Source organism: Bacillus sp. FSL R9-9410 (genome assembly GCF_038050385.1).
Taxonomy (GTDB): domain Bacteria; phylum Bacillota; class Bacilli; order Bacillales; family Bacillaceae_G; genus Bacillus_A; species Bacillus_A cereus_U.
The window spans coordinates 1,438,981-1,496,651 of sequence record NZ_JBBOTV010000001.1; the positions used below are offsets into that span (position 1 = coordinate 1,438,981).

Below are 57,671 nucleotides of genomic sequence, written 5' to 3' on the forward strand. Positions count from 1 at the left end.
GGAATTGGGAACGGAGGAGAAGCAATCGGTATATCTAATCTTTGGGCAAACGGCGGTTTCTTCACAGGTGGTTTTTCAGGATTCTTCTTTGCGCTATCACTTGTAGTTGGGGCATATCAAGGTGTGGAATTAATCGGGATTACTGCTGGTGAAGCGAAAAATCCGAAGAAGACACTTACTAGAGCAATTCAAAGTACAATTTGGCGTATTCTAATTTTCTATATTGGTGCTATTTTCGTTATTGTAACTGTTTATCCTTGGGATCAATTAAGTTCAATTGGTAGTCCGTTCGTAGCAACTTTTGCGAAAGTTGGTATTACGGCAGCTGCGGGACTTATTAACTTCGTTGTTATTACAGCCGCAATGTCTGGTTGTAACAGTGGTATTTATAGTGCTGGACGTATGCTTTATACACTAGGTGTAAATGGGCAAGCACCGAAATACTTTGCGAAGATTTCGAATAATGGTGTACCTTTATTCGGTACAGTTGGTGTAATTATCGGTTTAGCGGTTGGTGTTGTTTTAAGTTATATTGCACCGAAAAACTTATTCGTATATGTATATAGTGCGAGTGTACTTCCTGGTATGGTGCCATGGTTTGTCATTTTAATTAGTCAAATTCGTTTTAGAAAAGAAAAGGGAGCAGAGATGAAAGATCATCCATTCAAAATGCCATTTGCTCCTGTTACAAACTATTTAACAATTGCCTTTTTAATTATGGTATTAATCGGTATGTGGTTTAACGATGATACTCGTATTTCACTAATTGTAGGTATTGTTTTCTTAGCCATCGTAACAATTAGTTTCTATGCTTTCGGAATAGGGAAGAGAGCTCCGTTAGACGTTCAAAATGATCAAGAGGTTTCAAAGTAAATAAAGGTAATAAAAAAGTCCGGTTTCTCATTTAGAAATCGGACTTTTTGTTATTAAAACTTTTCTACTACAATCTTCCCAATTGTACGTCCACTTTCAAGTAATGCATGTGTTTTTTTAAGGTTTTCTGCATTAATTGGTGTTAACGTATCATTTAAAGTAGTTTGAAGAATACCTTCATCTAATAGCTCGCTTACTTTATTTAATAGTTCGTGCTGCGTACTCATATCACCAGTTTCATACATCGCTTTTGTAAACATAAACTCCCAAACGAATGTAGCACTTTTACTTTTTAAAATCCCCATCTCAAGAGGGTGTTCATTTTCTACGATAGAGCAAATTTTTCCTTGTGGTTTAATTATGTCACCCATCGCATGCCAATGCTGATCAGTATTGTTTAAGCAGAAGATATAATCTACATCTTTTAGCCCAAATTCTAATATTTGATCTTTTAAAGGTTGGTGATGATTAACTATATAATCGGCACCGAATTTTTCAACCCAGTGTATGGTTTCGTTGCGGGATGCGGTTGCGATTACGTTTAGTCCAGCCCATTTAGCTAACTGAATAGCAATCGAGCCAACACCACCAGCTCCGCCGATAATTAAAATGTTTTTAAATGAATTTTCATCTTTCTTATTATAATCAATCCCTAAACGTTCAAACAAACCTTCCCACGCTGTGATGGCTGTTAAAGGAATTGCTGCAGATTCAGCATCACTCAACGTTTTTGGTTTTTTACCGACAATTCTTTCATCAACTAGGTGGTATTCACTGTATGTACCTTGTCTCGTAATGCTTCCAGCGTAAAACACTTCATCGCCTTCTTTAAATAACGTACAACCTTCGCCAGTTTGTACAACAACGCCACTAGCATCCCAGCCAAGTATTTTCGCTACATCTTCTTTTTTATCTTTCGGAGAGCGAACTTTGGTATCAACTGGATTAACGGAAATAGCGTTAATTTTAACAAGTATATCTCTTCCTGTGGCAACAGGTCTTTCAACTTCAATATCAATTAAACTGTTTTCTTCTTCAATAGGTAAGTATTCATGTAAACCAATTGCTTTCATTTTTATTCCCTCCATTAAAGTAAGAGTCTTTTTCTCTTTTATTATAGTAGGTAAAGTGTCATTATGTAAAAAAGTTGAGTCCTTTCCATTTTGTTAAAGGCTTGTTTCAGCCTCATTTAGAACTTTGTAAATGGAGAGGAGCCATCGTTTTGATTTTATAAGTGTCGGATGAAAGATATACTTATTTTTCCAGTGTACCTTGCAATGAACAATACCAAGTGTTATATTATACTTGTAGTTACTTATTATAAAACAGTACTAAACAATAAATAGTAGTAGATGCCAATTAGAATAGGGTGAATGAATATTGAATGTACAATTTAAAAAAGGAGTTTTAGAACTTTGTGTTCTTGTCTTACTTGATAAGCAAGACCGTTATGGGTATGAATTAGTTCGAAGTATTTCCAATCAAATTGAAATATCAGAAGGGTCTGTTTATCCTCTACTTCGTAGATTAACTAAAGAAGAATATTTTACAACGTATTTACAGGAGTCTTCAGAAGGGCCTTCAAGGAAGTATTATAAACTGACGGATAAAGGTAGAACGTATTTGTACCAACTTTTGGAGGAATGGAATGAGTTCTCACAAGGTGTCAATCAATTAATAAAAGAAGGTGTACGTAATGACGAAAGATAAATTTTTACAACAATTAAACGTATCTCTAAAAAGATTATCTGAAAAAGAACGTGCAGATATTTTAAAAGATTATGAAGAACATTTTACTTTCGGATTAGAGGAAGGAAAAACTGAAGAAGAAATTACAGCTTCATTAGGTTCGCCAGCTCAAATCGCCAAAGAGTTATTAGCAGGTTATCATATTGAGAAAGTAACAGCGAGTGCAACAACAGGGAATGTTTTTCGGGCAATTTGGGCAGTAATTGGATTAGGATTTTTCAATTTAGTAATCGTGCTTGGACCTGCAATTGCAGTAGCCGCATTGATTTTTTCGGGGTGGACTCTAGGAATCTCATTTTTGTGTTCACCACTGCTTGTTATTGTTGATACCATTGTGCATCCAAATACATTCTTACTTTTTAACCTTTTCGTTTCTTTAGCACTTTGTGGACTTGGATATTTCATTGTAATCGCTATGTTATCTTTAACGAAGCTAGCAAAGAATGGATTTGTTCGTTATTTAAAGTTCAATATAGCACTAGTAAAAGGTGGTTTTAAGCATGATAAATAAAAAGAAACTTTCAATCATTGCAGGTATTATTTTCATTATTGGGATTGTGGGAAGTCTATTCACTTATCGTTCAATTGCCACAGTACCGATTTCAGAAGAAAAGGTCATTAACAATAATAATGTGTCAAGCGTCATTATCGATACGAATAACGTGCGTGTTAACATCAATCCTACAACAGAAAGTAACATGAAAGTAACATTAGATGGGGAAGTTAATCCTAACATAAAAAGAACATTAGCTACGGATGAAAAAGATTCAACGCTTCTCATTTCTTACAAAGAAAAACAACAGAGTTGGTTCAACTTCAACATTTCTGAAGTATTGGTCCCATTAACATTAAATGTCTATCTGCCTGAAAAACAATATGATTCATTAAAAATTTCCAATAACAATGGTTACGTTTCTGCAAAACAACAAAATACAACGCATTTTGATATCAATACAAGCAATGGGCGTGTTGAATTAAGAGAGATCAATTCGCAAAAAATTAATGCGGAAACAAATAATGGAAGTATGGACTTTAAAGATATAACGGCGCAAAATATTCATGTGAAATCGAATAATGGACGAATAATGCTAGATCATGTTGAAGGTGAACTAGAAGGGCAATCTAAAAACGGAAGTCTTTCTCTTAAAACAAATGAACTTGATCGAAATCTCAATTTTACGACTCACAATGGCAAGATTAATATTGAAACTGAAAAAGAACCAACTAATGTTCAATTTAATGTCTCTGTCGACAATGGAAAAGCGAATATCCTGAATAAATATAATGGAAATGCCGTTATTGGGAAGGGAGAAAATCAAATTAAATTAAACACACATAACGGAAGTATTTCAGTGAAAAAGCATGGAAACTAAAGTAGCATATTACTCTTGAAAATTTTCGCTCATCACATATAAAGAGCATGCAAATCAATAATAAATAAGCAAAATAGCCGACTCCTTTTTTAAAAACATGTAGGTAGTCGGTTATTTTATGTCCAAAATTCGTTTTAACGTCTTGGTTTCGACGACTCAATCCATTCTCTGAAAATATCAAATATATTCTGCTTTCAGAGAATGGGAGTGTTATTATAAGAAAAAGTGATACTTTTATCTTATATACTTAAAGGAGGATTGGATTTCTGCATAGGCTTTCCAGTATCACTGGATTTGGAATGAAAAGTTGTGAACAATTGAAAAGATAATAGTTGAAATAATGAAAGGTGAGAAGGAGTTTATTTCTCATAAGCGAAATATAGTATTGTTTTATCCTAAATTATTTGTAAAGGTGGATACATAATGACAGTAAAGAAGCTTTATTTCGTCCCAGCAGGTCGTTGTATGTTGGATCATTCGTCTGTTAACAGTACATTAACACCAGGAAAATTATTAGACTTACCGGTTTGGTGTTATCTTTTGGAGACTGAAGAAGGACCTATTTTAGTAGATACAGGTATGCCAGAAAGTGCGGTTAATAACGAAGATCTTTTTAACGGTACATTTGTTGAAGGGCAGATTTTACCGAAAATGACTGAAGAAGATAAAATAGTAAATATTTTAAAGCGTGCAGGGTATGAGCCAGAAGACCTTCTGTATATTATTAGTTCCCATTTGCATTTCGATCATGCTGGAGGAAATGGTGCTTTTTCAAATACACCGATCATTGTACAGCGTGCTGAATATGAGGCGGCGCAGCATAGCGAAGAATATATGAAAGAATGTATATTGCCGCATTTGAACTATAAAATCATTGAAGGGGATTATGAAGTCGTACCAGGAGTTCAATTATTGCATACACCAGGCCATACTCCAGGGCATCAATCGCTATTTATTGAAACAGAAAAATCTGGTTCTGTGTTATTAACAATTGATGCATCTTATACGAAAGAAAATTTTGAAGATGAAGTACCGTTCGCTGGATTTGATTCGGAATTAGCTTTATCTTCAATTAAACGTTTAAAAGAAGTTGTGATGAAAGAGAATCCAATTGTTTTCTTTGGTCATGATATGGAGCAGGAAAAGAGCTGTAAAGTGTTCCCTGAATATATATAAATAGAAAAAGTCATGGGCCTAGTAGCTCATGACTTTTCTATTAAATAACCTTTTTAAATAAGTTATACACTTTTTTCGAATTACCTTCATCTAATTGATAATAAGTAAGATCTACGTCATCAGGAGTGTTTTGATGGGCAATCATAACTTCACTACTGTTGTTATCTACTATCCAGATTAAATATTGTTTATAAGTCCCATCTTGGAAAGTAATCCACATGTTACAATCTACTGAATCAGAACCTTCTTCATCTAGCGTTAAATCGCCTTTTTTTGCTGTGTCCATACTGTTAATGAATGTTTTTAATTCATCTGTTTTTGTAAGGAAGAGAGATTTTTTTGTTTTAATTGACTCTACATGTATATCTTTTATTTCCTGTTTTCCTAAAAAGACAGGAGGTGCATTTGGGTCTCTTTGAGTTGAAATAATAGTAGCTTTCTTCTTTGGTTTGCTTGCTGTATAGAAATCTTGAATAGATTTTCCAGAGTTTAAAAACCATACTATTCCAAAAATAATCAATGCGCTACCTAGCAGTAAAATGAATTTTTTAATAGGATATTCTCCTCTCTATTACTTCATGTGAAGAGCTTTTCTATTAATATATGATAGGTAAGCGTAAAGTATTATAGTTGAACGTGATTATGCTTCACGGCTTTTATAGGACGATCAACGAGTAAATTGTAAGTAAGCCCAATTAATACGAACATTCCACCGACAATTTTGCCGATTGAGAGTTCGTTTGACAGGAAGAAATCAATGATAGTCCCCGCAAATAATTGTCCGATAAAGATGAGTAATGTTAAATAAAATGCTGGTATTTTAGGAGTAATATAGTTTGATAATGAGATGACAATAACGCCTACTAATCCGCCTAAGTATACAGCGATAGGAATAGATTGCAACGTATGAATAGGAATATACAATGAATTTGAACTGAAAATTAAAAATAACATAGAGAAAAATAATCCAGTAATATAATTGAAAAATGTACCTTCCCAATTTCCAATTTTCTTTGCTAAATTCGCGTTAATAATTCTAGCAATAACGATAGAAACACCAGCTAAAATAGCGATACAAATATATAACATTTTTTTGCCTCCATTAATAAATTGTCATGATTATAATTCCAGAAGAGATGAATAATAATCCAATTAGTTTTTTCTGTTCAAACTTCGCAACTTTCATTCCTAATAAACCGAAATGATCAATAACAATTGAAGCAATGGATTGACCGAGTAAGCTTAATGCGATCGTAATAGAGGCACCAAGGGCGGAGAAACTTATATTGTTAAAAAGAACAGTAAAAACTCCGATGGCTCCGGCGCTATATAAATAAAGCGGAATACCTTTATCAAAATGGATTTTATTTTTGTTAATGATTAAAACGAAAATGACTGCTATTAAACCGACAAGATGAATGACAACACTCGCTGTATAATTGCCAGTCGACTCAGATAAAATCCCATTCAGTGGGAGCATAATGGCAATAAGCACACCAATAAAGACAGAAAGAAAGTTATACAATGTAATATCCCCTTTTTATATTTCATATTTGTAATGACTGTATCATGCTGAAATTGTGTATTACTATGACATATGTCATAGTGAGAGAAGAAAATTTTGTTTACAATGGGGAGTAGTTGTAAAGGTGGGGGACTATGAAGAAAGTATGTAATTCTAATAAATTAGCAGAGTATATGAAACAAAATAATATTGATTCATTTTTTAGTAGTGATATGAAACCATATATGGAACTTATATTTTTTAAAAAGAATGAGTTCATTTGCAGAGAAAACGAAGAGATAGATTATTTATATTTCTTTGTTGAAGGAAAAGCGAAAGCGTTTAATACGTTAAGTAACGGGAAATCTGTATTATTATGTTTTTATGACAGTTTGCAGTTGCTAGGAGATGTAGAGTTAATTCACTCTCAAAGAATCACTTCAAACGTACAAGTTATGGCAGACTCATATTGTGTTGGCCTACCTTTAGGGAAAGTGAGAAACCAATTATTTCATGATGCGAAATTTTTAAGATGCATTTGCGGTTCTTTAGCCCATAAATTAAATCGACTTTCAAAAAATAGTACAATTAATTTACTGTATCCGCTTGAAAATCGACTTGCGAGTTACATGTTAGCAGCAGGGGAACGGGCGGTTCAGCACGGAAATAGAATTGTGTTTAGTGGGAATTTAACGGAAATAGCTGAATTGTTAGGGACGAGTTATCGGCATCTATTACGCACATTAAATGTTTTTTGTGATAAAGAGATTATAAAGAAAAATAATGGTTGCTTTGAAGTGATGAATGTAGATGTTTTGCGGGAATTGGCGGCGGATGTTTATAAATAGGAGGGTATTATAAATGATTACACCTATATTTAGAATTTTTGATATTGAAAAGGCTCAGTTGTTTTACTTTAATTTTTTAGGATTTAAACTGGATTGGGAGCATAGGTATGAGGAAAATATGCCATTATATATGCAAATTTCGTTAAAGGGTGCTGTGATACATTTATCTGAACATCATGGGGATGCTTCACCAGGCGGTGCAATTCGTGTGAAAATAGAGGATTTAAAAAGTTATTATGCTATTTTATCAAGTAAAGAATATGCTTATTCAAAACCTGATATAGAGAGAACACCTTGGGATACAATTGAATTAACTGTGATTGATCCATTTTTAAATAGAATAATATTTTATGAGGAACGGGTTTAGGATTAGAAGTACTAAAAAATCCTTTATTAGATTGGAAAGTTGAGTTAAGGACGTGGCAAATAAAATAAAGAACTACTCTTTTATATTTTGGAGATATATTGTGTAGCAAAAAAATAGATCAGTAGCAACAGCTACTGATCATCCATATGTACATGAATTAGGAGAGGTCAAACATTTCAAACGTTTATTAGCTTTATTATAATAGATTTTCATGAAATAAAAAACTGAAAATTCTCATTTTTTGTTGAGAAAGTTTTTTGTATCGAAATATATAAAAAAACGGGGATTTTTATTGAAAGAAAATATGATATTTACCCCGCATTAACGGGCAGTAAGACCCCCCATCTCAAAATTCGGCACATGCGAGGAAGTTAGGTGGGAGATCAACTGCCCGTAAAAGCCCGATTGGTGAAGGCTAATAATCAGAGGGGGAGGGACAAAAGCTCCTCTGATTAAAGTTTCACTTTATATTTTAGTAAAGTATGATATAGTCTATATAAGATTCATTTCCTTAAATTAGTTTTTTTGTATAGTAATTACATTCACAGTTGGGAAGGGGAACAGATTGTGAAGTTTGATGATCAACGTCTACTAGGAATACGATTAGGTTCTGTACTCATAACAGAAGAAAATCAATATTTAGTAATTAAGAAGAAAGATCATTATGCACTATTAAACATACATAATTTAGAATGCACACATGTCGAAGTGCAGTTAGAACATATTGAAGAACTGCTGCATGAAGATTTCCAAGAAAGTATAACGGAAATTATCGCACCAGAACATATTAAAATTGTGGTAAAAAATGTTATATAAAGAAAGAAGCTGGGAGAATCAGCTTCTTTCTTTGTTTTACTTCGTTAATTATAAGGATAACATTTTTAAAATCTCACCAATAATCCCTTCCTTTTGATGAACACCTAAATCTGAGTTCGTCATAATAACAGCGCCATTACCTCGGTATGGATTACATACCATCATACATTGAAATCCAACACCCCATCCAAGTGAGTGAATTTGTAAGTCTTCATTAAAATACTCCAGAAAAATACCTAACCCAGTCCATTTTGAGCAGCCTTGAGGAGAAATCATATCTTGTACTGTTTTTTGAGAAAGTTTTAGTGCGCTATTTCCTTGTAAGGAATGAATGATTTCAATAACTAAAGTTGATAAGTCAGTTGGTGTTGTCCAAATGCCTGAAGCAGCTGCGAATGGATAAAATGGATACTTCTCATTGGTAACGGTGCCATCTTTATTATGTCCACAAGCAAAATTATCGGTTTTATCTATGACTTCGGGAGAGAAGAGTGTACTATTTTTCATTTGTAGTGGCTGGAAGATAAATTCTTCTAGTAACTGACTAAATGATTTTCCCGTAATATCTTCTAGTAGTTGTTCGATTATACAAAAGTTTGCGTCTGAGTAGTGAAATTCACTTTCTGGTGTATAAGTTGCTTCTATAGGTACTAGGCAATATAGTGTTCTACCAGCAAGGAGTTCGGGGATTTTAGGCATTCCTTGCGCTAGCTTATAATGCTCAAAACTATTAGGAGGGTCAATAATTCCAGATTGGTGACTTAATAAGTTTCGCAACGTGATTTTTTTCTGTGAAGTAAATAGATTGGTAGGGATGTTCCAAGATGTGAGTCTATCATTTACGTCTTCGTCTAAATGTACGATTTCTTGGTCTGATAATGTTAGTACGAGCATTGAGGTGATGAATTTGCTAATAGAACAAGAATTGAATATGGAATCCGTAGTGACAGTTCTAGTTGTTCCAAATTCAAGAGTTCCGAAAGCAATCGCTTCGTCTAGTTTGCCGTCACGTATAACGGAAAGGCTTAAACCTGAAACGGAATGTTGGTTCATGTGCTCGTATATATTTTTACTTTTTAAGTTCATAGTTGCTCCTTTCTTTTTAAAGACAGAATATTAACTTTATTATACATTGTTAATCTATGAGAGGTGATGTGAATGAAATTAAAAGTTAGTTTTTAATATAGGGAAAGAGAATAAAAAACACCTCATCATTTTTGATGAAGTGCTCTCTGTTATTTTGCGGAAATGCGCATTATAAACTGAAGTAATTTATCTCTATACATATACATTAGCCATAGAGTTGATATGTAGGAAATAAGTGCTCCTTTGTTTTCAATTGGCGCATTGAAAACAAGCCAGCCAACGATATCAAATAATAAATGTAGTGCAATTAAAAGAACTACAAATTGTAGTAACGTCTTAAAATATCTTTTCATAAAGTGTCCCCCTAAAATAAAAGGTTTTATCAACAATGTTGTATATTACTATTATACATTAAATGTGTCCTATGGTAAAATTTACATAAGTTAGTGAAATAAAACAAATGAAAGCTAATGAGGAGGGATAGTCATGGAATTTTGGATGATCATACCGATAGCGGTCTTTGGGTTTATTTATATTGCTGAAAAAATAAATAAAATCGAAAAGAAAACGGATGCGCGTTTAAAGCGGATTGAAGATAGATTACAATCAATTACGAATGAAATGGGAATTGTAGATAGAGAACCTGAGATTAATAAAGAATTGCGTCAGCTTGTGGAAGATGGAAAAACGATTACAGCAGTTAAGAGAGTAAGAGAAGCATTTGGTTTTTCAATACTAGAAGCAAAGCAATATGTCGATAAATTATAAAAAAGATCATCCATTTGGATGATCTTTTTTACTGAACCATACGTGTATTTACATATGCGGCTATTATGACGTGTCCAATTACAATGATAGGAATAACGATTTTGACATTAGGAGTAGTGAAGACACTACCAATTGTGGCGATAACACCAGCACTTAAATTATAAAGGCCAACAATTTTTGATAACTTTATTTTATCAGACACACGTCGTTCATTGAATCCTGATAAGAGCCAAGTGTACTGTCTTACCCCAATAAAATAAGCCAGTGCAAATGAAATGATGGCTAGTATAAATAATGATGGAGAAGCGAAGAGAGTCATTGAAAACACCTCCATTAATAAACTATAAATAAATTATAATATGAATGTAATAATTTAACAAAATACAATTGTAATTTTAAGTTTTAAAGCGTACAGAATTTTGTACGCTTTTTTATTAATTGCATGAAAAATATGTAAAAAAAGATGGAACAAACTTTTGAGCTGAATTGTCTATTATAGGTAATAACTATTTAGTTTGAAAGAAAGGATTGATAAAAATGAAAAAGAATACGTTATTAAAAGTAGGGTTATGTGTAAGTTTACTAGGAGCAACTCCATTTGTTAGTACAATTTCTTCTGTACAAGCAGAACAAAAGGTAGAGAAAAAAGTAATTAAGAATGAGACAGGAACCATTTCAATTTCTCAGTTAAATAAAAATGTATGGGTTCATACGGAGTTAGGTTATTTTAACGGAGAAGCAGTTCCTTCGAACGGTCTAGTTCTTAATACTTCTAAAGGGTTAGTACTTGTCGATTCTTCTTGGGATGATAAGTTAACGAAGGAACTAATAGAGATAGTAGAAAAGAAATTTCAGAAGCGCGTAACGGATGTCATTATTACACATGCGCACGCTGATCGAATTGGCGGAATTAAAACGTTGAAAGAAAGAGGCATTAAAGCGCATAGTACAGCATTAACTGCGGAACTAGCAAAGAAAAATGGATATGAGGAGCCGCTTGGAGACTTACAAACACTTACGAATATGAAGTTTGGAAATATGAAAGTAGAAACGTTCTATCCAGGTAAAGGGCATACAGAAGATAATATTGTTGTGTGGTTACCTCAATATAAAATTTTAGCTGGAGGCTGTTTAGTGAAATCTGCGGAAGCTAAAGATTTAGGAAACGTTGCGGATGCCTATGTAAATGAATGGTCCACATCGATTGAAAATGTGTTGAACCGATATGGAAATATAAATTCAGTAGTACCTGGTCATGGGGAAGTAGGGGACAGAGGATTACTTTTACATACATTGGATTTGTTGAAATAAGAAACTGTGGAAATAAAAAAGAGAGGAGAAACAATTTTCTCCTCTCTTTTTTCTAACTATATTTAAATGCGAAGCTATCGATTACGCCTGAATACGTTACTGAGATTTTAATTCTAAGTATACAAATACCAGTACCGTCATAATTGCTATAACAACGTAAGTAACATCAAGCATTATAAGTGTCTTTAAAGTTTCAGTCATCCTAATTCACCCCTGGTATGAAAATATAACATAATCTCTTATCAATCAGTTAAGAGATTATAAAGATAACAATTTACATGAAATTTCTTAAGTAGTTTCTATGTAAATATATCATATAAATAATGTAAACAATGTTAAGATAGTGTAAATGTATTGTTAAAAAAGTGATTTCCCATATAATCTTTAATCAAAAAATTGATAGTTTTTCAAAATGAAAAAACGCTATTCTTTCTGTTGAATGATAGAAAGAATAGCGTTTTTGTATGCCTATTTCTGTTTGCTTAAGAGATTTAAAATATTGTACGAAATTTTCGTTTCGTACAATGGACTAGTAAGTAAAATATTTAATTCAGCAATAGTCTAGCTATTTGAAAACATTAACAACATGATTATGTAATGTTTTTTTGGTGTCAATAAAAATATTATGTCAACAATATGAACTGTCACAAATTTTCATATATTATTGTGATTCACATCACATCCCTTTTTCTCAATGGGTATTATGCTTAGTTTGTAAGGAATGATTGGGAGAGGGTGGGATGATATGTTTTGTTATCAATGTGAACAAACGCCAACAGGCGGATGTAAAGTGATGGGTGTTTGCGGTAAGAATGAAACCATTGCAAGTTTACAAGATACGATTGTGTTTGGATTAAAAGGAATTGCTGCTTATCGTACTCATGCTGCTCAGCTAGGGTATACAGATGCATTTGTAGATGCTACAACTCAAGAAGCGTTATATATGACATTAACAAATTCTAATTTCAATGAACAAGAACATATTGATATGGCTATGAAAGTTGGGAAGTCAGCTTTACGGGTGATGGAGTTATTAGATGAGGCACATACGAATCACTTTGGTGTTCCAGAGCCTGTTCAAATTACACAAAATCATGTAGAAGGTAAGGCAATTGTAGTTACTGGTCATAATTTATTTGCATTAGAGGAATTATTAAAGCAAACAGAAGGAAAAGAAATTAATATTTATACGCATTCTGAAATGTTACCAGCACACGGATATCCAAAGCTGAAAAAATATAAACATTTAAAAGGAAACATTGGGAAGGCATGGTATGATCAAAGACGCCTTTTTGGAAAATTTACCGGTGCCATATTAGCTACAACGAACTGTGTTATGCCAATTAAAGGATCATACTCTGATCGATTCTTTTCATATGACATTGCAGGTCTAGAAGGTGTACGGAAAATTGAAAATGATGATTTTGCACCATTGATTCAAAAAGCGCTAGAACTTCCAGAAGTACATATGGAGTCGGATGAACAGTTAGTAACAGGGTTTCACCATAATACGGTATTATCATTAGCTCCAGAAATTATTGAGGCAGTAAAGGAAGGGAAAATAAAGCGTTTCTTTGTTATCGCAGGTTGTGATGCCCCAGGAAAAGGCGGGGAATACTATCGTGAATTAGCAACGTCACTTCCGCCAGAAACGGTTATTTTAACAACTTCTTGTGGGAAATTCCGCTTTAATGATGTAAGTTATGGTGTTGTGCCTGGTACGGAGATTCCGCGTTACATTGACTTAGGGCAATGTAATAACTCAATTTCTACAGTGAAAATAGCGGCAGCTTTAGCAGATGCTTTTCAATGTGAAGTAAATGAATTGCCAGTGAGTATTGTCCTATCATGGTTTGAACAAAAAGCGGTTGCCATTTTACTTGGGCTATTTAGTATTGGTATTCAAGATATTCGCATTGGTCCAAAGGCCCCTGAATTTATTTCACCTGGTGTGCTTGATGTATTACAAGAAACATTTGGTTTAAAACTAATTACAACCGCAGCAGAAGACATGAATATGATGTTATCGTAACAAAAAGGATGTCCTATATGTAGAGTTGGCTTTATCCCGCTATTTGTGGGCAGTAAAACTCCCACCTCAAAATTCAGCTGGAGCAAAGAAGTTAGCTGGGAGTCGGGCCGCCCGTAAACGCCCGATTGGTGCGGGCTAATAATCAGTGGGGATGAACAAAACCCCCCACTGATTAAAGTTTCACTTTATAAAGAATTTGTATGTATTCGCAAGCTCATGTATTAGATGCACAGGTGCATTAGTAGAAGAACAAAAAAATGATCCGTCTTCTTAATAAGGAGAGCTAGCCACATTCATTAACTTCGGAATATTATAACGCCCAAAACAAAAATGCGGAATTTTTGTTTTGGGGTATTTCCTTTTCTTAGCTGGCTAGGTATGTGGTGAGATTTCTTAAGAAGAAAATAGGCAGTAGCCAATAGATAATAGCGGATTTGAGAAAAAATTTAAAAATCGAGTTGACATTCTATCTACATAGTCATACAATGTAGTGGTAATGAGTAATACTGAATAGCGTGGTTTTTAAAAATATATTCAGTATCCAATAGGCAAAAGCGGATTTAAGAAAAAATTTAAAAATCGAGTTGACATGCCATCTACTTAGTCATACAATGTAGTTGTAATAAGTAATACTGAATAGTGAGGCTTCTCAAAAGCTATTCAGTAAAAATTAGCCTTAGTACTCTGTGATACTGAATATAAGTCAGACAGAATAGGGGGGAGAGGAGGATCAGAACATGGAAAATTTAACTGAAATGCTGAAGGGTTCGCTGGAAGGTTGTGTGCTAGAGATAATCAGCCGCCGTGAAACGTATGGCTATGAGATTACCCGCCACCTGAATGATCTTGGGTTTACTGAAGTCGTGGAAGGAACGGTCTATACCATCCTTGTGCGATTAGAGAAGAAAAAACTTGTGAATATTGAAAAGAAACCGTCAGATATGGGGCCACCTCGTAAGTTTTATTCACTAAATGAGGATGGCCGTCAGGAGCTTGAATTGTTTTGGAGAAAATGGGATTTTGTATCATCAAAAATTAACGTCTTGAAGTCAAACTAGCCTCATAAGATAAAACATTCGGCCGATATTTTGGGGAGTTTCTTGTTCTGCTTTATAAAAAAGGAGGAAAAATAATATGTTGGAAATGTTCAAAAAATTAATTGGTGATAAAAAAGAGTACAAAATGATGATGGCACGGGTTGGGGCTCTGCCAGAGGACTACCAGTTTGTATTTAAGAAAATTCAAAACTACATGTGGAATTTTTCGGCGGGCAACGGGATGGATATGCTACACATACAGTATGAATTAATCGATTTGTTTGAAGCCGGTGCGGCGGAAGGCAGACAAGTGCTGGAAATCACTGGGGAGGACGTGGCGTCTTTTGCTGACGAACTAGTGGCGAACGCTAAAACTTATGTCTCCAAGTATCGTGAAGATTTGAATGAAAGTATCATGAAGCAATTGAGAAAAAAATAAATGCAATAGGTAATACCGACTGATTAGCTGGTTACAAATGTGAATTGCCACCATCGCTATTCAGTTATATTTTTAAATCAGTACTAAGTAATACAGATTATCAGTAATACTAAATAGAGGGGTGTAGGCAGTCTAGCTTTACAAAACATTTTTTAAGGAGGAAAAAATCATGAGCAATACAGCGATTTCTGTAAAAGGGTTAAAAAAATCCTTTAAAGATAAGGAAGTGTTAAAAGGGGTGGATTTTGAAGTGCAGCGTGGCGAAATTTTCGCACTGCTGGGCTCAAATGGAGCGGGTAAGACGACGATAGTCAATATCCTTTCGACGCTGATGAAGCAAGATGGCGGCGAAGTAGGTGTTTGCGGTTTTGACGTCCAGCGTCAATCGGATCATGTTCGTCAAAGCATCAGTCTGACAGGGCAGTTCGCAGCATTAGACGGTATGCTCACGGGGAGAGAAAACTTAATAATGATCGCCAAGTTGCGTGGAGTTTCTAGTCCCGCTCAAGTCGCTGACAATTTGCTTGCAAGATTTAGCCTGACCGATGCAGCCAACCAGAGGGCAGATCAGTATTCAGGTGGGATGAAGCGCCGGCTGGACATCGCGATGAGTTTGATCGGAACGCCAGCAGTCATTTTTCTCGACGAACCGACGACAGGGCTTGATCCCGAAGCGCGGATTGAAGTGTGGGATACCGTCAAGGAACTTGCCGGCGGCGGCACAACTATCTTGCTGACAACCCAGTACTTGGAGGAAGCCGAACAACTGGCGGACCGTATCGCTATCTTGCATGGCGGAAAAATTATTAAGACTGGTACTCTTACTGAACTTAAAGAGATGTTCCCACCAGCAAAAGTGGAGTATATCGAGAAGCAGCCGACATTGGAAGAAATTTTCCTTGCGATCATCGGCAAAAAGGAGGAGATGTAAATGAAGAGCAAAACAGGGGTATTGTTAGGGCGTTTAATGCGCAACATTATGCGCAGTCCGGATACAATTATTACGGTAGCGATTACACCGATTATGATGATGCTGTTGTTTGTCTACGTATTTGGAGGCGCCATAAAGACAGGAACGGATAACTACGTCAATTATTTATTGCCGGGAATCTTGCTGATGGCTATCGCATCCGGTGTCGCTTACACATCCGTGCGGTTGTTTACGGATGTGAAGAGTGGGCTGATGGCACGTTTCATTACTATGCCTATCAAGCGCTCGTCGGTATTATGGGCTCACGTATTAACATCACTTGTTGCTAATGTGCTTACTATCGTGGTGGTTATCCTTGTTGCGCTCTTAATGGGCTTCCGTTCCAGTGCTAATATTCTGGATTGGCTCGCGGTAGCTGGAATACTTGGGATGTTTACGCTGGCGCTGACATGGCTGGCTATCATTCCTGGGTTGACAGCGAAGTCTATGGAAGGGGCGACAGCCTACTCATACCCACTAATTTTTCTGCCCTTTATTAGTTCGGCCTTTGTTCCTACCGAAACGATGCCAAAAATTGTTCGTGCTTTCGCTGAGAACCAGCCTGTGACTTCAATCGTGAATGCGATTCGTGCCCTCTTATATGAAGGGACTGTTGGCAACGATATTTGGATCGCACTTGCTTGGTGCGTTGGCATCATGGTTATCGCTTACTTCTTCGCCGGTAAAGCATTTAAACGTCAGTTAGGGTAACACCACCAGTTCGGTGTACTATGGCAACTAAATCTTCTGGAATAATATATGTTTGGAAAAGTGGATTAAAATCACATCAATCTTAGTTAATGCTATAGTTGTTGGTATTTTTACTGGTTGCGTAGTTGGTACGTAAGTAGGCTCAGATGTTGAGAAAAAGCAGACTGAGAGAGTTAAAAGGGAAGAGATAATATTTTGACCTCAATTCTAATTTCCATATAATAAATGCAATTTTTATACATGAAAAGCCCACCTATTTCCGTAGGTGGGCTATATCTTTACTACACAATTCGAAAGTATGCTCTCTTTTTCTAAATATGTAATTATGCATATTTAGAAAAAACTACACTTAATAAATATTACATATAGTAAATGGAAACTTATGGTGTAATTCTTTTAACAGGCTTAACATGATAACCATTTTATAAGGTGCGTAGGCTCCTTGTAAAAAGTTCTTCTTTTCTGAAAAATGAATATTAATTCGTTATATATAATAAAAATTCATGAAAATAATTTTATGTTTTCTAAATTTATTCCTTTACATCAATGTGTATTATTTATTACAACAGCTTTCATGTCAAAGATAAGATGTGAAAGCAAAGGGAAATATAAGTATCTTTATAACGAGTTCCTAATATAATCAATGTGTTAACGAAAGGAACTCTGTATTATGTTTATTTTTCTATTAACTAATACAGCTTCAAAAAATAGACACAATTGCTACATACCAATTGTAATTTATTATCTATTCATAATTCTGTTTATTCTGTCTTTCTAAAAATAAAAAAATATTAGACTCGCAAATATAAACGTTATAATGAGGGCGTCGAGAGGTAACCGATTACCTACGGAGAAAATATCAAACATTTTTAAATTTGACAGACTGAAACGATTAATTGCAGAAAGGTGTGTGACCAGAAGGGGAATTTCTTCAAAATAGTTTAGTAGCAGCGGACATCGTATTAGCTGGTGTAATATCATCAATGCTGACGAAGTATAGGGTTGGAGGATAAATGCCTCGCACATTAAGAGAGACAGCTTTAGGTGGAATCGTTTACAATATGGTGCATCAAGTAAGCGGTTCATTTTTTAAGAATGGTCTATATTCTTAAGCCTAAAAAGAGACGTAAGAATAGGATACAAGGGGGATTTATTATATGAATGGGAATACTGCAAAAAAAATAGAATTTCAAGCTGAAAATACTGCAGTGAAAAATGAGAAATATCTAGATCCTAAAAAGTGGCATAAACAAGATACTACCTGGGCATTGAGCCTTTTTGGAACAGCAATTGGAGCAGGAGTACTCTTTTTACCTATTAATGCAGGTTCAGGTGGTTTATTATCATTACTGTTAATTACGATACTTGCATTTCCTGTTATGTATTACTCACATAGGGCGCTTGCTAAAATGATATACGCTTCTAATTCTGCTGATGAGGGGATTACAGGCACAATAAGAGAGTATTTCGGCAATAAGGCAAGTATAATTTTTAACATAGTATATTTCGTCTCAATTTATACGATCGTACTGATGTATTCGGTTGCACTTACAAATACTGCAAGTAGTTTTATCGTGCATCAATTGCACATGCCGGAGCCTCCAAGGGCCATTTTATCTCTTGTATTAGTGCTCGGTCTTATCGCTATACTAAACTTTGGTCAAGATATCATTGTCAAGGTAATGAGCATGCTAGTATATCCTTTCATAGCTTCTTTACTTTTTATCTCAATATCTTTAATTCCACAATGGAATACGTCAATGCTTAGTTTTTCAAGTGTTTCTACTGCTTCAACAGGAACAGGGTATTTTGGAGTGATATTGATGATACTACCAATCATAGTATTCTCATTTAATCATTCTCCTCTGATTTCGTCATTTGTTATAAAACAGAGAGCTACCTATGGAATAGAAGCTACTGATGCCAAATGTGCTCAAATACAAAAAGTTTGTTATATTATGACATTCGTCGTTGTTATGTTCTTTGTTTGGAGCAGTGCACTGAGTTTAACTCCAAAAGATCTTATGATGGCTAAAGAACAAAACTTATCAATCCTATCATATCTTGCTAATGAGCTTAATTCACCTGTAATCACTATTGTAGCTCCTATCATTGCTTTTGTGGCTATAACAAAGTCTTTCCTTGGCCATTATATAGGAGCATATGAGGTAATGCGTGACATGATTATGAAGTTTGGTAAAACACGCGGAAAAGCTATCGAAGAAAAAACAGTTAAGACAATGATCCTTGCTTTTGTCGTATTAACATGTTGGTATGTTGCTTATGCAAATCCAAGTATTCTTGGAATCATTGATGCCCTTAGCGGTCCGTTAGTTGCTGCGATCTTATGTCTATTACCAATGTATGCGATTCGTAAAGTACCAGTACTGGCTAAATACAGAGGGAAAATGAGCAATGTGTTTGTCATTATTGTAGGTATACTTACTGTCCTAGCAAGTATTAAGTCATTATTATAATTCGCTATTGTTAGTTCAAGTGCTAAAATAGTGAATATGAAAAAAGAACGAAAGAGAATATGGATAAGATAAATCCGCATTCGAATTTTAAACAAGCAATTTAATGAGGATTAAACTCTAATATAAAAAGACATGAACAAAGATTAGTTCATGTCTTTTTTTGTGTTGGCGTTATTCTTAGAAGAGCTTTTAAAGTAGGGGTAACGAATAAAATGTTTTTACTAGGTATTTAAATAGAGGTAACTGGCATCTAGTCAAACTCAATATTATTTTGGGTTTAACTGGCCACTGCTTATGGGCAGTATAAACATAATCTCTCTTTTAAACCTTCTAACACTTCTTCAGGAACTTCCCTAATTTTGATATCTTTACCTAGGAAAAGTAGCCAATTTGTTATCTCTGTTAATTCATCGAGATCGTTAACATTGATAAAAGTCTTTAGAATGGCTGTGGATTGGTAAGGATTTGTATAGGAAATAGAAATTTTTAAAGGATGGTATTTTTTGAACTGGGCAATCGCTTTTGGACCAAGTTCAAGTACCAGGTTGATTGCTTCGTCCTTCTTACTTAGTTTTTCTAAAATCTTTTTCTTGCTTAATCTATTTTTCGTCGTATAGGGTTCGGCATTAATGAGATGATCGACAAGAAACATCTTCTTTTTTTCTTCTTTTATGTCAAAGCCTTCAATTATCCAATGGCTTTTTTCTTGATAAAGGTGTAGTAGATAAATTGGATAAGACTTGATTTCCTCCTCTTCTTTTACGGTAATCAATAAATGACTATCCAAAAGAAGAATTTGGATGAGTTTTTCTAACATAGGATGGGGGAGGTCAGAAAGCTCAAGTAGGTCGGGATTATGGGGGTTAGTCCCTTCAAAAAGCAAGATTTGATTTAAAAGAACAAGGTCATCTTGCTGGATTTCTGAGATGAGTCCTAGTAGTTTTTCGGCTAAAGACTGACGACTCTTTAAATAGGGAAGTTGTTGATTTCTTGTGGCCATAAAGGCAATAAAAAGAGCTTTGACCTCATTATCAGTAAAGCGAACAACGGGCAGGATAGAGTTATGCATGACAAAATATCCTCCATCCCTTCCAACTTCAGCGACGAGCGGCATCCCCATGGCTTCAATTTCTCTAATGTCTCTAATAGCTGTCGATCGTGAGATGTTAAATTCTCGTATGATTTCAGAAATTGTAAAGTGGGAGCGGTTGTTAATATAGCGCATGATCGTATTAATCCGTTCAACTTTTTTCATGTTGGTCTCCTAAACAGTATCATTTTTTGACATGATTTAAAGATATTATAAACTCATCAAGTGAAAAGATAAATCGTTTGATTAATTTAAAAGTGAGGAAGGTTTTAAATATGAAAAATTATACAATAGAAGAAAAAGATAGCTTTATCGTGTTAGGTATTGGAACTGAACTTAAGAGCCACTATACAGACTTTGCGGGCATAAACAAGGAAAAGGCAGACTTTTGGCTGGCCGTCGAACAAGATGGAAGGTTGGACACTTTAAAAGCTTTAGCTACAAATGATTACATTTTTTCTGTGAGTGAAGCGGTGAATAACAAGATGATGTATTACGCTGGTGTCATGACAGAGGCAACGATACAAGAAGAATCTAGAGTTATCCAGTTTCCGAGGGGAGAATACCTAGTAGTTAAAGGGGAAGGCAATACAGCTGAGGAGCTAAGTAATAAGCTTACTGGCATTGCATTTGGTCAAGCATTAGCAGAAGTAAAAGATTTTTCCTATGTTGGTGGGCCAAATACAACGGTTGAGATGGGGCAGCGAAACGGCTTAGTATTTGGTGAAATGTGGATTCCAGTTGTTAGGAAGTAAAGAGTTAAAAGGAGAGATGGAATTGTCCTATATCGTTGATTTTAAAAATGTAACTATAGCTGGCTTGGAGTCTTCACCTATAGCAGAAGCGCTTGCTGGTTTACGTGCCCATGAAGCACGTTACTTTATGAACAAATACAAGCATGAATTTACGGTTGTACCAGCTAGTGAAAGCGAGGAGACTCTAGATTATGTGAACCGCGTTTTGAAAGAAGAACGTGATATTGAGTTTGCGGCAAAACCTTTAGAAACATCGTGTTTTCAAGTGGAAAATATTAAATTTGCCTATGTCTTCTATGAGGATGGTCTTGCAGTCAACGTCATGTATACGTTGGATAACCCGAAGAAGCGGGCTGTTGGATTTAAGCTTTCTGAGGGAATGGAGGTACCAAAGGAGTTAGAAGAGAAATTTAAGTTTGCTAGGCAGAAGTCTAAACTTGCTGGAACAATTCGAGGTTCGTTTTTTGTAATTAAAGGAGAATATAGTGCAAGTTGAAGAAGCAGTCGTTTGTTGTATTTTAAAAGGCGTGATTACGGAAGGTGAGGGCTAACAATCTTGAATTGTTAGCCTTTTTTACATAAGTATAATATTCATAGTCTGCTACACGCTACGTTCAGATAAAATAAAACGAAAGGAAATTACTGTAGGGTGGTGGTGGCGTGAGCAAAAAAAGGCTATTTGAGTTATTCTTAGTAACTTTTGCTTTACTGTTCCTTCATGTAAGTACATTTACTAATGAAAAATTGAACGATAAATTTGGTAACTTAACCTTCTTTGTTGTATTTATCATGTTTTATATCAACGTTGCATTTATAGAACGGTATTTTGATGATATACAAAAGTGGATTCGAAATATCACATTTCTTCTTGCCCTGTTAGTAGTAACTTTAATTTCACTATGGATAGGTTACTTTTAAAGCCTTGTGATTAAGGAAATTTTGTTTTGTTATCTTTCCTTAACAACAAACAAGACGCCAACCAGATCATGGTAGCGCCTACGATAATTACTATTGGTTTAATCATTAACAAGTATATCTGGACCCTTTTTCAACATATACGAGAAACCCGAAATAAATACGATACTAAATATAATAATAGAAGACCACATATTAAAATGAAATTCTTTACCTACAACTAAATAGTAGATGTTATGGACCAAGAAATTAGCACCTATGATAATTCCACCTAACATTGAACTAATTACAAGACTGATTAAATAAAATTTGAGCTTCTGAAACATTTCCCCTCTACTCCTTTTCTAAAATCAACTTTATTCAGGATGTTTTAGAAAATTATACCATTTATTTTTCTGATATTCTTAAATCTATAATATATTTAAGGTTATTTTAAGAGAAGAAGAATTGCCTATCAAAATGTCCATTTCGAGGTTTCACCAATATGCCCATCAAGCTAATGAAACTAGTATCTCAAAAACAAAAAATGTATATTTTTATCTGGAGATGCCAATTTTCTCGTTTTGGGGATACTATAAAATTTTAGGTTGATAGCCATGGGGTCCCGCCACATTACCATCAAGTTAAGAAACTCATTGTTCCCCCAAAATGAACTACAATTGTTTACTGAGAAATTCCCCCGACATATGTCATCACATATCTTGGATAAATTAGCTAGAGAAATAGGATTTGTTCAACAGGGAAATAAATATTAGCATCTTTCTTTCTTCCAAGAACAAATAAAAGAAAGCGTTGATTCTTATCTTCATTATCCAGGAATATACTCAGGCGGCCAAGAAAATATTTAGTGCAATAGTTACTCGAAAGAATAACTGAAAAATAACATACGAGGAGATGGAAGAAATGAAAAACGAAAGAATTCAACAATTACAAGAAAATTGGGAGTTAGATAAACGTTGGAAAGGGGTAAAACGCCCGTATTGTGCCGAAGATGTTATTCGTCTTCGAGGATCTATCGATATTGAACATACACTAGCACGCCACGGTGCAGAGAAACTTTGGCAATCGCTTCATATAGAAGACTACATCAATGCGCTTGGTGCATTAACAGGAAATCAAGCAATGCAGCAAGTGAAAGCAGGTTTAAAAGCAATTTGTGTAAGTGGTTGGCAAGTAGCTGCTGATGCCAATTTATCTGGACATATGTATCCAGACCAAAGTTTATATCCAGTGAATAGTGTGCCCGCTGTTGTAAAAAGAATCAATCAAACGTTGCAACGTGCTGATCAAATTCAGCATATGGAAGGTGGCAGTGATATAGATTATTTCGTACCAATTGTTGCAGATGCAGAAGCTGGTTTTGGTGGGCAATTAAACGTATTTGAATTAATGAAAGGAATGATTGAAGCAGGTGCAGCAGGTGTACATTTTGAAGATCAGTTGTCTTCAGAAAAGAAATGCGGACATTTAGGTGGAAAAGTATTATTACCGACACAAACGGCGGTACGTAATTTAATTTCTGCTCGTTTAGCTGCGGATGTTATGGGCGTGCCGACAGTAATCGTGGCAAGAACAGATGCAGATGCAGCAGATTTAATTACGAGCGACATTGATCCAATTGATCAAGAATTTATTACAGGAGAAAGAACAACGGAAGGTTTTTATCGTACAAAAGCGGGGCTCAATCAAGCAATTGCACGTGGCCTAGCATATGCACCGTACGCAGACCTTGTTTGGTGTGAAACGTCTGAACCAAATTTAGAAAATGCGAAGCGTTTTGCAGAAGCAATTCATGAGAGATACCCAGGAAAGTTACTCGCATATAACTGTTCACCGTCGTTTAATTGGAAACAAAAATTAGATCAAAAAACAATTGAAAACTTTCAAAAAGAAATGGCATCATATGGTTACAAACTCCAATTTGTAACACTTGCAGGATTCCATTCGTTAAACCACAGTATGTTCGAATTAGCACGCGGCTATAAAGAACGTGGTATGGCAGCGTATTCTGAATTACAACAGGCCGAATTTGCAGCAGAAGAGCATGGTTATTCTGCTATGCGTCATCAACGAGAAGTCGGAACAGGTTACTTTGACGAAGTAGCACAAGTGATTACGGGTGGAACTTCATCTACGACAGCGCTGAAAGGTTCTACGGAAGAATTGCAGTTTAAAGATAATTAATTCAGTTATTGTGGAGAAAGTCTTAAATAACATTGGCATTTTGAACAAAAATTGCATGAGAAACATATGTGATAATTAAATATATAATAACATTCAATTTATTTTGAATTTTCTCAATGTGTTTGTTGCATTTTTAAATTATAATATAAGTAACTCTTTTTATTGCTATATATCTGTCATTTCTTGTTACAGAATCCTTATTATAAGGATTCTGTTTTTTTGCATTAAATTTCTACAAACAAAAAAGATAAGATCGGAGAATTCAATCTTATCTTTAGTACAAGGAGTAAACATAAGGGATAATCATCATATTTTTATCACACTTTATTTTTTTGTTGATTTTGAATATTAAAACCATAAATAACAAGTATATCTATATTGAGAAATTTATTGCAAATTTAGTTGTAAATGTTTCAAATTAGAAAAGGTTAGCCCCTCACTTCACCCCAGCCAAAAACAAAGGGTAACTCATATTAAGTTTCAATCTTGCCTAAGCACCCATTAGGATATACAACTGATCATCTATTTTTCTTTACATAATCTCCAGATACAGTCCATATCAACTATAGATTCTTGTCTTATGCTAAATGTAGTTCCAAACAAAACAAGGAGGTAATGAAAAATGATTAAAACATTATTAGCAGGAGCACTTTTAAGTACAGGATTGGTAGCGGGGGGTGCAGTAGGTGCAGATGATGCGAAAATGGACAATTTAAAATCAAATGAAGATAGTTCAAATCAAGTAATTACACGGAGTGCAGATGGAACAACGTCTTTCTCACAAAAATTTGATGTACCTAAAGATGCAAAAACTGTTGAAAGAACAGAAGGTACAGGTTCTCAAGAAGGAAAAATGGTACCAACAAAAGAAGGAAATTAAATACTATATAGTTATAACGAAGAGCATCCCAAAAGTGGTGCTCTTTTTATATTATAGGGATTAACTAGTTTTACTGAATATAGAACTGTAGGAGGAATTGAGGCTAGAACATGGGGGACTATCTCTTCAAATCATGGTGTTTGGAGCAATAGTTTTGGTGGTAAAGTTACAATACAAACATTTTATTAGAGATTTTTTAAATTTACATACACTCTAGATAGACTACATATCAACTTCAGATACTTGTTTTATGATACAAGTAATCAAACAAAAGGAGGGCAATACAAAATGATTAAACAGTATTAACAGGTGGAGAAAATGTTGAAGATGTACAGACAGATAAACATATTCCATATGAACAAAATGAATTGTAACAAACTCTAGAAAAGTACGATTCGAAGAAATTTGAGTTATAAAAAGAAAATAGATAAATATAGTGAAAATAGATAAATTGACAAGAGAAAAGCACTTTGTGTATATCACAGGTGCTTTTTATTTTCATTTTAATATAGGGCTTGAATTAAATTTTTACACTAAAATATATACGGCAAAAAGGGGGGAGTTCATTGCACAAAGTTATTTATGGAATATTAATTTTAATTTATACTTTGTATTCATTTTTTGTAAGTGATGGAAGTGAAGTAAGGTTTATTATGGTGTTAACTATAGTACTTATCTTTTCTGTGGTTTTAGAAAAAGGAAATGCAAACAAAACGACTGATTAAAGGTCGTTTTGTTTGCATTTTTTTAATTGGATATTAAAGTCCAGATGTTTTAGGGATAGCACCGAATCGCCATCAAGCTAAGATTTTGAAGTACCCCCTAAATGAAAATTTTCTTTCTCTACAGTTAGTTATTTTGAGAGGTCAGCTCATTTTTTTGTTTTGGGGGTGTTTACTTTTCTTATTTATTCTATTTAACAAAAGCACCTTTTTGTTTGAATGTATTATTTCACAAATTCCCCGTCATAGAAATAACTTTATTATGATTTACAGTTTACAATGACTGAAATTCATATTAATAAAGACCTCCATTTACGATTCGAACTTTGCATATGAATTGCTAATCAAGTAATAAATCGGACTTAAATACGATTACAGCATTTCCTGCAATTCTTACTTCCTCTGGCTCCTGATTACAAATTTTCACTTGAACATCAATGATACCCGCCCGTTTTATAGCTTCGCCCTGCACTGCTTTAAAACTAAATAAAGTATTATCATGTTTGACAAGTCTATGATGTATCAAGTATGCGCCTAAAGGACCGTTCGCATTACCTGTAACAGGGTCTTCGTTAATACCGATTGCAGGAGCAAACATTCTTCCATGAATTAAAATATCAGAGTCGGGAGCATTCATCGTAAACACATAGAAACCATTGCAATTAATTAATCCACTGACTTTTGTGAGTAAATCCATATTAGGGTTTAATTGGTTAAGAAGTTCCGAATTTTTAATTCCAATCATCACCTTAGAATGCCCGGTTGAAACGATTTGTACTGGACAATCTTCTAATAAATCATTTTCACTAATATTGAAAGCTGTAAATATATTCTCTAAAGCTACACCTTCAATCACAGTTTCAAAACTTATACTACCCTGCGTCATAATAATTTTGTAATCATTATCTTCATTAATCACATCGACTGGTAAAATGCCGGCACCAGTTTTATGATAAACTTTAACTGTATTTAAACTATTTTCAACTGCACGAGCATAGTGGGCAGCAATCGTCGCATGTCCACAGATAGGGACCTCATGAGTAGGCGTAAAAAAACGAATATGTACATCAGATTCGCTATTGTCTGATTTAAAGATAAATGCCGTTTCCGAATTGTTAAGCTCTCTAGCAATCCTCTGCATCTCACCCGAGGATAAACCATCTGCATTTGTTATTACACCAGCCGGATTACCTGATAATTTTTTCTTCGTAAATGAATCAATTTGATATAATCGGTACTTTCTTTCCATGTCATTTTCCACCTTTAATATATTTAATTTTTGGTCCTTTATACTATCTTTAATTCTTATTATATTAAAGTTCCCCCGTTGCTTCTATAAGGAGCTTGATAGAAATGTGGTGCTACCCCATCGCTATCAAGCTAACAAAATAAAATCCCCCCTAAAATGAAAAAATACGCTATTCTTTCTGTAGAATCATAGGAAAGGATGGCGTTTTTGTATGTCTATTTCTGTATCTGATGAATTAAAACTATTTGCTCAAGAAATTCAAAACTTCTTATCTCCAAATTTCTTACGAGATCTTGCTAGAAATGTTGGTTTTGTGCAAAGAACCAGTAAGTACCAAGCAAAAGATTTAGTCGCTTTATGTGTATGGATCAGTCAAAAAGTCGCTAAAACCTCTTTAACTCATTTATGTAGCTGTTTAGAAGCATCAACAGAAGTGCTCATCAGTCCCGAAGGACTGAATCAACGATTTAATGCCACAGCCGTGCAATTCCTACAACAAGTGTTAGCCGAACTTCTCAACCAAAAGTTATCTTCAACTAAGATGCTCACTTCTCCATACGCTTCTATTTTCAAACGTATTCGTATCCTAGATTCAACTGCCTTTCAACTTCCCGATGTATTTTTATCTGTTTATCCAGGTGCAGGAGGATGCAGCCATACAGCTGGGGTGAAGATTCAGCTTGAGTATGATTTATTAAGTGGACAGTTCCTACATATTCATACAGGCCCAGGTAAACAACATGATCGAACCTAGGGTTCTCTATGTGCCCCAACTGTGGCAGCGAATGATTTATGTATCCGTGATTTAGGTTATTTTCACTTGAAAGATCTTCAACATATACAAGATAAAAAGGCTTACTATATCTCTCGTATTAAATCAAATACACGTATTTATCAAAAAAATCCCACTCTGATTATTTTCAAGATGGAAGAATCAAGAAAGGTACAGAGTATATACAGATAGATATGGAGGTCTTAATGAACTCTCTTCAACCAGGACAAACATGTGAAATATCCAACGCTTATGTAGGAATGACTGATAAAGTACCAACCCGTGTGATTGTTCATCGACTAACCAAAGAACAACAACAAAAACGATTACAAGATCAAACTGTAAAAGAAAAAAAGAAAGGAATGAAGTATTCTACTCGTAGTAAACGACTCAGTGGCATCAATGTATATATGACAAACACACCTACAGACATTGTCCCGATGGGACAAGTACATGATTGGTATTCTTTACGCTGGCAAATCGAAATTTTATTTAAAACGTGGAAGTCATTCTTTCAAATTCATCAGTGTAAAAAGATAAAACCAGAAAGATGGGAGTGCCATTTGTATGGACAATTGATTGCCATTCTACTCTGTTCTTCTATCATGTTTCAAATGCGTCAATTACTTCTTATGAAAAAGAAACGAGAACTGAGTGAGTATAAGGCCATATATATGATTAGAGATTATTTTCTTCTTCTTTTCCAAGCTATACAGAAAGACACCCAAGAACTATCAAAGGTTCTATATCGCCTATTCAATCTTCTACAGCAAAACGGGCGAAAATCTCATCGATATGAGAAGAAAACAGTCTTTGATATATTAGGTGTCGTTTACAATTGTACCATGTCTGATAATCAAGCGGCTTAATTCAAAAAAGGAAACCCGTTAGGGTTTATTTCGTATGCAAATCTTTAAAGCACCTACATATAGACTTTCGAAAAAAAGAAACAATCTCGCTTATCATTGACGTTACATGAGCTTAGCTTGATAGCGATGTGGTGCTCCCCCATACCCATCAACTTAAGAATTCAGAATTACCCCGAAATGAAAAAATGAGCTTTTTTGTTACAAGTTAGCACAAAATTTCGTTCTGGGGGTACTATAAAATTGTAGCTTGATGGAGATTTGACGTTACCCCTATAAAGGTATGGTTTTCGTACTTTTAAATACAATCATGTCACTTAAGTAATGTGAGCGTCGCTGCTATTACATTGTCGACAAATGAACGTTGGGGGCGAGATTTCATCATAACCGTTAGACCGATTAACGCTACAATCAGTGCCTGTGCCAAAGACTTTGCATCTGTGTTGACTTCCAGCTCACCTGATTGGATTCCTCGTTCGATCGTCTCCTGAAAAATGACGGCGAGGTACATTTGATGTTCTCTGGTCAAAATTTCAAATCTCTCATCATGAGGTGCTAGTTCAACCATTGTATTGATACAAAAACAACCTTTACTAAGATCTTCTGCGTATTCTTCATTGACGACATCGGCAAAGAAAATAGAAAATGCCTCTTTTACAGAGGAGTGACTTTGAAGCCTAGTTCGTGTATCAGAGGCCCGAGACATTGTATATCTGCGAAGTGCGGCTTCAAACAATTCTTTCTTATCTCCAAAAGCCGAATAAATACTAGGGCGTTGAATGCCCATTCTAGAAGTAAGATCACTTAATGAGGTAGCCTCATATCCCTTCTCCCAAAATAACTGCATTGCTGCATCTAAAACTTGATCCTCATCAAATTCACGGGTTCTTGCCATTAAGAATTCTCCTCCTCAAACTTTGATTTTATTAATTGTTTTAGGATAGGTGTGTAGGTAATTACAATTGTTATTTTTGTTACCAAACAGTATGTAATTATTATATAATTAGCCATTATTTATGTCAAATCAAGCTTCATTCATTTAATATAACATTTACTTTAGTGCGAAAAACATTGACATCATGAATGAGACTAAGTTATATTTACCAGTAATTATATTGTACCGAACGGTATGTTATAATCAAAAATCTAATATGATTGGAGGTTAAGGTATGTGCAAAACAGAGAAAAAAATAGAAGATGATCCACTCTGCACTAAGATAAGTCATAAATCTTCCATAACAAAACCTAATTTGAATCAACAGCCATCCATGTCTCACGCTTTGGCATTATTGTTTGCGACTGCCTGTGGAATGTCTGTTGCCAATATTTACTTTGCACAGCCGTTGCTTGATCAACTATCTAATGAGTTTGGTATTGACCATTCCATTATTGGTGTTGTTATTACCATTACACAAATTTTTTATGGATTGGGCTTACTACTACTCGTACCGCTTGGAGATTTGCTAAACCAGCGACGTCTAATTGTCGGTCAGATGCTATTATCTACAATAGCTCTGGTTATAGTTGGTACTGCCTTCTCTAGCATGGTACTTTTCGCAGGTATGGCTTTGGTGGGTCTGCTTGCAGTTGTGACACAGACTCTCGTGGCGTTTGCAGCGACCATCGCTTCCCCTACAGAAAGAGGACGTGTCGTTGGCATTGTAACAAGTGGAATAGTTATTGGCATACTTCTCGCACGTACTTTTGCTGGTATATTAACAGATGTTGCGGGATGGCGTTCTGTATATCTATTTTCTGCTGCGCTCATGCTTTTGATGGTTTTTATGTTTATAAAGATGTTGCCCAATGTTGAGCGCGAGGTAAAATCGCTATCCTACCCTCAGTTGATTAGATCGGTGCTTGCTTTGTTTATTCAAGAACGAACGTTACGCGTTCGCTCCGTTCTAGCCATGCTGATTTTTGCTGATTTCAGCATTTTGTGGACTTCACTAGTACTGCCACTTAGTACACCGCCAATCGCTCTATCTCATAGTGCAATTGGCGCATTCGGTCTTGTAGGCGTGGCTGGAGCCTTAGCTGCGGCACGGGCAGGGAAATTGGCCGATCAAGGTTACGGACAACGAACGACAGGTATTGCTTTAGCTCTATTATTGATTTCATGGTTGTTCATCAGTTATATAGAGCAGTCATTAATCGCATTAGTGATAGGGATAGTTCTACTTGATTTGGCCGTACAGGCAATACATGTCACGAATCAAACCATGATCCTTCCATTGCATACAGAAGCACGGAGTCGACTTACTGCTGGATATATGGTGTTTTATTCTATCGGCAGTGCTGGTGGTTCAATTGCTTCGACTCAAATATACGCACACTTTGGCTGGGGAGGGGTTTCCTTACTTGGAGCCTCTGTCAGTGCTTTCGCTCTTCTTTTTTGGGCTATGACCAGACGAGTTAAGATTTCATGAAATAAACGTGTGTTAGCCAATATGAGAAACACGTTACTACCATAAAGGAAATGATTAATTTTTTGACTTAAAATCTAATTGGACTAGGAGAGATAACAAATGGAAATAGGTATTACGTCTTTTGTAGAAACGAAACCAGATGTACATAGTGGTGAAGTGATAAGTCACGCACAGCGATTGCGTGAAGTTGTTGAAGAAATCGTTCTTGCTGATCAAGTAGGACTTGATGTGTTTGGTGTTGGTGAGCACCATAGGAAGGATTATGCAGCATCCTCTCCAGCGATGGTTCTATCAGCGGCGGCACCACAAACGAAAAAGATACGGCTCGCGAGTGCAGTAACTGTGCTTTCTTCAGCTGATCCTGTGCGCGTTTTTCAGGATTTTTCTACACTGGATGGCATTTCAAATGGACGCGCAGAGATTATGGCGGGTCGTGGTTCCTTTATCGAATCTTTTCCATTGTTTGGCTATAACTTGAAGGACTATGAAGAACTGTTTGAAGAACATTTGGACCTACTGCTCAAAATACGTCAGTCCGAAAAAGTGACTTGGGAAGGCGGACATCGACCAGCAATCAATAATTTAGGTGTGTATCCAAGACCTGTTCAAAATCCTTTACCGATATGGGTTGGTAGCGGTGGAAATCAGGAGTCTGCTATCCGTGCCGGTTTTCTGGGATTACCACTTATGCTGGCGATTATTGGTGGTAGCCCAATGCACTTTGCACGAATTGTACAGCTATATAAGAAAGCGGCGGCTCACGCTGGTCATGATGTATCAAAACTTCAGGTGGGATCTCATTCGATTGGATTTGTTGGAGAGAATACGGAATTGGCAGCAGATACATTTTTCCCGTCCACTCAGGCAGGCATGAATAAACTTGGTAAAGAGCGGGGTTGGCCTTATTATGATCGTTCCAGCTTTGATGCTGCACGAAGTTTTGAAGGGGCATTGTATGTTGGTGATCCAGATACAGTCGCCGAAAAAATCATCCATCTTCGTAAGCATGTAGGGATTACACGCTTTATGATGTATGTACCATTAAGTACCATGCCACATGATCAAGTCATGCGTGCCATAGAATTGCTTGGAACAGAAGTTGCCCCTCGTGTAAGAGAGGAAATTGCCAAATGGGAAGCTGAAGGAGAACAGGAGACACATCTATTCCGTTAATTATTCCATAAGGATTGCATCAAGTCTCATTATTTAACTGGAGGAATTTATATGAAAATTGACAGTCGAGTATTACCAGAATTAAAACAGGCTTTCTCACAATTTCCAGGCTTTCAATTAGAGGGGGATTTAGAGGCGAGTCGAAGTCTCTTGTCGAATCCACATTTGGAAAAATCAGAGCTTGTACACATGACCAAGCGAATGATTCCTGGCGCTGCTGGCGAGATGTTAGTTAAAATTTACGAACCCGTTGAGAACAATCTTGATAAACTTCCAGCTATGCTGTGGATTCACGGTGGCGGATACGTAATGGGACACCCTGATATGGACGATGTTTTGTGTGAACGCTTTGTTCAGTCTGCTGAATGCGTTGTTGTGTCTGTCGATTATCGACTTTCTCCCGAACATCCTTATCCAGCGGCTATCGAAGATTGTTATGCAGGCTTGGTTTGGATGACAAATGAGGCAGAATCGCTTGGAATTGATGTGAATCGAGTTGCGATCGCCGGTGCAAGTGGAGGCGGTGGACTAACAGCAGCGCTTGCGTTAATGGCTCGTGATAAAGGAGGTCCATCTATTATTTTTCAGATGCCGCTGTATCCGATGCTTGATAGCCACAACATAACACCATCAAGCTATGAGATTATAGAAGACAATGCAACATGGAATAGATCAAACAATTTAACGGCTTGGAATATGTACTTGGGAAAGAAGAACGATACTAACGAACCATCTCCCTATGCCGTACCTTCGAGAGCAGAAAACTTAGCCGGACTACCGCCAACTTATACATGTGTAGGTCAACTCGATTTATTCCGAGATGAAATTATTGAATATGTAACACGACTTGCACAAGCAGGAGTAGATGTTGAATTTCATCTCTACCCCGGCTGCTTCCATTGCTTTGAAGTACTTGTGCCTGAAGCCGAAGTGAGTCAGCGTGCCAGTCAGAATTATTTTGATGCGATGGCACGGGCGCTTCATCCATAACTTATCTTAGTTCAGTCATCGGGGTGTTCAACTGAAGGCATGAGTGATAGCTCTAAATTTATTCGATGAGTAGAGATTACAGAAAGAAGTACAAATAGTGCCACCATATACTTTAAATTTTGCCCCTTACTCATTGATTAATAACAGGAAATACTTCAAAGTTGGAATAGTTAACCAAAGTTTCAAAATAGTGTGCTAGCAATTCAACTTTTTTACTGCGGTTACGATGATAAGCACAATCAACACTTTGGAGCGGTTTTTTTCGTAAGTCGAGTTACTTTTTTAATCGCATTCATACTAAACAGCAGCAGGAAAGGGCGCCAATTGAACATTGGCACCGTTTATAAGAAGCGATAGACTGCATCCTTAGCTGAATATTCATTTCAAGCTCGGAAAAAATAGAATTAAGTTCTTTTGGTAGTTGATGATATTGGTTATTTTGAGCTATTGTAGTTAAGGCACCTCTTCTGTGGTAGTGATTTCTAGGTAATCTCACTATACCAAGGATCGAGGTGTTTTTCATTTTACTCAAGTTGTACAGTACACAATTGATAGACTCTAAATTCAATATAGCTAAATCTCCCCGCTTATTTTATAGGTGCGAAAGTTGAGTTATTTAATTCCCATCTTAATGAAGAATTATTGAAATATATTTCTCCATTAGAATGGGAACACATTAATATTCTAGGAAAATACCGATTTAGTATAAAAGAAATTGCATCATTAGACTCCCTACGATCACTACAAACAACTTAACAGTAAAAAGCCAATTATTCTCTTAGAGTACCGAAAATCGGCCTTTTCTTTATGAAATTTTGCTTTGCATTGTAAATCCGCATTTTCCTGACGCTGCCCCATGCCCATCAACTTAAGGTTTTGAAATACCCCCGAAACGAAAATTTTATCCCTCCACAGTTGTCTATAAGAATTCAGCTCATTTTTTCGTTTTGGGAAACAACAGATTTTTTAACTTGATAGCGATGTGGTGCTACCCCATTATGTTGAAAAGGAAAAGAACATCTGTGGAACTAGTGGTGACAATAGAGTTGTTCCACAAATGAGACAGAAGAATAGTGTGCTCTATCTGGGAAAATTGGAATATTTATGATTATAGAAACTGTCGCTATTGAAAATAGAACAAATAAAAGCTAAATAACAATAATATAATCTCTTTTCTAGATATGCCTTTATCAAGAATCAAAAAACTTAATACCACTTAGTACAAAAGCATCAGAACTTGGGCTATAACCAACTAACTTTCTTGTTCCTTCAATATCAATTCGTTTAAACCTGTTGTTAGATACACCATGTAAAATTGAAAATGGAGGTAAGTTCTTTGCCGTCATCGACTTTAAGAGAAGGTCCATAAAATCTTCTGGGCTTAAGTATGCACTCATATCTCTAGCTGTTAGTGGTTTACCATATGGATTATAATCATCATATGCACCTATACGAATAGCAAGACTTTGTAACCCTTCTTCATAAGCAAAATAAGAAGCAACAGCCTCTGCAAAACACTTACTTACCCCGTACATATTTTTGGGTCTCGTGGGTGAATAAGCATGTGGTTGATAATCCAAAGGATAGCCTTCAATTGTTTGAGCACTGGAAGCAACTATCACTTTGGATACATTATTATCACTAGCAGCTCTAAAAATATTATAGGTTCCCTTTATATGATTTTCTAATAAGGAGCCATAAAAATCAGCATTTGGCGAAGGATTACCTGCCAAGTGTATAACTATATCTATACCTTTCGTAAATTCTTGACAAGCAGCTAAATCAGAAACATCTAAATATATGACTTCATGATTTGTATCTTTAAAAGTTTCTAAAGCAGATAAGTTAATATCTGCTAGCCGTAACTGGTAATTCCCTTGCTTATCTAGGAATCTTGTAACATCTTGGCCAATCTTACCTGCAGCACCTGTAACTAAAATTTTTTGCATTTCACTTCATCCTTCCATAAAAAATACATCCCTTGTCAAGGGTCATATAATAGAGCATGCACTTATTGTATGTTGGTAATGGCATTAAATAAAACGAAGAAATATAATGGAGACATGAATAAAATTCATGAGGAGGACCATAGTGACTTTAACAAAATATGAAATATTTAACAAAGTGGCAGAACTCAATAGTTTTACAAAAGCTGCAGAAGTGTTAGGTTTCACCCAATCTGCTGTAAGTCATGCAATTAGCAGTTTGGAAAAAGAGTTTTCCTTTCCTTTATTTATTCGTAATCACTCTACTTTAACATTGACCAAAAATGCAGAGGAGCTTTTAATTACCGTTCGGAAAATTTTATACTATAACAACATGCTGAAGCAGGAAGTAGCCGCTATCAATGGGTTCCAAAAAGGAACAGTAAGAGTGGGGGTTTTTTCGAGTATTTCTAAAAACTGGATTCCTGGTATTCTTAAAAAAATGGAGGAAAAGTTTCCAAATATTGAAATCGAATTATTGGAAGGAAACTATGCTGAGGTTGAGAATTGGTTACAAAACGGGAGATTAGATTGTGGATTTATTAATAATGATACTTACTTTGAATCATTTGAAAAATCCTTTGAAATCGTACAATTGAAGAGGGATCGACTTTTATGTGTTGTATCTAACCAATCCCCATTATGTAAGGAAAACCAAGTATCAATGCAACAAATAGAAAATGTACCTTTTATTATGCCAACATATCAGTGTTATGATGATATTCAAAAAATATTTAGGGAGAATAAAGTTAGCCCCAATATTCGATTCGAAAATATGAATGAATACTCAGTGATCTCCATGGTGGAGAATAATCTAGGAATTAGTATATTGCCAGAAATGATTATACCGACATCAAAAAATTCTTTTGCAGCCATTCCACTTGAAAGTGATAGCTATCGAACTATTGGATTAGCTATAAGAAAACCAACCTCACTCGCGACTAAGAAATTTTCTGAGATTACTAAAAGGTGGGTATCATTTGAATCAATTTAATTTTGCCAAAATCTGAGTTATTTAAACTGATAGGGTTCTTCTTGAACGGAGCAGATTAGTTCAATAAGCAATGAGAAAAAGTTATATATTATGTGTCGATGTAGAACTATAATATACAAAAATCAGGAGGTAATTATATGGTAATATATAAATTATATGACAGAACACCCTAATAACTTTGACTAATTACTAAACCTATATGAATCTTTATGATGGAATTCACTTAAATTAACAAGTAATGATTTGGAACGAATGTGCAATCAAAGTTGATACGCCATTTACGCATTTGATGAAAAATAATTAGTGGGTATGGGACGTGTTATTTTAGATGGTGTAATTACTGGAGTAGTTTGGGGAATATGTGTTCTATCAAGCTATCTGTCCGAAGGAATCGCCGCCATGTACAAATAGCGCTGGGCAATTGAATCATTTTTCCGCTGGATTTAGCTGAATTTGAACGTTCCCGTATTGTTTGGCACAACATCCAATGCGTTGTTCAATCAGTTATTCACAGCTATAATTGCCTATGCTTTGCTGAAATTTCTTCGTGCACAAGGCCAAAAGACAAAATAAACGCTTGTCATTTGCAGGTTTCACAAGCCTGTTTCTTTGTGAAGCCTTGTCAATTGAGTGGCAAATTAGTTTGAAAGAAACACTTGAATTCTACAGGTCGATAAATCAAGAAACTGTATTACTTTGGTTAATCAGCATACGTGTTAATTTATAGTATAATGATTACTTGAAATAATGCGGTGGAAAACAGGGAAAAGAGGGAACCGATGCCTACTATACTAGTTGCTGACGACGATGCGAACATTCGCGAACTCGTCTGTTTATTTCTACGCAACGACGGATTCGCAACAGCTGAAGCAGCGGACGGCAAGGAAGCACTGGCCGTCTACATCTCAACGAATGTCGATCTTGTCGTACTTGACATTATGATGCCGATTATGGATGGTTGGACGTTAAGCAAGGAGCTCCGAAGAGCCAATCCTGATCTACCTTTACTTATGCTGACTGCGAGAGGAGAAACATGGGAGAAAGTGAAAGGTTTCGAACTTGGGACGGACGATTATTTAACCAAACCATTCGATCCGTTAGAGTTGACGGTTCGTGTTAGGGCACTACTCAAACGATACAAGATTGGCTCCACGCAGAAGATCCATTTCGGGAACGTCATCCTTGATCGACAGACCTATAAGGTGATGAAAGGGACGGAGTCGCTTACGTTGCCGCTAAAGGAGTTCGAATTGCTGTATAAGCTCGCTGGAACACCCGGACAAGTCTATACGCGCGTGCAGTTGATCGATCAGATTTGGGGTATCGATTACGCCGGAGATGATCGAACGGTAGACGTACATATTAAACGGCTGCGTGAACGGTTCGCAACAACACCCGATTTTCGGATCGAAACGGTGCGCGGGCTTGGGTATCGGCTTGAGGTTTATGAATGATCAGATCCTTATATATACGTGTTGTCCTGACATTTTTAGTCTCCATCATCGGGGGCACGATCACTTCTTTTTTGGTGTCAACTTGGATATTCGAAGATAAATTGAACGAAAACGCTCAAATCAACTTACGTAACTTTGGCCAAGACATCGTCCGGATTTACAAGACCCTTCCGTTACGTGAAGCGGACTTGTTCGTAAGTGAAATGAAGCAGCTCGATTCTTATTATATTCGAATTTACGAAGCAACGGGTCAGTTCAAGTCTTACGGTAAACTTCACGGACACAAACCTGCGCCTGTGACGATGGAGCAACTAAAGAAAGTATTAGATGGAGGTGTTGTTCAGGACACTCCTAATGGTATTGCCACGGTCCTCTTAGGGTTGCCATTGAAAACGGAAATGGGAACGAAAGCGATATTTTTGGAAGCGCTCGCCCCTCCTTCAGCCTCTTTTGTCACAAAGTGGGCATTGGTCTTTGCAACATGTTCGTTGATTGCAGGAAGCTTATTGATTCTAGTTGCCTCTGTATTCCTGGTAAGACCGATAAAAAAGCTGACAAAAGCGACCAGGCGGATAGCATCTGGAGATTTCAACGTCAAGTTGAATATTAAGCAAACGAGTGAGCTGGGTACTTTGGCTCGCAGCTTCGAAGAAATGATGCACGATCTGCAGCAACTTGAGCAGATGCGCAGGGAATTCGTAACGAACGTGTCGCACGAGGTTCAGTCTCCGCTCACTTCGATATCCGGTTATGCTCTAGTGCTTAAGCAAGTTGACCTTTCAGAATACGAACGAAGCCGTTATCTTGATATTATCATCGCTGAAGCGAAAAGGATGTCCAAAATGAGCGATAACCTGCTAAAGCTGAGTTTTCTTGAATCGCAGTCAAAGCAACTGCGGCTCGTCACGCTCAGCCTCGATGAACAAATCCGGCGGATAATCGTGGCGCTCCAGCCACAATGGTCTGCTCGCGATATACATTTCGAGCTTGATTTACAGACAGTTAAAGTAACGGCTGATCATGACCTGTTAAATCAGGTATGGACGAATATCCTCAGAAATAGCATCAAATTTTCCGAGGATACCGGCGTGATTAACGTAAGCATCAAACAAGATATCAAAAACGTCACAATCCTAATATCCGACACTGGTATTGGTATTCACCTTGACGACCAGAAGCGTATATTCGAGCGTTTTTTTAAGGCCGATCGTTCCCACAGTCGTAAGTATGACGGAAGTGGTATGGGACTCGCTATCGTTAAACAGATCGTGTCGATTCATCAAGGTGAGATCCGAGTGAAAAGTGAACCTGGTCAAGGAACGACCTTCATTGTCACCTTGCCAATCACTACACCAACAGATTAGTTAGATTCATTCTCTATGCTACGACTCATATGCAAGCTTACTTGCATATAGAGCCGTAGCATTTTTTTTGGCAGTTCATATTCAGTTCATATTGTCGTCATGGTGAGTACATCTTCATTGGTTAAGTTTTCATTACAGGCACATGAAGGAAGGCAAACAGATCAGGACAGGAGAAGATGACAGTGACACAACAAGAGGAAAAGAAAACGCTGAGTGGAATGAAAATAAAGAAAGTGCGAAACATCTTACTTAAAATCATAGGAGCAATCGTTCTAGCCATTGTACTTTTTTTAGGTATTGTTTATATCGCAAATGTGATGAGTAGTCATTCGGAGCAAAAACGAATAGTGCCCTACGGGCAGCACGTATCTGTAGACGGGAAAAACATGAATGTGTTAATTCAAGGCGAGGGCGAGGAAACGATCGTGCTCCTGCCTGGTTATGGAACAGCTACTCCAGGGCTTGATTTTAAGCTTCTTATCGATGAATTATCTCCATTTTACAAAGTTGTTGCGGTAGAGCCTTTCGGTTATGGATTAAGTGATGAAACTGTAAAAGAGCGAACCACGGAGAATATGGTAAGTGAAGTTCATGAAGCTCTACAGCAGCTTAATATTAACAGATACATGCTCATGGGCCACTCCATTACAGGCATTTATGGAATTGATTATGTGAACAAATATCCAAACGAGGTGACTGCATTTGTCGGAATCGATAGCAGTGTTGCAACACAACCGGGTATGGATATCAATTTCCCATTAAAAACGTTTGCATATCTCAAAAAATCAGGTCTCTTAAGATTGGCTATGAAAATCAGTGCTGACCCCTATGCTGGACTGGCATTTGATGAAAAAACCGTAGAGCAAATGAAAATGATTTCGAATAAAAACATGTATAATGACACAACCTTGAATGAGATGGACCATATTTCGTCTAATTTTAAAGGGGCTCAAGGTTTAATCTTCCCTAAATATCTTCCACTTCTTCTCTTTGTACAAGCGAATAATGAAGGTGTAGCAGGATGGATACCTCTGCATGAAGGGCAGATCAAAGACTCGGTACATGGAAAAGTAGTAACCATGGATGGATCACATTATTTACACCATACCAAATTCAAAGAAATCGCTGAAAACGTTAGACTATTTATGAAAGAAGTAAAGTAAGTGTTCAGAGAAAGGTTCATCCGTTATTTTATGCATTTGTCTACAGTCTGCAAGACCATCATTTCGATGGTCTTTTTTATGTCCAAACAGTTGTATATTTCCAAACCAAGATTATACTTTCGCCTGAAAGACATTGGGTTTCATTTTCATATTAACTAACGAGGCAGGTGTGCAGCCGAGCCTAGGTCGTATCATATAACGGGTGGGATTCCCGTCGAGTAAGAACTAGCCATTCGCTCGTAGCGAGTCTTGGAGGGCTAAAGGTAACTTTAGTCTTTAAGCGTAGACAGTTAGGTGGCGGATTTGCTTTACTGATCGTTCTATTCATCCTGTTAATCATTATAGGATGTAGTTGTTGGGGCGGCGGTAGCGGCGGATTCGGTTACTAAAAAAAGGGGCACTCATAAGAGTGTCTTTTTTCTCAATATAAGAACTCTAAGAATATGATATTATTTTAATGCAAATTCCCTTTTGTGCAATGAGATAGTAATGCCTAACAAAAAACCCACCTATTTCCGTAGGTGGGCCTTATCTTTATTACACAATATCAAAGTATACTCTCTTTTTCTCGTAAATTTTATGTAATTATACATATTTGTAAAAATTACATAAAATAAATATTACATGTAGTAAAATATAAATTGTGGACACGTTCTATAAAGCTGATTCTCCGATTAGAAGGCGTAACACATCTCAACCATATAGGTGTGGTGTGGCGTTGCTTTAATCTAGCCAAACAAACGATCTCGATTCTCTTGTATTTGTACACTAACAATCTGTTGAAAATAAATGATTCTGTTTTATAGGACGTGTTTACTTAATGTCCAATACATATTATTAAATTAAAGTGGTTCAAGTCGGAGGAAGGCACCTTAGGGTGTCTTTTCTTTATGGGGTCTCACCACATCGCCATCAACTAAAAAAATATATAAAACCCCCAAAAAGGAATTTTATATATTTTCAATTTGAAGAGATCAATTTTCTCGTTTGAGGTGTTTGTTTACCTTATCATGAGGACAATAAAGTGTTTTATACTATATTTTTTTGAAAAATCAGTAAATTATTTGATGAATTAATAAGTTACTATTAATCTATAAATAGTAACAGTGCAGTAATCCAAAAGAAAAATGCTCAAATCGATAAATAGGAGAGGATTCTAGATGAAGGTAAATCAGAATATTGTTTTAAAAATTATTGGGTTAGAATTTTTATTAATGATTTTTTACACGCTTAACGGGGCCTATCAAATTATTACTAAGCCATCCAGTCCAGTATTACAATTTATTGGACTTGTTCCTTTAGCAGTGGGGATTTTAATATATTTAACAATAAAGAACAAGTGGAAATTCTATTTCTTTGATATTAAGTTAAATAATTCAATGAAGAATACCATTTTATTAAATTCCCCATTAGTGCTTGTTCTATTAGTAATACTACTTGGTAATAAAGGATTAAACACAACATCGGTATCTGACTTATTTTTTATGTTTATCATGCAATTTTTTGTTGTTGCATTTATTGAGGAAATCTTTTTTCGTGGATTTATGCTCAAAATGTTGTTTTCAAAGGGGATAAAAAAATCAGTTTTGATTTCAAGTTTTTTGTTTGGTATCACCCATTTATTACAACTAATTGGTGGGCAGTCTATTGAAGATACCATTTTACAAATCATATATGCATTTTTAGTTGGACTTGTTCTGTCCTTACTTATCGTAAATAAGCAATCAATTATTATCACCATTACTTTCCACGCTTTTAATAATTTCTTTAATTTTATGGGGAATGTTCAAGCCTCGTCGCTTTTTGCATATATTATTATTGCAATTTTATTCTTCTACACCATATATTTATGGAAACGTGCTAATAAAAAAGAGTGTATTCGACAGGAAATAAATATAGCAGTTTGAGTTGTGATATTACCTTTTCAGTATAGAGGGCAGCCTAGTACCACAATATTACCTTTAAAGGGGCTTGCTGCATGCTCATCAACTTAAGAGATTAATTGTTCCCCTAAAATGAAAAAATACGGTATTCTTTCTGTAGAATCATAGGAAAGGATGGCGTTTTTTTCATTCTAGGGGGCATTTCTTTTTATTAGCTTGATAGCGATGTGGCGGTACCCCATTAATAGAAAACTACTGCAAGAGTTATAGTTTTATGTTTTTATTTCCCTTTTGGCATTTATCTTTTAATCAGATGAATGCTTTTTTTAGTACATAATAAAAAAATAACCAGAAAAACTGTCACAAAATCCGTTTTTCTGGTTTCTCTATAATACAGGCATCAAATTGAAAGTGAAGTTTAAACTAACATGTTAACCATAAAAAATGAAGAAAGTCATGCTTCTGATATGCCTTTTGAAGATTTATTTAAGCAGTACTATACTTATGCTGTGAAACAGATTATATGGATTGTTAAAGATCAATCTATCGCTGAAGAGTTAGCACAAGAAGTATTTTTACAATTATATCGTAGCGACTGGAAAGTAATTGAAAACATACCTGGATGGTTGATTAAATCTTCTACTTATGTAGCTTATAACCATTTGCGATTTGAAAAAAGGCAACAAGCGAAGATTGATAAAGAAATACAATACCATGAAGTACAAAATGTTTCATCATTAGACGATGATTGGATAAGAAAAGAAGAAATTACAAAGGTACAAACGATACTAAATAAAATGAATGATCGAGAACGAACCCTTTTACTAATGAAATTCTCTGGTTTTCAATATAAAGAAATTGCAGAAATACTTCAAATTGAAATATCTTCTATTGGAACATTATTGGTCCGAGCCAAAATGAAATTTCGCAAGATTTATAAACAAATGGAGGAGGCATAACAAATGAAATGTTATGATGTCGGATTTATTCAAACATATATTGATGGAGAACTTTCTCATGATATAAGAAAGGAATTCACAAAGCACCTAGATACATGTGAAGCATGCCAAGATTTATTAGTAGAAATCAGCAAATTAAATCAATGGGAAAACGTAATGCTAGATGAAGAATCTGCAAATTCACCACAAGAAATCAAAATTGATATAGAACAAGCATGGAAAACATTTGAAAGTCGTTCCAAGCTAGACAATGTTTCTAATATAAATCACAAAAAACAACAGAAGAAGGGACTCTTTACAAACATGAGTAAAAAATCAAAACGTTTCATGTATACAGCAGTAGCTGCAGCAGCACTTTTCACAACAGCAATGATTCCACAAGTACAAGTAGCGGCTACAAATGTTGCCTCATATTTTTCTGATGCAATTACAAATGATAAAGTTGTAAATGAAGGAATACAAGATGAAAATGGTGTCACACAAGATATGATGAAGAATGGTAAATATATTCCTATTGATGAAAAAATTACAGATCAAGGTATTACTGTACATTTCAAAGAATTATATATCGCAGATTCACGTATATCAGTTCATTATAGAATGGAAAAAGCTGACGGAAGTTTAGTACCATTTGAATTTGATACATCAGGATTAGAGCTCGAAAGTGATGGTAAAATTAATGGGCAACAAGAGGGAAACCCTGAGGTTAAACATGAAGGGAGACTATCATTTATCCATGATTCAGATGACCGTCTTCCTTTTGAACTTATGGCAGCAGGTAAAAAATTAAGTGATGTAGGCATTCGTGATAATGATAAACCCGAAGGTGTTGCTACATTTGTTATAGTTTCTGAGGGAAAAGACGATTTTAAACAGCCCCTTACTTTAGATGTAAATATAAATAGAATTGGAAAAGTAATTGGATCTTGGAAAGGTGAAATTCAAATTGATACTTCACATTTGAAAAATAATACTAATTTAAATGAAAAAAAGAATAGAACAATATGTATCTAATGCTCAGTTTATATGTTTTCTTGTTTTCGTTACATTTATTTCTTATATAGTTTTTACTGTATCTTTTATTTATGATTTAAGTTTATAACCTTAAATCAATCATTTAAGACCATTACAAGAAAAAGCTCCCTAGAAAGATAGGAAAATAAATAACCGGTCCCTTAACGTATAAGGAATCGGTTATTTTGTATCTAAAATGTGTCTAAACTTACAATTTTCTTTTTTGATATGGTGCCCCTATAGAGAAAGAATTTTTTCGTTTAGGGGGGTACTTCAAAACCTTAACTTGATGGCGATGGGGTCCCGCCAACATAACGCGAATTTCGTACGCTAAGGAACTTTTTATTTAAAAAACTTGGTTTTCCGTACATTAAGAGTGTTCCATAAACGGTATTTGATGTTTGATATAAAACTTTGTTTTTGGTAATGAGTTTTTGAACTGAATTTTAAACATATTTCATTCAGTTTTGATAGATATAAATAAAGTTCCTTAAACGACCGTTTTAGGGACTATTTGGACTGGTTAGTCAACATGTGATACCGCCAGCATTTCGAAAAAAAAACACGCTAAGCAAATTAAATAAGAAATAAGCAGGTTTTTATCACGTTAAGAGTAAACCTATTTATGAAAAATAAAATTCTTAAAAAATGGAGAGCCGATACCATAAACCTGCATTATTAATGTAGAATTTTGATGTTGGCTCTTTATTTACTAAAATAGCAAGTTAGTGAATAAATTGCTCATATTTTTTCGAGAGGAGGTTAAGCAATGAGAGCGCCGTATCAAGTATTGATATTTCCTTATATAAAAACTGATGATTCCATTCAATATGCCATTTTTAATCGAAGTGATTATGGTTATTGGCAAGGAATAGCTGGTGGTGGAGAAGATGGTGAGACTCCTATTGAATCAGCAAAACGGGAAGCGTTTGAAGAGGCTGGTATTATAAGAGAATGTCCATATATAAAACTAGATTCTGTTTCTTCACTACCAGTAGAGGATGTAGTTGGTGAATTTCTTTGGGGAGAAGATGTTTATGTAATAAAAGAATTTTCTTTTTGAGTTAAAGTTCCTACAAAAAATATTAAATTATCTAAAGAACACTTCAAGTATAAATGGTTGTGCTTTGAGGAAGCCGTAACGCTTTTAAAATGGGATAGTAACAAAACAGCTTTGTGGGAATTAAACAAAAGGCTGTTAAAATAATTTAAGTGTTAGTTAACAAAGCCGATAATAGAAATCACACATTAAACATATATTTATACGCGTTGTTACTACACGCTAAGGAATAGTAATAAAAAGATGATGCCGATAGAACTATATAAAAACCAAAAGAATCCTAAGATGGGGAATGTTTTATGAAAATTAAGCATGGTAAACCTCCTTGGGTATATAAAGGATTATAATACATCGTTGGTCTATTTAGAATACTAACCATGAATTAGATTAGATGGCATTAGGCATGGTTAAACTAATAGAAATGATACATTAAACGTATTTAATGAGTCTGCTAGGTATAAAGATAATTGATAATCATACAATGATATGGAAGGGCCTTTTCTAACGTGTTAGTTACCTCAACGTATATGTATCTCTTGGCGCCTGGGCGAGGGTGCTTTTTTTATTGCACATTATAATATGGACAAGCATAATATTATGTAACAGGACGAGTTCTTCGTGTCCTATTCAATGCTCAGGATAAACCCCAATTCACATTGAGAGCACCAATAGCGAGGGTACTCTCTTTTTATTGAATCTACATTTATTTTTATGCCTAATGAATTCGCTAAGTGGATACTATTTCATGTAAAATGGTGATTTTATTTATATTCTGGATAGATTTCTTGCGAAATATGTAACTAGAGCCGTATTTAAATTGAAATATGATACGATAGTTATATATATACATTTAGATGGTAAGAGGGGATAAAAGTTGATGAAAAACCATATAAAAGTAAATGGAAAACTCCTTCAAACAAATATATACAATTTTAATTTTTTTGGAGGCGTTCTTCAATAAGTTTTGCTTTTTCATTCACTTTTGTTGTATATGTGTAGAGTAAGCACCCAGCGCCTTTCCACGTTTCTGTGATAGGTTTCCAAATGCTCCTCTCCGAACCGGACTTACATGTCTCCATGTATCCGGCTCTCCATCTGTCATCTGCATTTTATATCTCGCCTTTGTGTCTTTTTAAATGACACTCTTTACAAAGAGCGATTGTTTTACGATTTCTCGCTATCATTTGTTGTTCGAGATATGATTTATTCGACTTTTCCCGAAGGTTTTTCAACCTTTTAACGTGATGCATGTGTATGGTTGTATTGCTTCGTCCACATGATTCGCACGTTTCCGCTTTTATTCGGTCTGAGAGCCTTGTTGTACTCATTGTGTATCTAGTATTTTGCACAACATCTGTTAGCTCTTTAGAAATTCCGTTTATTCTCGGAAAATTGCGCTCGATAAAGTGGATTTGTTTTATTCCTCTTTTTGTTTCATATTCCACTGTAAAGCGTCCATTTTTCATATACTTTTTCCGAATATGTTTGGTACGCTTTTTATATTTCGTAGCGAATGTTTTCAACATCGAATAAAACATGAAGTAAGCGAACCTATGCATATGATTACTCACGTTCTCGGCTAGTCGATAATAGTTATACAATCCACGTATTTCACTGTTATACTGGGAAACAATCTCTAAGTCTTCATTTCGTTGAAAGTAATTTCTTGGTTTAGGCTTCCAAGTGCCGTTGGCACTCATTTGGATGGCTTGGTATTTTTGCAACTTATTTACCCATGCTTTATGTGGCATTTTTAATTGGACTTTGCCATTTAACACTCTTATTTTTCTACCTAATTTATCCGTACGAATTGCTTGGCTTTTGAATATCTTGATTTCATATCCAAGAAACTGGGCTTGTTTATTTGATGCATTTGTTATTAACGTTTTTTCCATGGACAGTTCCAATTTCAACTTATCTTTTAGAAATTTTGCTATTTCTTCTTTTACGTATTGGGCATCCTCTTTTGAACCGATGATTCCTATCAAGAAGTCATCTGCATATCTTACATAAGTAAGTCTTCTATATTCATTGTCCATTTGATCGCTGTAAGGCATTTGTGTTAGTTTTTTCTTCAGTACCTTCACTTCTTGCTTCCAGTTTTCGATACTATCAGAGTCTTCTTGTTCATTGGTATTATCAATTTTCTTCTCAAGCCTACGCATTTTACTTCGTACGTTTTCATATTCAGGATTTTTCTTTCGTCTCTTTCCTTGATTGAAGCTATTCTTAAAAGATTCCATATATACGTCCAATTCATTAAGGTAAATATTTGAGAGTATCGGGCTTATAATACCACCTTGTGGAGCTCCACTATATGTGTTGTGAAACTTCCACTCGTCTAAATACCCCGCACGTAAGAACTTCCAAATGAGTTCTATGAAATTTTCATCGGAAATTTTTCTTCGCAGAATCCCCATTAAAGTATGATGTTCAATGTTATCAAAGAAACCCCGAATGTCTCCTTCTATGAACCATTTACTTCCTGTAAAAGTACGCTTTATTTCTAATAGAGCGCTATGACAACTTTTATTTTTCCGGTACGCGTGTGAGGAATTAGAAAAATTCGGTTCATAGATTGCTTCTAAAATCATGCGAATAACTTCTTGCACTAATTTGTCACAGAAGCTGGGTATTCCTAGAGGTCTTTTCTTACCATTTTTCTTCGGTATATAGACTCTTTTGGACGGGTAGGGTTGATAACTCTTGTTTTTCAACACTTCAATAAGCTGTTCTACTTCTTCCATAGAAAATCCATCAATAGACCTTTGGTCTACTCCCATAGTTAATGCACCATCGTTTTTACTTAAATTATTGTATGCCAGTAAAAAGAAATCTGGATTGTAAAGATTTCGATAGAGTCTTGTATATTGATACTTTTTATCGAGACTCTTCTTTCGCAGATTGCTTAATACTACTTTTGGACATTGCATAGTGCCTTTCGCACCTCCCCAATTTGGTAATAAGCTAACAGACTGCCTTCCTTCGCCTTGTACTAGGCTTTCCCTAGCTCTGACTACTATGAAGGCTCCGTTGCCATATCAGATATTCATAAGCCATACTTCTTGACTGTTGGGTCTTGAAGTTATCCTTAATAGCCATTTTGGCATTCTGACGTAGGCAATCCCCATTTAGTAGACAAGGAACTTGCACGTACGATTTCGGATACGACGTTCACACGTTTCTTCTATATAGAAGTGGGCAACAGATGACCTTATTCATGTAGGATGACATACACTATCCTCATGACATCTGTTAAATCTCGTTCGTAAGCATCTTCCGAGATTAGTTACGGTGGCCTCCCTTGTGCTATCGTTCAAGCAGTCTAGCTTTTATCCTTATTCGTACTTTATATCTTGCCGTTCAGTCGTGGCTTGATGCTTAGCCAACTTACGGCTTTCTTGGCATGCTGTTGTCCCCCTTCAGTTTCCCTCCAAGGTAAACCAAGTGATACTAGGTCATTTAAGGTTAACCTAACGGTTTGCAATCACCGTTTTTCCTTGCCCCCTTATGGGCGCACGAAATCACCGTAACAATATGGATATCTAAAATTTTGTTTATTTCCACCACAAGTGTATGTAGCTGGATTCTGATCAACTTTCAACTTAGAAAACTGTTTAGCTGTATCTTCCGAGTGTTGTTTAGCTTCTTGATTGGCAATAAAATCAATATAGCCTGGCCCCATATTATAGCTTTGAATAATTGTATCCATGCTAACACCTTTTTCTTCTCCATATCTATACATTTGAACAAAGTGCTTTACCCCTTGTTTAATGCTCAAGTTTATCTCTTGGATTTCATTTGGCTTTAATCCAAGTGATTCGGAAGATTGCATAGGGTCGTTGCCCTCACCCCTACTCTCGTGGTACATAATTCCTAGTAAAATTGCTGTTTTTTCTCCCAAATTATATTTTTCTAATTCTTTTTTCATGATGGGCTCATATTGCAATAAACGTTCCTCGGTAGCAAACGCTTTATTTTTTTGAGTATTGGTTTTGTCATTAAAATATAGTATCCCGATTATTGTTCCTAACCCTAAAATACTAATAAAGAATAATATAATAGTTTGTACTTTTCTCTTATTCTTCAAATATTACTCCTCCTTTTACAAGAAACCCTATTTTCAATGGTGGCTGGTTATTAAAAAAATTCAATAATTGAAGTGCTAATGATTATAATAAAAAAGAACCTTCAATGGTCTTATCCCTGTCAAGTAGACAGTATTAAAAAGACTAAGCAGCCATCGAGATTCGATATTCTATCGGAGCTCGATGGTTGAGTCGTTTTTGGAACCGTTTATAGTTATAAAAGTAAATATATTCTTCAATTGCTTGTATTAAATCTTCTTCTGTTTTAAAATGATTCAAATACAACATCTCCGATTTAAAATGGGAGAAAAATGACTCGATACAGGCATTATCATGGCAGTTTCCTTTGCGAGAGTGGCTGCCAATGATACCTAAATCTAAAAGTCGTTTGTTGTAGGCATGAGATGTGTACTGGAATCCCTGATCTGAATGGAGAATGGTTCCACGCACATCTCTTTTTTGTGCCAACATTTCAATTGTATCTAATACAAGTTCATTATCATTGCGCTTGGATATTTTCCAAGAAACAACTTCGTTATTATAAATATCTTGGACAACAGAAAGATACCGAAATCCCTCTTGGAATCGTAGGTACGTAATATCTGTAACAAGTGCTTCATTTTGTTGACGATTTTTAAATTCACGGTTTAAAACATTCGGAAAAACATTGGAATAGTTCCCTTTAAAGAAGCGACGCTTCTTCCGAATAATAGACTGAATGTTGAGCTCACTCATTAAGCGATATACCTTTTTGTGATTTATAAAATAACCTTTTTCTTGTAAAGCGATTTTCATACGTGGATAACCATATTCCTTGTGCTTTACGTGAATAGATTGTATTACCTTTTTTAATCGTTGATCGGACTCTAGTCGCATGTTTTTTATGCTTTTTGTATGAATCCACTTATAGTAACTTGAACGATGTACACCCGCAAATTTAGTAAGCCATAGAACTGGATATTTTCTCTTTAATGATTCAATGATACGATATCTCTCTTTATATTTTGGTACGCCCCCATTTACAGATTTGGATACTGCTTTTTTAAATATTCAACCTGAGCCTTATAGTAGTCACGTTCCTCTTCAATGGTGTTGAAATGAACACGTTTGCCTTTTAAAGGGTTTGGTATCCCTTTCATTCCACTATTTTTCCCACGAGTATCTGTAATTTCACCACATTCTTTATATTTTTTTACCCAATTTTTAAGTTGTGTAGAGCTTTTAATCTGATATTTCTCCGTTATCATATCGTAGCTTCCTTCTCCGTTTAAATAACTTTGAACAGCTGATAACTTTACTTCTTCCGAGTATGTATTAAATGTTGTACCTTTTTTTGCCATGAAAAATCCCCTCCAAGTAATAGTGTAACATCCATGTTTATACATGGTCTTTTTAACACTGTCTACCTAAAGGGGATAATATCATAGTTACGTCTTCTTTTTATATGGTTATATTAGCTACAAAATAATATCATTTAAATAAATCTTCTATTATATTAGCAGGGGATAGTGATAGAAAAGTGTGTTCCTTTTCCTAGTTCACTTTCTATCTCTATATCTCCGTTTAATTCTTTAATAATACTGTACGCAATCATAGTACCAAGCCCAGTACCTTTTTCTTTTGTTGAATAAAATGGCAAGGCAATACGTTTTATTTGTTGGGAAGACATTCCTATTCCTGTATCAATAATATCAATTACAATATTATCTTTTATTTTTTGTATATTTATTTGTAATACGCCACCATTTTTCATAGCCTCAATTCCATTTTGTATGATGTTGGTTAGACATATTTTAAATTTTTCAATATTAGCATTTATGTAAAGGGAATCTGTTGTAATATGCTGTTTTATTTCAACATTATATGAAAGAGCGAGTGGTGAAATATTATCTTTCACTTGATTTAATATGTAATTAATATCTAGTTCCTCTTTTATAATGTTTTGTGGTTTGGTTAAAGATAAATAGTTATTAATAGTAGATTGTATTTGCTGCATTTCAAGTAACATAATTTCTAAGTACTTATCTTGAGACATCTTAGCACTCTCATCTTCATTTAGTAATTGAGTGAATCCACGTACCGTGGTCAGTGGATTATGAATTTCATGCGCGATCGATGCAGCTAGTTCGCTAGCTATATAAAATTTTTCTGCTCTTTGCATTCTTTCTTTTATTTTATATTTCTCGATCATTCCTTCTATTAAATAAACTGATAATAATACTGTGAAAATATTTATGATTATATAATTGAATAAAAATTCAATGAGAGTAGAGTCAATTTTACCACCTGTATTTATTTGCGTTACAATACCGCAGATAGAAAGGGAAGTTGTACATATCAAAATAAGTAGAATACTTAATAATATCTTCTTTTCCTTGAAATAAGTAGGTGACAAGTAACGAAACATGATTGTAATAACAGAAATAATAGTAAAGATAATAAATGATGGGAAGACTCCGTTTCCACCTAAGTAAAATCTATAAGAAAGATATAAAACTCCAATACAAATAATGCTCTTTGTATTTCCATATAGAAAAACTAATATAATGGGAATAAAACGTAAATCATAAATGAACCCAGCGTGTAAATGAAAAGGAAAAGTCATACAAAAAATAATTGCAATGGAGGAAAGTACAGAAATTAATATATTATTACATGCCATTTTTTCTTTATGTTCTAGCCAAAATACTTGGTAACTAAGGATACAAATAATAATAATAAATGTATTTAATAATAGTGTAGGAATTCCCATAGTTTATACCTCTCTGAGAGTTTGTAAGTAGGATTATGTATGTGTTTAATCTAGGTATTTGATTTTATTAGATTTTCTATCTTTAAAAAAGAAAAGGAAGGGCACTTGAAAAAGTGCTTTTTTACCATTTATATTAAAATCGATGAGGAAGATAGAAATAAAAAGTTACTTTTACTTATGAACAAAAAAATTGAAAGTAGCCCTTGTATAGGTAAAAGATGAAGCAAATTACTGAAATAGTTACGTTTCTCTGGAGTGAATATTCCGAAAAAACATTGTGTATGGCGAAATCCATTTTATAACCTTCGCCATATTAACATGTAACTTATTAAATTACAAAGAAAAAATTAAAAATTATTATTTTTTTGTTATTTTAATTTATTTAAAAACGTAAAAGTATTCAAGAGGTTACCATTGAGATGCTAGGGTACTTAGACCAATATTCGAACTTCGTAATAACGTTGTTACTTTTTTACTAATATTCTTAATACTAATTTTAGTATAATTAATTGATTGAAAGTTCTAATAATTATCTACGTACCCCTTTTTTTTATATCATTTTATATTAAATACAATGATATTTATTGTCACATAATAATGCAAATTTCCAGTAAACTAATAGAAAAAATCCTATAAAAACATAATTTACTATCTTTTATATAAACATTGCAGGTGTAAATGCAATAAAATTTCATTATTAATACATATATTCAATCTGAAAATATCTGTTTACATATTAAAATATCTTTGTAGTGGTCCTTCATGCCAAGAATCATTTCCGTACTCCAACTACCGTTATTCTAGTATTTTACCAAGTTTCTTATTTTGTTAAGGTATCCTAATATTGTTACTTTTGTGAAATGAAATGTTTTAATATTATAATTTATAGTGGATGTTGAGAAAATGAATAATTTGTAAAAATAATATAATATTTGTAACTTTATGTCTTATAATATGAAATATCTTCGTTGTGATTATTTTAAATATTTGAATAATACATCGGATTCATTTTATCTAGGGAGGTTTTAAAATTGGGGAGAAGAGTTGTTAAAAGAGTTTTTGCATTATTATCAGTACTAGCATTATTCTTTAATGTGTTTCTACCGAAGGCAAATGCGGAGGTTATGACGCATGAAAAGTATTCAATGAACTGGAGTTATAGCAACAGTTTAGGTAAGTACATTCGAACTGAAATTATTAAAAATTCAAGCGGTCAAATTGCTTATTGTTTAACTCTTGGCTTAAAATCACCAAATGGTGAAGATCTTCCTGAAATGGGGAAAACAGATAATGTAGTATATAGGGTTCTATTAAATGGTTTCCCACAAAAAAGTATAGAACAACTGGGAGTAGCTAATAAGAATGAAGCACATTATGCAACTCAGCTTGCGGTTTGGAATGCATTAGGTCAACTTGATGTAAATGAATTAAAGCATGAAAATAAAAATGTTGAAAAAGCGGCTAAGACAATTATTAATGCTGCAAATACAAGTGAAGATACTCAAGATATTTTTATGAATGTGATTCCTGCTGAAAAGCAAAAGGCAGAATTAAAGGGTGAGTTTTTTGAAACAAACCTATACACAGTACAAACAAATGCTAAGAGTGGTTCTTATAAAGTAGTAGCGAAAAATGCACCTAATGGAGTTAAAATTGTTAGTGAAAATGGAGAAGTGAAAGATCAGCTTTCACTTGGGGAAAAATTCCGTATCCAAATTCCTAAAGATACAAAAACAGGTGAATTTAATCTAAGTGTTGCTGCAAATTTAACTAAAGTTCAAGCAATTGCTTATCGCGGTACTGATACTGTTCAGAATGCTACAGTGCTACTAGAAAGAAATGAGGAAAAGCTTAGTAGTGACCTTGCAGTAAATTGGGAAGCTGCTGGTTCTTTAAAAATTAAAAAGGTTGGGGAAAATGGAGAAGTATTAGCTGGTGCAGTATTTGAAGTCTTTAATGCAAATAATGAATCAGTTGGAAAAATCACGACGGGTGCTGATGGTATTGCAGTATTAAACAACTTACCAATTGGTACTTACACAGTAAAAGAAATTAAAGCACCAACAGGTTATGTTTCAGGTGATAAACCACAAACTATTGAAGTTAAGACAGGGGAAATAGGAGCTGTTCAAGTAGTAAACAACAAAGTAAAAGGTAACATCGAAATAAAAAAACTTAGTGATTCAGGTAAGATGTTACCTAATGTTGAATTCACGGTCTTTACTGAAGATGGAAAAGAAGTGAAAAAAGTAGTAACAAAAGAAAATGGAATTGCAAATGTTGATGGTCTTACGTATGGTAAATATTATTTCTTAGAGACAAAAACACCTAATGGATATATTGGAAATAAAACAAAGTATCCTTTTGAAATTAAAGAGCACAATAAAACACTTACTTTTACAGTGGAAAATACAGAAGTGAAAGGTAGTGTGAAATTACTAAAAGTAGATAATGAAGATATCAGTAAAAAATTAGAAGGTGCAGTATTCGAGCTAAAAGATGCAAGCGGGAAAGTAATTGGGGAATATAAGACAGATAAAAATGGTGAAGTTAACGTCAAAGATTTAGCGTATGGTAAATATTCATTTGTAGAAAAGGCTTCTCCAAATGGTTACGTTCTTATTACAGAACCAATTGTGTTCGAAATAAAGGAACACGGAAAAATTATTGAGCTATTAGCAGTTAATCATCTTATCAAAGGTGATCTAGAAATTACAAAAGTTGATGTAGCTGATGGAAACAATAAGCTTCCGAATGCAGAGTTTACTATTTATAATGAAGCAGGAAAAGAAGTAGTTAAAGGGAAAACAGACGATAAAGGTATCGCGAAGTTTGAAAAGTTACCATTTGGAAAATACACATATAAAGAAACTGTTGCACCAAAAGGTTATGTATTGAATGAAGAAATATTCTCTTTTGAAATCAAAGAGAATGGTCAAATCATTAAACATATTGTCAAAGATGAAAAGATTCCATCAGTAAAAACAACAGCTACTGATAAAACCGATGGTACAAAAGAAATGCACACTTCTAAGTCTGTAACAATCCAAGATAAAGTGGAATACAAAGACCTACAAGTGGGTAAAGAGTACACTTTAAAAGGTAAATTAATGGATAAAGAGACTAATAAACCATTAGTTGTAAATGGTAAAGAAGTAACTGCTGAAACTAAGTTTACACCAAAAGAAGCAAACGGTTCTATTACACTAGATTTCACTTTTGATGCAACTGGTTTAGAAGAAAAAGAAGTAGTAGTATTCGAAGAGTTACTGAAAGACGGAAAAGTTGTTACTACACATGCTGATATCAATGATAAAGGTCAAACAGTTAAGTTCGTTAAGCCATCAGTAAAAACAACTGCTACAAACAAAGCTGATGGTGGAAAAGAGATTCATTCAAAGGATTCTATCACTATTCAAGATAAAGTAGAGTATACTAACTTAGTTGTTGGTAAAGAGTACACTGTAAAAGGTAAATTAATGAACAAAGCTATTAACAAACCATTATTAATTGATGGTAAAGAAATAACAGCAGAGACTAAGTTCATTGCAAAAGAAAAGAATGGTTTTGTAACATTAGACTTTACTTTCGTTGGTGCTGAACAGCAAGGAAGAGAAGTAGTTGTGTTTGAAGACTTATTGCATGAAGGTCAAGTAATTGCAACTCACACTGACATTAACGATGTAGGTCAAACAGTTCGATTTGTAGAGCCTTCCATTAAAACAACAGCTACAAACAAAGCTGATGGTTCTAAAGAGTTAGACGCTTCTAAATCTGTAACAATCCAAGATAAAGTGGAATACAAAGACTTAATCGTGGGTAAAGAGTACGTTGTAAAAGGTAAACTAATGGATAAAGCAACAAAAAAACCATTATTAGTTGATGATAAAGAAGTAACAGTCGAATCTAAGTTTACTGCAAAAGAAAAAAATGGTTCTATCACATTAGATTTCACATTTAATGCTTCTGCATTACAAGGTAAAGAAGTAGTAGTATTTGAAGAACTGTATCAAGATAATATTTTAGTAGCTATTCACGCTGAATTTGAAGATAAGGGACAAACAGTGAAATTCAAAGAGGTAAAACCGGAACAACCTAAACCAGAACAGCCGAATCAAGATAAAAATACTCCAACATCAGAGCAACCTAAAGAGCAAGTAAAAGAGCAACCACAACCTAAGAAAGAAATTCAATCTAAAATTGGATGGTTACCGCAAACAGGCGCTGACCTTACAAGTTGGATCTCTATGGCTGCAGGTGCATTATTGTTAATTGTTGGTGGAGTGATTTTCCTAAAACGTAAAAATGCATAAAAATTAAAAAATAAGCACATCTGTTTTTTTACAAGATGTGCTTATTTTTTATGTTAATAATTTAGTCCTATTTACAGTATTTTAATCTATTTGCTTATTTTTGAGTTGTTGTAATAATTCCCTGTTTTCTTTTCCTTAGCTTCCAAAGTGTCAGCTTCTAAATTCACTGTGAGACAAAATCCCTTAGCTATTTCAAAAGGTCTCATAGAGAACTGGGGGATATAATGCTCTTTTTTTACAAACTGTGTTTTTTCTGCCGTGATAAAGCAACAAATCCTTTCCTGTTATCTCAATGAAGATAATTTTACCAAAAAAAGAAAGTATTAGCCTTTTAATTTTTGTTTGCATTTTTGTGTTCTAACGAGGATTACATTATAAATAGTAGGTCTTTTAATTACCTTATCAAGTTATTTTTTGTTAGTTAGAAACAGGCATAAGAAAATTACATAGATATATTGTGAAAATGTAGTATGCAGGATTGCATGAATAAAATGGTTGCAATTTCGACCAACCTGTAACTATAATGGTTACAGGTTGGTCGATACCAATCAAACAAATACAATCATCATGAATGGAGATGTTATAGAATGGGTATGAAAAAATTAATTTTAGCAGGTGCTTTAGGGTTCGCAGCATTATCAGGAACGAATCTACCAGGATTAGAAGCAACAAAAGCGAGTGCAGCTTCTATTGAAACGAATTTCTCGACATTAGAAGGACACGTTGTAGAAGTGGATCATGGTGTGATTGTTGTGAAATCTAAACAATACGAAGAACCTGTTAGTGTGTATATAGAAAATCTTTCGAATGTGAAAGTAGGAGACGAAGTAAAAGCGACTGGATCTATGATGCGTAATTTTACGGAATATATGGTTGCAACAGAAGTTGAAAATACTACAAACAAATTAGGTATGCATTTGAAAGAAAATGGCTCACCTGATTATGTGATTGGTGAAGTATCAGAAGTAGGTACGATGGAAGACAGTGCTACTAAATATGTCGTTCTTGAGTATCCATCACTAAATGGGGAGAAAGACATTATTGACGTGTTCTTAACAAAGGGACAAGTATTTAAAACAG

General features: G+C 34.9%; 49 protein-coding genes and 7 pseudogenes (2 of these 56 only partly in view). 39 read left to right on the forward strand and 17 right to left on the reverse strand.

Annotated features, from left to right (window positions below; all coding sequences use genetic code 11):
- On the forward strand, positions 1 to 873 hold the 3' portion of the coding sequence (locus MKX77_RS07625) for an amino acid permease (RefSeq protein WP_341306211.1). It extends 516 nt beyond the left edge of the window; the window shows 873 of its 1,389 coding nt (coding positions 517–1,389); the start codon falls outside the window, past its left edge; its stop codon occupies positions 871 to 873.
- Between the two features lie 53 nt (positions 874 to 926).
- Here MKX77_RS07625 and MKX77_RS07630 read toward each other — a convergent pair whose 3' ends face one another.
- Positions 927 to 1,946 (reverse strand): zinc-binding alcohol dehydrogenase family protein, encoded by a 1,020-nt coding sequence (locus tag MKX77_RS07630; RefSeq protein ID WP_341306212.1) that lies wholly within the window; start codon positions 1,944 to 1,946, stop codon positions 927 to 929.
- A 307-nt stretch (positions 1,947 to 2,253) separates the two neighbouring features.
- On the opposite strand from MKX77_RS07630, the gene MKX77_RS07635 reads away from it, so the two are divergent.
- The 4 genes from MKX77_RS07635 (at position 2,254) to aiiA (ending at position 5,171) form a co-directional block, all read left to right on the forward strand.
- Entirely contained in the window at positions 2,254 to 2,583 is a 330-nt protein-coding gene (locus MKX77_RS07635; protein ID WP_002165328.1) for a PadR family transcriptional regulator, read from the forward strand.
- On the forward strand, positions 2,570 to 3,133 hold the full coding sequence (locus MKX77_RS07640) for an HAAS signaling domain-containing protein (protein WP_113735951.1): 564 nt from the start codon (positions 2,570 to 2,572) through the stop codon (positions 3,131 to 3,133). The genes MKX77_RS07635 and MKX77_RS07640 overlap by 14 nt, the downstream gene beginning before the upstream one ends.
- Positions 3,123 to 3,995 carry a DUF4097 family beta strand repeat-containing protein gene (locus MKX77_RS07645; protein ID WP_264538840.1) on the forward strand — a complete coding sequence of 291 codons (873 nt, stop codon included), beginning with the start codon at positions 3,123 to 3,125 and terminating at the stop codon, positions 3,993 to 3,995. Before MKX77_RS07640 ends, MKX77_RS07645 begins: the two co-directional genes overlap by 11 nt.
- A gap of 423 nt (positions 3,996 to 4,418) precedes the next feature.
- Entirely contained in the window at positions 4,419 to 5,171 is a 753-nt protein-coding gene (gene aiiA, locus MKX77_RS07650) for a quorum-quenching N-acyl homoserine lactonase AiiA (RefSeq protein ID WP_341306213.1), read from the forward strand.
- A 40-nt stretch (positions 5,172 to 5,211) separates the two neighbouring features.
- Here the strand turns inward: aiiA and MKX77_RS07655 are convergent, their stop codons facing one another.
- From MKX77_RS07655 to MKX77_RS07665, 3 genes are all read right to left on the reverse strand, one after another.
- Positions 5,212 to 5,691: a hypothetical protein gene (locus MKX77_RS07655; RefSeq protein WP_341306214.1), complete on the reverse strand. Its 480-nt coding sequence runs from the start codon at positions 5,689 to 5,691 to the stop codon at positions 5,212 to 5,214.
- Positions 5,692 to 5,795: 104 nt separating this feature from the next.
- Positions 5,796 to 6,260, reverse strand: coding sequence for a DMT family transporter (locus MKX77_RS07660; protein WP_341306215.1), 465 nt, complete (start codon positions 6,258 to 6,260; stop codon positions 5,796 to 5,798).
- Between the two features lie 13 nt (positions 6,261 to 6,273).
- The gene (locus tag MKX77_RS07665) at positions 6,274 to 6,696 is read right to left on the reverse strand and encodes a DMT family transporter (RefSeq protein ID WP_215553697.1); all 423 of its coding nucleotides are present in this window, start codon (positions 6,694 to 6,696) and stop codon (positions 6,274 to 6,276) included.
- Between the two features lie 134 nt (positions 6,697 to 6,830).
- Between MKX77_RS07665 and yeiL the strand changes: the two genes are divergently transcribed.
- The 3 genes from yeiL (at position 6,831) to MKX77_RS07680 (ending at position 8,706) form a co-directional block, all read left to right on the forward strand.
- Positions 6,831 to 7,523 carry a transcriptional regulator YeiL gene (gene yeiL, locus MKX77_RS07670; protein ID WP_113709583.1) on the forward strand — a complete coding sequence of 231 codons (693 nt, stop codon included), beginning with the start codon at positions 6,831 to 6,833 and terminating at the stop codon, positions 7,521 to 7,523.
- A gap of 13 nt (positions 7,524 to 7,536) precedes the next feature.
- The gene (locus MKX77_RS07675) at positions 7,537 to 7,890 is read left to right on the forward strand and encodes a glyoxalase superfamily protein (protein WP_341306216.1); all 354 of its coding nucleotides are present in this window, start codon (positions 7,537 to 7,539) and stop codon (positions 7,888 to 7,890) included.
- Between the two features lie 567 nt (positions 7,891 to 8,457).
- Positions 8,458 to 8,706 (forward strand): hypothetical protein, encoded by a 249-nt coding sequence (locus MKX77_RS07680; protein WP_002087603.1) that lies wholly within the window; start codon positions 8,458 to 8,460, stop codon positions 8,704 to 8,706.
- A gap of 48 nt (positions 8,707 to 8,754) precedes the next feature.
- Here the strand turns inward: MKX77_RS07680 and MKX77_RS07685 are convergent, their stop codons facing one another.
- Together MKX77_RS07685 and MKX77_RS07690 are read right to left on the reverse strand one after the other, a co-directional pair.
- Entirely contained in the window at positions 8,755 to 9,792 is a 1,038-nt protein-coding gene (locus MKX77_RS07685) for a serine hydrolase domain-containing protein (protein WP_341306217.1), read from the reverse strand.
- Positions 9,793 to 9,941: 149 nt separating this feature from the next.
- Entirely contained in the window at positions 9,942 to 10,145 is a 204-nt protein-coding gene (locus MKX77_RS07690) for a hypothetical protein (RefSeq protein ID WP_341306218.1), read from the reverse strand.
- A gap of 133 nt (positions 10,146 to 10,278) precedes the next feature.
- Between MKX77_RS07690 and MKX77_RS07695 the strand changes: the two genes are divergently transcribed.
- The gene (locus MKX77_RS07695; protein ID WP_341306219.1) at positions 10,279 to 10,560 is read left to right on the forward strand and encodes a hypothetical protein; all 282 of its coding nucleotides are present in this window, start codon (positions 10,279 to 10,281) and stop codon (positions 10,558 to 10,560) included.
- Between the two features lie 28 nt (positions 10,561 to 10,588).
- On the opposite strand, the gene MKX77_RS07700 is transcribed toward MKX77_RS07695, so the two are convergent.
- A complete protein-coding gene (locus MKX77_RS07700) occupies positions 10,589 to 10,879 on the reverse strand; it encodes a DUF3784 domain-containing protein (RefSeq protein ID WP_341306220.1) in 291 nt (96 codons plus the stop codon).
- Between the two features lie 218 nt (positions 10,880 to 11,097).
- On the opposite strand from MKX77_RS07700, the gene bla2 reads away from it, so the two are divergent.
- The 8 genes and pseudogenes from bla2 to MKX77_RS07740 all read left to right on the forward strand — a co-directional run bounded on the left by bla2 (position 11,098) and on the right by MKX77_RS07740 (position 19,537).
- Entirely contained in the window at positions 11,098 to 11,871 is a 774-nt protein-coding gene (bla2, locus tag MKX77_RS07705) for a BcII family subclass B1 metallo-beta-lactamase (RefSeq protein ID WP_341306221.1), read from the forward strand.
- Between the two features lie 745 nt (positions 11,872 to 12,616).
- Positions 12,617 to 13,903 (forward strand): hydroxylamine reductase, encoded by a 1,287-nt coding sequence (gene hcp, locus MKX77_RS07710; protein ID WP_341306222.1) that lies wholly within the window; start codon positions 12,617 to 12,619, stop codon positions 13,901 to 13,903.
- Positions 13,904 to 14,640: 737 nt separating this feature from the next.
- Positions 14,641 to 14,961, forward strand: coding sequence for a PadR family transcriptional regulator (locus MKX77_RS07715; protein ID WP_002087595.1), 321 nt, complete (start codon positions 14,641 to 14,643; stop codon positions 14,959 to 14,961).
- Between the two features lie 76 nt (positions 14,962 to 15,037).
- Positions 15,038 to 15,379, forward strand: coding sequence for a DUF1048 domain-containing protein (locus tag MKX77_RS07720; RefSeq protein ID WP_002014108.1), 342 nt, complete (start codon positions 15,038 to 15,040; stop codon positions 15,377 to 15,379).
- A 169-nt stretch (positions 15,380 to 15,548) separates the two neighbouring features.
- Positions 15,549 to 16,310 carry an ABC transporter ATP-binding protein gene (locus tag MKX77_RS07725; RefSeq protein ID WP_341306223.1) on the forward strand — a complete coding sequence of 254 codons (762 nt, stop codon included), beginning with the start codon at positions 15,549 to 15,551 and terminating at the stop codon, positions 16,308 to 16,310.
- Positions 16,311 to 17,060 (forward strand): ABC transporter permease, encoded by a 750-nt coding sequence (locus tag MKX77_RS07730; protein WP_002014105.1) that lies wholly within the window; start codon positions 16,311 to 16,313, stop codon positions 17,058 to 17,060.
- 52 nt (positions 17,061 to 17,112) lie between these two features.
- A pseudogene (locus tag MKX77_RS07735) lies at positions 17,113 to 17,308 on the forward strand (PRK06770 family protein); the annotation flags it as partial.
- 909 nt (positions 17,309 to 18,217) lie between these two features.
- On the forward strand, positions 18,218 to 19,537 hold the full coding sequence (locus MKX77_RS07740; RefSeq protein ID WP_215553687.1) for an aromatic amino acid transport family protein: 1,320 nt from the start codon (positions 18,218 to 18,220) through the stop codon (positions 19,535 to 19,537).
- Positions 19,538 to 19,829: 292 nt separating this feature from the next.
- Here MKX77_RS07740 and MKX77_RS07745 read toward each other — a convergent pair whose 3' ends face one another.
- Positions 19,830 to 20,792, reverse strand: coding sequence for a helix-turn-helix transcriptional regulator (locus MKX77_RS07745; RefSeq protein ID WP_215553686.1), 963 nt, complete (start codon positions 20,790 to 20,792; stop codon positions 19,830 to 19,832).
- Between the two features lie 110 nt (positions 20,793 to 20,902).
- Between MKX77_RS07745 and MKX77_RS07750 the strand changes: the two genes are divergently transcribed.
- From MKX77_RS07750 to MKX77_RS07760, 3 genes are all read left to right on the forward strand, one after another.
- Positions 20,903 to 21,382 (forward strand): GyrI-like domain-containing protein, encoded by a 480-nt coding sequence (locus MKX77_RS07750; protein ID WP_246908365.1) that lies wholly within the window; start codon positions 20,903 to 20,905, stop codon positions 21,380 to 21,382.
- A complete protein-coding gene (locus MKX77_RS07755) occupies positions 21,369 to 21,878 on the forward strand; it encodes a phage tail protein (RefSeq protein WP_341306224.1) in 510 nt (169 codons plus the stop codon). The genes MKX77_RS07750 and MKX77_RS07755 overlap by 14 nt, the downstream gene beginning before the upstream one ends.
- 164 nt (positions 21,879 to 22,042) lie before the next feature.
- Complete coding sequence (locus MKX77_RS07760) at positions 22,043 to 22,300, forward strand: DUF3963 domain-containing protein (RefSeq protein WP_078176689.1); 258 nt, start codon at positions 22,043 to 22,045, stop codon at positions 22,298 to 22,300.
- A gap of 98 nt (positions 22,301 to 22,398) precedes the next feature.
- Here MKX77_RS07760 and MKX77_RS07765 read toward each other — a convergent pair whose 3' ends face one another.
- Complete coding sequence (locus tag MKX77_RS07765; RefSeq protein WP_078181419.1) at positions 22,399 to 22,623, reverse strand: hypothetical protein; 225 nt, start codon at positions 22,621 to 22,623, stop codon at positions 22,399 to 22,401.
- Positions 22,624 to 23,200: 577 nt separating this feature from the next.
- On the opposite strand from MKX77_RS07765, the gene aceA reads away from it, so the two are divergent.
- The 3 genes and pseudogenes from aceA to MKX77_RS07780 all read left to right on the forward strand — a co-directional run bounded on the left by aceA (position 23,201) and on the right by MKX77_RS07780 (position 26,086).
- Positions 23,201 to 24,481, forward strand: coding sequence for an isocitrate lyase (gene aceA, locus MKX77_RS07770; RefSeq protein ID WP_341306225.1), 1,281 nt, complete (start codon positions 23,201 to 23,203; stop codon positions 24,479 to 24,481).
- A 622-nt stretch (positions 24,482 to 25,103) separates the two neighbouring features.
- Positions 25,104 to 25,355 (forward strand): annotated as a pseudogene (locus MKX77_RS07775) (hypothetical protein); the annotation flags it as partial.
- Between the two features lie 572 nt (positions 25,356 to 25,927).
- A complete protein-coding gene (locus MKX77_RS07780) occupies positions 25,928 to 26,086 on the forward strand; it encodes a hypothetical protein (protein ID WP_002087303.1) in 159 nt (52 codons plus the stop codon).
- Positions 26,087 to 26,423: 337 nt separating this feature from the next.
- Here the strand turns inward: MKX77_RS07780 and MKX77_RS07785 are convergent, their stop codons facing one another.
- Complete coding sequence (locus MKX77_RS07785; RefSeq protein WP_002161204.1) at positions 26,424 to 27,332, reverse strand: PhzF family isomerase; 909 nt, start codon at positions 27,330 to 27,332, stop codon at positions 26,424 to 26,426.
- Between the two features lie 211 nt (positions 27,333 to 27,543).
- Between MKX77_RS07785 and MKX77_RS07790 the strand changes: the two are divergent.
- Positions 27,544 to 28,973 (forward strand): annotated as a pseudogene (locus MKX77_RS07790) (IS4 family transposase).
- Between the two features lie 310 nt (positions 28,974 to 29,283).
- Here the strand turns inward: MKX77_RS07790 and MKX77_RS07795 are convergent.
- Positions 29,284 to 29,865 carry a TetR/AcrR family transcriptional regulator gene (locus MKX77_RS07795; RefSeq protein ID WP_341306226.1) on the reverse strand — a complete coding sequence of 194 codons (582 nt, stop codon included), beginning with the start codon at positions 29,863 to 29,865 and terminating at the stop codon, positions 29,284 to 29,286.
- A 274-nt stretch (positions 29,866 to 30,139) separates the two neighbouring features.
- Between MKX77_RS07795 and MKX77_RS07800 the strand changes: the two genes are divergently transcribed.
- From MKX77_RS07800 to MKX77_RS07810, 3 genes are all read left to right on the forward strand, one after another.
- Entirely contained in the window at positions 30,140 to 31,399 is a 1,260-nt protein-coding gene (locus MKX77_RS07800; protein ID WP_341306227.1) for an MFS transporter, read from the forward strand.
- Between the two features lie 99 nt (positions 31,400 to 31,498).
- The gene (locus tag MKX77_RS07805; RefSeq protein WP_016091903.1) at positions 31,499 to 32,572 is read left to right on the forward strand and encodes an LLM class flavin-dependent oxidoreductase; all 1,074 of its coding nucleotides are present in this window, start codon (positions 31,499 to 31,501) and stop codon (positions 32,570 to 32,572) included.
- Positions 32,573 to 32,623: 51 nt separating this feature from the next.
- A complete protein-coding gene (locus MKX77_RS07810; RefSeq protein WP_341306228.1) occupies positions 32,624 to 33,562 on the forward strand; it encodes an alpha/beta hydrolase in 939 nt (312 codons plus the stop codon).
- A gap of 1,190 nt (positions 33,563 to 34,752) precedes the next feature.
- Here MKX77_RS07810 and MKX77_RS07815 read toward each other — a convergent pair.
- Positions 34,753 to 35,511, reverse strand: a complete 759-nt coding sequence (locus MKX77_RS07815) for an NAD-dependent epimerase/dehydratase family protein (protein WP_341306229.1) — start codon at positions 35,509 to 35,511, stop codon at positions 34,753 to 34,755.
- A gap of 142 nt (positions 35,512 to 35,653) precedes the next feature.
- Between MKX77_RS07815 and MKX77_RS07820 the strand changes: the two genes are divergently transcribed.
- The 10 genes and pseudogenes from MKX77_RS07820 (at position 35,654) to MKX77_RS07865 (ending at position 45,585) form a co-directional block, all read left to right on the forward strand.
- Positions 35,654 to 36,541 carry a LysR family transcriptional regulator gene (locus tag MKX77_RS07820; protein ID WP_215553681.1) on the forward strand — a complete coding sequence of 296 codons (888 nt, stop codon included), beginning with the start codon at positions 35,654 to 35,656 and terminating at the stop codon, positions 36,539 to 36,541.
- Between the two features lie 156 nt (positions 36,542 to 36,697).
- Positions 36,698 to 36,934 (forward strand): annotated as a pseudogene (locus MKX77_RS07825) (GNAT family N-acetyltransferase); the annotation flags it as partial.
- Positions 36,935 to 37,320: 386 nt separating this feature from the next.
- Entirely contained in the window at positions 37,321 to 37,995 is a 675-nt protein-coding gene (locus MKX77_RS07830) for a response regulator transcription factor (protein WP_215579125.1), read from the forward strand.
- Entirely contained in the window at positions 37,992 to 39,359 is a 1,368-nt protein-coding gene (locus MKX77_RS07835; RefSeq protein ID WP_341306230.1) for a sensor histidine kinase, read from the forward strand. Before MKX77_RS07830 ends, MKX77_RS07835 begins: the two co-directional genes overlap by 4 nt.
- 182 nt (positions 39,360 to 39,541) lie before the next feature.
- Positions 39,542 to 40,522 (forward strand): alpha/beta hydrolase, encoded by a 981-nt coding sequence (locus tag MKX77_RS07840; RefSeq protein WP_088078971.1) that lies wholly within the window; start codon positions 39,542 to 39,544, stop codon positions 40,520 to 40,522.
- A gap of 293 nt (positions 40,523 to 40,815) precedes the next feature.
- Positions 40,816 to 40,911: pseudogene (locus MKX77_RS07845) on the forward strand (YjcZ family sporulation protein); the annotation flags it as partial.
- Between the two features lie 771 nt (positions 40,912 to 41,682).
- On the forward strand, positions 41,683 to 42,429 hold the full coding sequence (locus tag MKX77_RS07850) for a CPBP family intramembrane glutamic endopeptidase (protein ID WP_341306231.1): 747 nt from the start codon (positions 41,683 to 41,685) through the stop codon (positions 42,427 to 42,429).
- A gap of 404 nt (positions 42,430 to 42,833) precedes the next feature.
- Entirely contained in the window at positions 42,834 to 43,364 is a 531-nt protein-coding gene (locus MKX77_RS07855; protein WP_341306232.1) for an RNA polymerase sigma factor SigX, read from the forward strand.
- Positions 43,365 to 43,367: 3 nt separating this feature from the next.
- Complete coding sequence (locus MKX77_RS07860) at positions 43,368 to 44,378, forward strand: DUF4179 domain-containing protein (protein WP_341306233.1); 1,011 nt, start codon at positions 43,368 to 43,370, stop codon at positions 44,376 to 44,378.
- 769 nt (positions 44,379 to 45,147) lie between these two features.
- Positions 45,148 to 45,585 (forward strand): annotated as a pseudogene (locus MKX77_RS07865) (NUDIX hydrolase).
- Between the two features lie 785 nt (positions 45,586 to 46,370).
- Here the strand turns inward: MKX77_RS07865 and MKX77_RS30630 are convergent.
- The 5 genes and pseudogenes from MKX77_RS30630 to MKX77_RS07890 form a co-directional block, all read right to left on the reverse strand.
- A pseudogene (locus MKX77_RS30630) lies at positions 46,371 to 46,436 on the reverse strand (lysozyme family protein); the annotation flags it as partial.
- A 111-nt stretch (positions 46,437 to 46,547) separates the two neighbouring features.
- Complete coding sequence (locus MKX77_RS07875) at positions 46,548 to 48,371, reverse strand: reverse transcriptase domain-containing protein (RefSeq protein WP_341306235.1); 1,824 nt, start codon at positions 48,369 to 48,371, stop codon at positions 46,548 to 46,550.
- 575 nt (positions 48,372 to 48,946) lie between these two features.
- Positions 48,947 to 49,528 (reverse strand): lysozyme family protein, encoded by a 582-nt coding sequence (locus MKX77_RS07880; protein ID WP_341306236.1) that lies wholly within the window; start codon positions 49,526 to 49,528, stop codon positions 48,947 to 48,949.
- A 142-nt stretch (positions 49,529 to 49,670) separates the two neighbouring features.
- Positions 49,671 to 50,866 (reverse strand): IS3 family transposase gene (locus tag MKX77_RS07885; protein ID WP_341306237.1). Its coding sequence is split into 2 segments (ribosomal slippage): positions 49,671 to 50,560 and positions 50,560 to 50,866, totalling 1,197 coding nucleotides; the frame shifts between segments, so codons are not numbered across the junction.
- 155 nt (positions 50,867 to 51,021) lie between these two features.
- Positions 51,022 to 52,278, reverse strand: coding sequence for an ATP-binding protein (locus MKX77_RS07890; protein WP_341306238.1), 1,257 nt, complete (start codon positions 52,276 to 52,278; stop codon positions 51,022 to 51,024).
- 1,031 nt (positions 52,279 to 53,309) lie between these two features.
- Here MKX77_RS07890 and MKX77_RS07895 point away from each other — a divergent pair.
- Both MKX77_RS07895 and MKX77_RS07900 read left to right on the forward strand, forming a co-directional pair.
- Positions 53,310 to 56,591 carry a VaFE repeat-containing surface-anchored protein gene (locus tag MKX77_RS07895; protein WP_341306239.1) on the forward strand — a complete coding sequence of 1,094 codons (3,282 nt, stop codon included), beginning with the start codon at positions 53,310 to 53,312 and terminating at the stop codon, positions 56,589 to 56,591.
- 587 nt (positions 56,592 to 57,178) lie between these two features.
- Positions 57,179 to 57,671, forward strand: partial view of a hypothetical protein gene (locus MKX77_RS07900; RefSeq protein ID WP_341306240.1) — the 5' portion only. Its footprint extends 140 nt past the window's final position; 493 of the gene's 633 nt are visible here — the first part of the coding sequence; it begins with the start codon at positions 57,179 to 57,181; its stop codon lies beyond the right edge, outside the window.

Bases quoted from the DNA above. Each gene is read 5' to 3' on its own strand.
- MKX77_RS07725 (WP_341306223.1), top strand. From the start codon at position 15,549: ATGAGCAATACAGCGATTTCTGTAAAAGGGTTAAAAAAATCCTTTAAA.
- MKX77_RS07690 (WP_341306218.1), bottom strand. From the start codon at position 10,145: ATGAAAAGATATTTTAAGACGTTACTACAATTTGTAGTTCTTTTAATT.
- MKX77_RS07890 (WP_341306238.1), bottom strand. From the start codon at position 52,278: ATGGGAATTCCTACACTATTATTAAATACATTTATTATTATTATTTGT.
- MKX77_RS07855 (WP_341306232.1), top strand. From the start codon at position 42,834: ATGTTAACCATAAAAAATGAAGAAAGTCATGCTTCTGATATGCCTTTT.
- MKX77_RS07640 (WP_113735951.1), top strand. From the start codon at position 2,570: ATGACGAAAGATAAATTTTTACAACAATTAAACGTATCTCTAAAAAGA.
- MKX77_RS07795 (WP_341306226.1), bottom strand. From the start codon at position 29,865: ATGGCAAGAACCCGTGAATTTGATGAGGATCAAGTTTTAGATGCAGCA.
- MKX77_RS07745 (WP_215553686.1), bottom strand. From the start codon at position 20,792: ATGAAAAAAGTTGAACGGATTAATACGATCATGCGCTATATTAACAAC.
- MKX77_RS07720 (WP_002014108.1), top strand. From the start codon at position 15,038: ATGTTGGAAATGTTCAAAAAATTAATTGGTGATAAAAAAGAGTACAAA.
- MKX77_RS07800 (WP_341306227.1), top strand. From the start codon at position 30,140: ATGTGCAAAACAGAGAAAAAAATAGAAGATGATCCACTCTGCACTAAG.
- aiiA (WP_341306213.1), top strand. From the start codon at position 4,419: ATGACAGTAAAGAAGCTTTATTTCGTCCCAGCAGGTCGTTGTATGTTG.
- MKX77_RS07730 (WP_002014105.1), top strand. From the start codon at position 16,311: ATGAAGAGCAAAACAGGGGTATTGTTAGGGCGTTTAATGCGCAACATT.
- hcp (WP_341306222.1), top strand. From the start codon at position 12,617: ATGTTTTGTTATCAATGTGAACAAACGCCAACAGGCGGATGTAAAGTG.
- MKX77_RS07765 (WP_078181419.1), bottom strand. From the start codon at position 22,623: ATGTTTCAGAAGCTCAAATTTTATTTAATCAGTCTTGTAATTAGTTCA.
- MKX77_RS07675 (WP_341306216.1), top strand. From the start codon at position 7,537: ATGATTACACCTATATTTAGAATTTTTGATATTGAAAAGGCTCAGTTG.
- MKX77_RS07660 (WP_341306215.1), bottom strand. From the start codon at position 6,260: ATGTTATATATTTGTATCGCTATTTTAGCTGGTGTTTCTATCGTTATT.
- MKX77_RS07715 (WP_002087595.1), top strand. From the start codon at position 14,641: ATGGAAAATTTAACTGAAATGCTGAAGGGTTCGCTGGAAGGTTGTGTG.
- MKX77_RS07630 (WP_341306212.1), bottom strand. From the start codon at position 1,946: ATGAAAGCAATTGGTTTACATGAATACTTACCTATTGAAGAAGAAAAC.
- MKX77_RS07810 (WP_341306228.1), top strand. From the start codon at position 32,624: ATGAAAATTGACAGTCGAGTATTACCAGAATTAAAACAGGCTTTCTCA.
- MKX77_RS07805 (WP_016091903.1), top strand. From the start codon at position 31,499: ATGGAAATAGGTATTACGTCTTTTGTAGAAACGAAACCAGATGTACAT.
- MKX77_RS07740 (WP_215553687.1), top strand. From the start codon at position 18,218: ATGAATGGGAATACTGCAAAAAAAATAGAATTTCAAGCTGAAAATACT.
- MKX77_RS07875 (WP_341306235.1), bottom strand. From the start codon at position 48,371: ATGCAATGTCCAAAAGTAGTATTAAGCAATCTGCGAAAGAAGAGTCTC.
- MKX77_RS07835 (WP_341306230.1), top strand. From the start codon at position 37,992: ATGATCAGATCCTTATATATACGTGTTGTCCTGACATTTTTAGTCTCC.
- MKX77_RS07815 (WP_341306229.1), bottom strand. From the start codon at position 35,511: ATGCAAAAAATTTTAGTTACAGGTGCTGCAGGTAAGATTGGCCAAGAT.
- MKX77_RS07785 (WP_002161204.1), bottom strand. From the start codon at position 27,332: ATGGAAAGAAAGTACCGATTATATCAAATTGATTCATTTACGAAGAAA.
- aceA (WP_341306225.1), top strand. From the start codon at position 23,201: ATGAAAAACGAAAGAATTCAACAATTACAAGAAAATTGGGAGTTAGAT.
- bla2 (WP_341306221.1), top strand. From the start codon at position 11,098: ATGAAAAAGAATACGTTATTAAAAGTAGGGTTATGTGTAAGTTTACTA.
- MKX77_RS07850 (WP_341306231.1), top strand. From the start codon at position 41,683: ATGAAGGTAAATCAGAATATTGTTTTAAAAATTATTGGGTTAGAATTT.
- MKX77_RS07750 (WP_246908365.1), top strand. From the start codon at position 20,903: ATGAAAAATTATACAATAGAAGAAAAAGATAGCTTTATCGTGTTAGGT.
- MKX77_RS07645 (WP_264538840.1), top strand. From the start codon at position 3,123: ATGATAAATAAAAAGAAACTTTCAATCATTGCAGGTATTATTTTCATT.
- MKX77_RS07685 (WP_341306217.1), bottom strand. From the start codon at position 9,792: ATGAACTTAAAAAGTAAAAATATATACGAGCACATGAACCAACATTCC.
- MKX77_RS07830 (WP_215579125.1), top strand. From the start codon at position 37,321: ATGCCTACTATACTAGTTGCTGACGACGATGCGAACATTCGCGAACTC.
- MKX77_RS07860 (WP_341306233.1), top strand. From the start codon at position 43,368: ATGAAATGTTATGATGTCGGATTTATTCAAACATATATTGATGGAGAA.
- MKX77_RS07695 (WP_341306219.1), top strand. From the start codon at position 10,279: ATGGAATTTTGGATGATCATACCGATAGCGGTCTTTGGGTTTATTTAT.
- yeiL (WP_113709583.1), top strand. From the start codon at position 6,831: ATGAAGAAAGTATGTAATTCTAATAAATTAGCAGAGTATATGAAACAA.
- MKX77_RS07700 (WP_341306220.1), bottom strand. From the start codon at position 10,879: ATGACTCTCTTCGCTTCTCCATCATTATTTATACTAGCCATCATTTCA.